The following is a 57,671-nucleotide window of genomic DNA, read 5'->3' on the forward strand; positions in this document are numbered from 1 at the left end:
CGCTTGGCGCTCCCCCGTCGCCGCCTCCAGAAGCTGTTTATACACCCCCAGCAACTCCTCAAGGTTGTCGCGCAACGCGGCCTCGTCCACCGCAGCTTCACTCAAAACGTCTTCCATGCAGGAACGGCAAGCCAGGTCCAACTCACCAATGGCTTCCCAGTTGCGCTCGGCCAATGCACCGACGAGGGCATCGCGGGTTTGTTCGATTCGCTGCAAGACAAGACTCATGGTGATCTCCTTAAAACTGCGGACCCGGCGCGGCAATGGCATCCCAACCGTCTTTGACCGTGCGAAGCAGGTCAGCGACTTCGTCGAGAATTTTTGGATCGGTCTTGAGATTCGCTTCAGCCAGGCGCTTCATCATGTAGGTGTAGAGATTATCCAGCTCAGTCACCGAATCGGCCTGATTTTCCAGATCCAGACCTTCGCGCAAACCACCGATGATGCCGATGGCCTTGCCGATCAGAACGCCTTTATTCGGAATGTCCTTACGCTCCATCGCGCCTTTGGCCTGGGCGATACGATCCAGGCCGCCTTCCATCAGCATCTGCACCAGACGATGCGGGCTGGCTTCGGAAGTTTGCGCCTGAGCGCCAATCTTCTGGTATTGGCGAAGGGCTAACATTGGATTCATGTTGTACCTCATCAGAAATCTGTGGTCCGTATAACCAGTGTATCGACGACGCGTCAAAAAACTTTAGATTCAAAAACAAAAAGCCCGGAGCGTGAAAACGCTGCCGGGCTTTTGGCACGGTGAGTGTTAGGAGTTCTTCTGCTGCGCGGTCATCGCTTCGAACATCGACGTGATGTTGCTGGCTGTCGCTTTCAGCTTGCCGACCAGGGTGTCCATGTCGTTGTACTTTTTGGTCAGTACCGCGGTCAGGGTCTCGATTCGGCGATCCAGGGCTGCCTGGTCATTGCTCAGCTTTTTCTTGGTTGAATCGAGGCTCTTGGCGCGCGCATCCAGGATCGAGTCGACTGCTTTGCCATTGACGGTTTTACCTTCGGTGTAAGGCTTGATCGCATTGTTCATACGCTCAATCAGACCGTTGGTACCGGTGAACAGTGTCTGAACCTCACCGCCCAGCTTCTTGTCGTTCATTGCAGTGTTGAACTTGGTGCTGTCGAAATCCAGTGCGCCGGTCTTCTGGTTAGTGGTGATACCCAACTGGGAAAGCACGGTCAGCTTGTCGCCGGCACCGGTCTGGGAAAGCGGGCCCCGCAAGGAATCCAGAATCGAACGTGGCAGCGGGTCACCGGTCAGCGCCGCGGAAACGGTCAGCTTGCCATCGTCATCCAGGGACGGCTTGGTCAACGAAGTCACAGCGTTGGCGACGGCGTTGTACGCATCGACGAACTTCTGGATCGACGCCTTCAGACCATCATTGTTGGACGCCACGGTGACGGTCGACTTGCCCGTGGTGAGCAAACTCAGGCTCAACCCGGAGATCGTCTTGTCGATGGTGTTGGACTTGCTGGTCATCGCCAGACCGTCGACGCTAAACACCGCGTCCTGGGCCGGAGCACCAATAGCCCCCGAAGAAGTGGCAGTCGGCGGGGTGGCCATCGGGGCGGTCCCATCGATTTCCAGACCGGCAATACCGCTGGCGGAAATGTCGGAACCCGCGCCAGTCGTCGTGGAACCCAGCACCAGGCGCGAGCCGAAGCTGTCGGTCACAATGTTGGCGCTCAAGCCACTGGATTGGTATTGGCTGTTGATCGAATCACGCACCGATTGCAGCGTGGCGCCTGCGCCCACAGTTACCGGATAGCTTTTGCCATTTTGCGTGATGGTCAGCGTGCCAGCAGGGATCGCACTGGTTGTACCACCAGCAAACGCAGCAGAGGCGACTTTCGAGGAGGTGGCCAGTGCGGTGACGTCGACCACGTAATTACCGGCGACAGCCGCGTTACTGGACGTAGCGGTCAGCACTTTTACATCGGACGATGTCGCGGCAAAACCCGTGAACTGAGGGGTTGTCGTACTACCCAGATCGGTAAGCGCTTTCTGGAACGTAGCCAACAGCGACTTCAAGGTACCAATCCCGGAAATACTCGCCGAGTTAGTGGCGGTTCCACGATCGATCTGACCTTGCTTGGCCGCTTTATCGGCGTTCACCAAGGCTTTAACGATAGCACCGGTATCAAGGCCGGAACCTAAACCTGTGCCCGGTAGAATTGGACTTGCCATGTGAAACTCCCTTCAGTGTGTCGCCGGCCTTTTGACCACTACAACGCCCAAAAGAACATAGCAACAAAATTCGTGCCAGTTGTCAGACTTTAGCGCTGAACAACAGGCTGCTTGCATCATTCAAACTATTGGCCAGTTTCAGGACTTCTTCGTTGGGGATCTGTCGGATCACCTCACCGGATTCGCTGGCAATGACTTTGACGACCACTTTGCCCGAAGGCTCGTCGATCGAGAATTCCAGGTTGCGCTTGACCGACTGAACGAATTTTTCAATTTCCTGAACAGCCATCTTCAGTTTGTCCTGCTCGGTCTGTTCGCCCTTACCTTCTTCCTTGACGACAGCTACTGGAGCAACTACCGCTCGAGGCTTCTCCGCCGGCTTGTCGGCAACAGTTGTCGCCTGCTTGGCCGCAGGATAAGACAAGTTCAGCTTGACGCTCATATCCATGTCCATCACCTCTTAAAGTAAAAAGCGAGAGAGCGCGACAAGCGCACTCCCCCGCCAAAACGCATCAGCTATTACTGAAGCAGTTTCAGTACAGCGGATGGCAGTTGGTTGGCCTGAGCCAGAACTGCGGTCGAAGCTTGTTGCAGAGTTTGTTGCTTGGTCAGCTGTGCAGTTTCAGCAGCGAAGTCGGTATCTTGTACGCGACCCAGTGCAGCACTGGCGTTTTCGTTGATGTTCTGCAGGTTGGAGATGGTGCTGGACAGACGGTTTTGTGCAGCACCGAGGTCAGCACGGCTGGAGTTGATCTTGGCCAGAGCGGCGTCGATTTTGGTCAGCGCGTTGTTCATCGAAGCTTCGGCGGTTGCCGAGTTGTTACCAGTGATCTGAACGGTAGCCGAGTCAACCGACAGGGTAGCTGCGTCGAAGCCGCTGTCCAGGGTCAGGGTGATCTGGTTGGTAGCGCCGGTGTTGGAACCAACCTGGAAGGTCATGGTGCCAGCGGTGCCGTCGATCAGGTTCTTGCCGTTCAGGTTGGTCGACTTGGCGATACGAGTCAGCTCGTCCGACATCGAAGCGAATTCTTTGTTCAGAGCAGCACGGTCAGCAGTACCGTTCGAGTCGTTTCGCGATTGAACAGCCAGTTCACGCATACGCTGCAGAATGTTGGTCGATTCTTGCATCGCGCCTTCAGCGGTCTGAGCGATCGAGATACCGTCGTTGGCGTTTTTGATAGCCATGGTCTGACCGCGGATCTGCGAAGTCATACGGGTAGCGATTTGCAGGCCGGCAGCGTCGTCTTTAGCGCTGTTGATTTTCAGGCCGGAAGACAGGCGAGTCATCGACGTCGACAGAGCGTCGGAAGCGCGGTTCAGGTTTTTCTGAACGTTCAACGATGTGACGTTGGTGTTTACTGTTAAAGCCATGACGAATTCCTCGTTGGTTGGGTACTGCGGCTTCCGGCCCTGGCAACCGCCGGGTATGGCCTAGAGAACCTTCGTAATAGTTATCGTCGGGATTGGAACTTGCTTTAGGGGATTTTGAAAAATATTTGCCATCACGTTGCCACCCTCCGCAAATCAAGGGCTTGGCTGTGTTCAAGCAGCGAAAAAATGACGTCAGGGAAATGCCGGTGACAGACTGGCGAGGACTCGCCTGCACCGGCAGAAGGGAAATTGTTTAAATGGACAGACTGTCGCGCACCAACTGGACCAGTTCGTATTCCAGATAGTCCGCCAGCGCCAGCCAATTTTGCGCCTCCTGGCATTCGAGCATCTGGCCGAGCAACAGCACCCACTGCTGCTGAACCACCTGCGGCGTCAGATCAAAGGACGGTTGCACCGCAACGATCAGCTCAATCATCGCCAGCCCGGCTTCTACATCACGTCCCAAACGGAACAATGTTGCACATTGCTCAGAGTCGACGACAAAGGATTCAAGCCCGCTCATGACACCCACTCCGGATGAAAAGCCGTACCGGCAATCATCGCGCCTGCCCGGCTGCTGTTATAGAAGCGCACCTGAGGATGCCCTGCGATAAAGCGCTCCAGCTCACACAGGTAACTGCGAAAATTGAGCTGGGTCTTGATGCGTTGACCGTTACCATCGAGCACCCAATGCTTGGCGGCGCCCAGTTGCGGTCCCAGATCGCCATCGTTCCAGCCTGCATGGGTCTTGTCATTGGGAAAGGCAAAGTCGGCACCGAACAAGGTGATCTGTGCTGCGCCCATCTTCACCGCAAGGTCTACCGCGGGATGAATCACGCTACCGCCGACATACAGCTCGCCTTTGGGCTGTTGCCGACGCATCTGCTGGTAAATCGGGCTGGCGGAGTAACTGGCATAGCGCGGTCCCTGCCAGGCTTCAAGCACCAGGGGATCGACCATGGGCATATACGCCAGGATGATATCGGTCGTGCCTTCATAGGGTAGATGCCGAGCCGAGATGCGCTGGTCGATGCTGACCACTACATCAGGTCGGATCCCGTGATCGATCAGTGGTCGGTAAGCCGTATCGACACAGATGAACAACGGCCGTTCGGCCTGATTACGAATCGCGAGCAAGGTCTCGAAGTGCTGCTCAAGGCTCGGGCCCGTGGCAATGACGAATACCTCCTGCCCTTTGCACGAACCGAACAACCCGGTCACATCCCGATCGGCCTGCACCAGCCCCAGGCTGGCCTGCAAACGCTCGACGATGTCCGGATCCTGGGGGTCGAACTCACGATTATTGAAGCTCAGGTGTATTTCGCTGATCAACCGATCACGAATCTTCGCATTGAAGTCATCGGCCAGCACCAGCTCGGACGGCAACGCGAAGAACGGCAGCTGGATTTCCGCCAGATCGCCGGCATACAACAGCTCGACTCGCGGATCGCTGAGCCACTGCTGCTGATCGAGCAATTGCAGCACCAACGCAAACACCGCGCCGTTGAGGATGTGTACGTACAACCGCTCAACCCCGACGCGCTCCAGCAACTCCAGTTGCAGGTCGCCAAGACCAGTGCCGTAGACATGCACCACCGAACTGTCGGTGGGCAGGCTGTCGGCCTGAAGCCTGGCCTCGCGATTGCGGTCATGGCGACTGGTCAACTGAATGCCGTTGATGCTCAGGGTCGAGCCCAGGCCTTCGACCAGATCGGCCTGCAACAGGCTCACGTCTTCAACCAGCAAGCGCGCAGACAGCAGCGGCCAGCGGCGCTGTATGACCTCGACGTTGCGCTCAAAGAACTCGCTCATGGAGCCTCGCTTTTCATTCGGGCAAAAAAATAGCGTTCAAGGTTACACCTTGAACGCTTTTTTTGTGCCTGGCTTTTAGAAGCTCAAGGACGATAGATGATCGCCGACCCCCAGGACAAACCAACACCGAAACCGCTGAGTGCCACGCGCTTCCACTTGGAATCGAGCACGTGTTTTTCCAGCAGCAACGGAATGCTCGACGACACGGTATTACCGGTTTCGACCATGTCCTTGATGAACTTCTCAGGCTCGCCCTCGAAACGCCGCGCCACAGCGTCGACAATCGCCGCGCTGCCCTGGTGAATGCAGAAGGCATCGATATCGTCAGCCGTCAGGCCCGAGTCAGCGAGCAGCTCATGCAAATGCGCCGGCACTTTGAGCAGCGCGAAGTTGAAGACCTGACGGCCGTTCATGAAGAACACCCCGTCGGAAACCTTCAGGTGCGGTGCGCCGGAACCGTCGGTGCCGAACTTGGCCTTGCCCAGCTGCCACGGGGCATCTTCGCCCATCCAGGTAGCGGTGGCGGCATCGCCGAAGAGCATGGTGGTGTTGCGGTCTTCCGGATCGACGATCTTCGAGTACGGATCAGCGGTCACCAGCAGGCCATTCTTCAGGCCCGCGGCTTCCATGAAGCCCTTGATGGCGTAGATGCCGTAGACGTAACCCGAGCAGCCCAGGGAAATATCGAACGCCGCCACGGTGGTTGGCAGGCCGAGTTTGTCCTGAACGATGGCGGCGGTGTGCGGCAAGCCTTCTTCATCGCCGTTCTGGGTCACGACGATCAGCACGTCGATGGCTTCACGCTTCAAATCGGGATTGTTGGCGAACAGCGCGTTGACTGCTTCAACACACAGGTCCGAAGTTTCTTGCCCCGCATCTTTGCGCGGCAGGAAGGCCGAACCGATCTTGCCCAGGATGAATTCTTCATCCTTTTCGAATTTTGCACCTTGTGCGTAATTGTCCACGCCGGCTACAGGAACGTAGCTCGCAATGCTCTTTATGCCAATCATTACGGCTTCCCAATAATAAACAGCCCAATACCACCGCTCGCAAGGAATCGAGGGGCGCCGACAAACAACGAATAAACGTCGCCCTCAAGGGGGTGACAGCGGGAAGAATAAAAGGCCATCATTGGGCTAAAAACAGTCCAGGCGCCATCTCCCCTTTTTATACAATACAGTGAAGATGCGCGTTATGACTCGCAGGTCACGCTATTTTGCCGAATCAGCCGCACAAGCGGTTATTCAACCAACGACCAATCCAGCGGTGTTCCGCGCTTGATGGGCTGGCGCGCACGGCGGCCCAGCAGGGTTTCAGCGTGTTTGGGGGCCAGCCCCAGGCCAGGCCGGATGGCTCGCAGGTTGGCAACGGTGAAAGGCTCACCGGCGGTCATGTCCTGAGTGACGTATAGCGAACGTCGGTATACCAGAGATTTGCGCTCGGCCTCGGTCACGCCGTAATGCACCTGGCCCATGGCCTGCCAGGCGCGTTCGGTCTCTACCACCAGGCTGGCGAGTTCAGCCGGTTCCAGGGAGAAGCTGGCGTCCACGCCACCGGCGGCACGGTCGAGGGTGAAGTGTTTTTCCACCACCGTCGCCCCCAGCGCTACCGCGGCGACGGACACTCCAACGCCCATCGAATGATCGGACAAACCGACTTCACAGCCAAACAGCTCCCGCAGATGAGGGATGGTGCGCACATTGCTGTTGGCGGGCGTCGCCGGGTACGTGCTGGTGCACTTGAGCAACACCAGGTCCTTGCAACCGGCCTCACGGGCGGCACGCACGGTTTCGTCGAGTTCGGCGATGCTGGCCATGCCAGTGGAGATGATCAGCGGCTTGCCGGTGGCAGCGACCCGCCGGATCAACGGCAGGTCGGTGTTCTCGAAACTGGCGATCTTGTAGGCGGGCACGTCCAGGCTTTCGAGGAAGTCCACCGCGGTGTCATCGAACGGTGTGGAGAACGCCAGCATGCCCAATTCCTTGGCCCGGGCGAAAATCGGCGCGTGCCATTCCCACGGCGTATGGGCCTTCTCGTACAGCGCGTACAGCGAAGAACCGGCCCACAGGCTGTTGGGGTCCTTGATGAAGAACTCGCCTTCAGACAGATCCAGGGTCATGGTCTCGGCGGTATAGGTTTGCAGCTTCAAGGCATGCGCACCGGCCTTGGCCGCGGCTTCGACGATTTGCAGCGCCACGTCCAGCGACTGATTATGGTTGCCGCTCATCTCGGCAATGATGAACGGCGGCGCATCGGCACCGATCAAGCGGTTGCCGATCTTGAAACTGGTCATTGTTTTGGATCCTTCAATACACGCGTGAACGCGCAAGCACTCTGAGTGAAACCTGCCTCGCGGAAAACTTTCAGCGACGCTGAATTGGCCGGCAGCACCTGAGCGGTGATGGCTTCCAATCGCGGCCAATGAGCGGTGACGAAGGCTTCGCCCCGCGCCAGCAGTGCCTTGCCCCAGCCCAGGCCAAATCGGCCTTCGAACAGATAAATCGAGACTTCGGCGCGAGCATCGTCGAGATCATAACGCAGCACACCGACCGGGCCATCATCCGCTTCGGCGATCAATAGCAACCGCCGCGGATTGCTCAGGCTCGCGGCCACCCAGGCCTGATGCCGTTGCCAGTCAATGACGTGCGTGTCCAGCGACCAGCGCCGCACCGCTTCGGCATTGCGCCCATCGAACAACAATTGCGCATCATCCTGAGTGGCCTGACGAACCTGCAACACCGCCCCCGCCAGCGCTGCCGCCACCCGCTGCGCCCCACGGCCATCGACCAACTGCCGCGAGCGTTCGGCCAGACTCTGACGAATCCCCTGATTGCCCACGACAAAACCGATGGTCTGATGCAACTGCTCGACGCTGACCCGCTCGCGATTGCCCAGGAACACATGAGCACCCGAGGTCGCCATCACCTCGCCGTTGGCCTGCTGATTATTCGAAACCGCAATGCAGATCGTCGGCAGCCCCATGGCCGCCCGCTCCCAGCTGGTACCGCCACCGGCACCAATGAACAGGTCGGCCTCGGTCATCAGCTGGTAGAAATCGCTGACAAAATGGTGCAGGCGCCAGTTCGGACGATAATCCACCAGACTCTGCATCTGCTCCCAGGCCGGGTTGTCGGCACCTGCCACGAAATCAACTTCCAGCTCATGGAAGTCCGCCAATGCCAGCATCGCGTGATGGGTCTGCATGGCCGCGTCGAAGCCGCCGAAGTTCACCAGCACGCGCCTGGCTCGAGGTTTGATCTCGATCGCCGGGCAACAGAACTCATCGCGCAGCAGGGCAAACCGTGGGCCGAGTAACGTCTGGCAATCGGGCGTCAACAGTGAGGCATAAGCCTCTGGTGTGCCCGACAGATTTTGATTGAGCAGCAGATCGACGCTGTATTGCCGAGTGGCCAAATCGTCCACCGCCGCAATTCGTGGAGCCCAGCGGCGCGCGGCGGTCTGCCAATGGTGATCGAGACCGTAGTGGTCAGCGATGATCCAGTCGAAAGCCGGATGACTTTCCAATACTTGCCCCAGCGCTGCAATGTCTGCCTGCCAGGGCAGCATCGACTCGATGGCCTGCTGTGGGTCTTCATCGCGATAGCGCTCCGGCAGCGCGAAGGTCTCGAAACCCTCGGCCCGCAGACTGTCCAGTCGATGCCCGGGCAACAGACGACAGGCGAAGGCAACGTGCGTGCCCTGCTTGCGCAATACCCTGGCCAGGGTCAGGCAACGGGCGACGTGGCCACTGCCAATGGTCGGCGACGCGTCAGCGCGGATCAGTACTCTCATTGCAGCTCACCTCCCGCCTTCAAGGCGATGTAGAGGTATTCGGCGCGTTTCCAGTCTTCGAGGGTGTCGATGTCCTGCACCAGATGCCGCGGCAGAATCACCGGCAGGCTCGCCGGCGAGAACAGCACATCACCACGCAACCAGGCTTCGCTACGCCCCCAATAGAACTGGCCAGCATCTTGAAAAGCTTCGGGCAAGTCCTGGGAACGGGTCTCGCGAAATTCCGGGTAGAGCGAGGTCAAGGCGCCCTGCTCGTCGAGGGTCAAGGCCCGTTGTACCGGGAAGCCAAAACCGGCGACTGAAAACGCGAAAGACTTGTCCGGATGCTGCACCAACAACTCATGCCCCTGACGCAGATAACGCGCCTGCAACAGGGGCGCCGTCGCGTAGACGCAGCACGCATAGTCGAACGGCGGCAATTGCTGCAAGGCATGTACGATCACCGCTGCAGTCCCGGTGAAATCATCGGCCAGCGCCGCGGGCCGCATGAACGGCACTTGAGCCCCATTGGCCCGTGCGACCTCGGCGATTTCTTCATCGTCAGTACTGACGATCACCTGGTCGAACAGGTTCGACGCCAGCGCCGTGCGAATCGAACGGACGATCATCGGCACGCCATCGAACGGCTTGAGGTTCTTGCGCGGGATTCGCTTGCTGCCACCACGGGCCGGGATGATCGCAACACAACTCAAGAGTCTCTACTCCTCAAAGATCAGTCGTCGCAATTGCTCGACCACATAGTCCTGTTGTTCATCGCTCAGCAGAGGAAACAGCGGCAGGCTGATGGCCTCGGCGTAATAACGTTCGGCCTGGGGGAAATCCCCCTCGGCAAAACCCAGGTCGCGATAGTACGGCTGCAAGTGCAGCGGAATATAGTGCAGGTTCACCCCGACCCCGGCCGCACGCAAACCTTCGAACACCTGTCGATGACTGAGGTTGATCCGTTCCGTCTGCAAGCGCACCACGTACAGATGCCACGCTGACTCGGCCTCTGGCTGCGCGCTGGGCAAGGTCAGCGGCAAGTACGCCAGCAACCGCTCATAACGCGCCGCCAGTTCACGCCGACGTTCGATGAAACCATCGAGCTTGTTCAGCTGTGACAGACCGAGGGCCGCTTGCAGGTCGGTGATGCGGTAATTAAAGCCCAGTTCCACTTGCTGGTAATACCAGGGGCCGTGGCTGGGTTCGGTCATCTGCGCAGGGTCACGGGTCATGCCGTGGCTGCGCAGGCGCTGCAAGCGCTCGGCCAGCTCCGGACGATTGGTCAGCACCATGCCGCCTTCGGCGCTGGTGATGATCTTCACCGGGTGGAAACTGAACACCGTCATCGCCGCGAAATCGCCGCACCCTACCGGACGCCCGGCATAAGACGCCCCGACCGCGTGGGAAGCATCCTCGATCACGGTGAAACCATAGCGCTCGGCCAATTCAGCGATCATGCGCATATCGCAGCTCTGCCCGGAGAACGCCACCGCCACCAACACTTTCGGCAGCATGCCGTCGCGCTCGGCGATTTCAAGCTTCGACGCCAGAGTGTAGGCGTCGAGGTTCCAGGTCAGCGGGTCGATGTCGACAAAATCAACCTCGGCGCCGCAGTAGCGACCGCAATTGGCCGAGGCCAAAAAGGTGTTCGGCGTGGTCCACAAGCGATCGCCCGGCCCGAGGCCGGCGGCGAGACAGGCAATGTGCAACGCCGCCGTGGCATTGCACACCGCCACGGCGAAGTCGGCCTGGCAACGCTCGGCCATGGCCTGTTCGAAACGCTCGATGGTCGGCCCCTGCGTCAGCCAGTCGGACTGCAATACGGCAACCACCGCGTCGATGTCTTCCTGATCGAGACTTTGCCGACCGTAGGGAATCATGCCGACAGCTCCGCGTGCAGGTCGGCGATCTGGCCGACCGACAGGAAGTGCGGGTTGGTGTCGGAGCGGTACTCGAAATCTTCGCTCACCGGCCGGCCCTGCTCGCCCAGTTTGTCGACGGCAAAATCCACGTCGACGCTGGTGAAGCGAATCGACGGCTGAATGGTGTAGTGATCATCGAACTCCAGGGTCATGCGCGCGTCGTCCAGCGGCACCATCAGTTCATGGAGCTTTTCCCCCGGACGGATGCCGACGTTTTTGTGCGGCAAATGTCCAGCCATGCCCTGCGCCAGATCGACGATGCGAATCGACGGGATCTTCGGCACAAACACTTCACCGCCGTGCATGCGGGCAAAGCTGTCGAGCACAAACTTCACACCGTGATCGAGAGTGATCCAGAAACGCGTCATGCGCTCATCGGTGATCGGCAGCTCTTTGGCGCCCTCGGCAATCAGCTTGCTGAAGAACGGCACCACCGAACCCCGCGAGCCAGCGACGTTACCGTAGCGCACCACGGCAAAACGGGTCTGCTGTTCGCCAGCAATGTTGTTGGCGGCCACGAACAGTTTGTCCGACAGCAGCTTGGTCGCGCCGTACAGGTTGATCGGGCTGGCGGCCTTGTCGGTAGACAGTGCGACGACTTTTTTCACGCCGTTGTCGATGGCCGCGGCAATGATGTTTTCCGCGCCATTGACGTTGGTACGAATGCACTCGGTGGGGTTGTATTCCGCCGCTGGCACTTGTTTCAAGGCTGCTGCATGCACCACGTAATCGATACCGCGCATGGCCTGACGCAAACGCTCGGCATCACGCACATCGCCGATAAAGTAACGCATGCACGGCGCGTTGAACGTCTGTTGCATCTCGTACTGCTTGAGCTCATCGCGGGAGAACACCACCACCCGCTTGGGCTGGTATTGCTCCAGCAACCGGCGAATGAAGTTGCGCCCGAACGAGCCGGTGCCGCCAGAGATGAAAATCGATTTACCGTTGAACATGCCTTGAGTCCTTTTACCTGTCAGCCAGGCTTATGCGAGCAACTGCGCCCAGTTCACGCTGGTCGGTTCGCTGAGAGTAAAGCCCTTGCCGGTCAAGGCCAGGTTCTGGTTGTAGGCCGAGTCGTGTTCGAAGCGGCCCTGCCACTTGTCGCGCAAAGCGGCGCGTGCTTGAGGCGCATCAGGCAGCAGGCCCGGGTGCAGTAATTGTGCTTGTGGCGTCCAGACTGTCAGGTAACCGGCATCGGCGACTTTCAGGCACAGGTCGATATCGCCAAAAGCTTCGTCGAAATGTTCCTCGTCCAGACCGCCCACCGCTTCGAACACGTCTTTGCGAACCATCAGACAGGCACCGGATATTGCCGAATAGTTCTGCTCGACCTGATGGCCGTTCATGTAGCCCTTGGCGTCCTTACGTTCATCGACAAAGACCGAGCCGATCTCGCCATTCAAACCCAGGACCAGACCGGCCTGGGTGGTGACGCCACGAATGTCCATCAGTTTGGCGCCAACGATGCCGACTTCCGGACGCTGGGCCTGGTTGAGCATGGCGTCGAGCCAATTGGCATTGACCACTTCGGATTCTGCCGACAGCAGCACCAGGTAGTTCCCCTTGGCCTCGGCACAGGCAAAGTTGTTCAGCGCCGAGGCACTCAGGCGCTGATCGCTGCGCACTACGCGAAGTCGATCGCCCTTGCCTTCAAGGCTGCTCAGCCAGGTCGCCAGTTCTTCGGATTGGCTGTGATTGTCGGCAATCAGCACTTCGTGACGTTGATAACGGGTGCGCTGCAGCACGCTGACCAGCGCTCGTTGCAGCGACTCAAGGTTGTCCTGGCTCTGGAGGATAATCGATACCAGCGGCCGCTCAGCGTGTTGATAGTCGATCTGGTAAGTCAGCGGCAGCGTCGAGCTGACCTGAGCGCGATACCCACGCGCAGTCAGAGAACGGGTCAGCACCTGACGCTCCTGAACGCTGACTTCCTCTACCGGGGCATTGCAAATCAGCAGCGGCTCGGCCAGATGCGCCAGGCCCGCCAGCCCGCCATCCTCGATCAGACGCAGCAACAGATCGAATTCCAGCGCCTGACTGTACTCGGCCGAGAAACCGCGTGCCTGAGCCAACACATCACGCTGGATCAACCAGTGGCGCGCCATCAGCGATGGCACGCTTTGCAGCAGGTCGAGATTGACCCCGGGGCGGAACACATCCGCCAGAGCACCGTTGGCCTGACGCTGAAGCTCGTCCATCGCCACTGCACGGACACCCTCGGCACCGATCAGTTCGAGGCTGGCGCGCAACAACCCGCCAGGAGTGAACTGATCGCCGGCCTCGGCCAGCAACAGCCAATCGGCGGTGGACTGAGCGACGATCTGGTTGATGCGCTCCACATAATTGGTCGCGGTGACTTTGACAAAGTGCACGGTGTCGCGCACGGATGTCGTCGCCGGTAAATCACCGGTAGTGAACACCACCACGTTGAACGCTTTGCAGTGACCACCGACCAAGCTGTCGAAGGTCGCCTGCAACTTGACCATGTCGGCATCCAGATCCAGCAACAGAATGCCGAACTGTGGACCGCCATTATGCGTGGCCAACTGTGCAGCGATAGCCTTGAGCTGCGCGGCATCCGGGTTGCGCGCTTCGAGCCAGCTCAGCAAGCGGCCGGATGGCATGTTCTCGAACAGTCGACGCTCTTGCTGACCCGGTAAAGCATTCAGTCGGTCGGCCCAGGCTTGCAGTTTGAGGCCTTCTTCCGGCTCGTCACTGTCTTTCAATGACTCCGCCAGGCGCTTGACCACCGTGCGGTTGAACACGTTCAGGCTCAAGGCCTCCCACAACCGGCTGCGCACGGTGCGGTCAGTGTCGTTGGGGTGAACGCGCATCAACTCATGCTGCTTGAGCAGGATGCCTTCCAGCTCCTGAAGTTGCAGGCGACCGGCAGGCATGGCGTGCAGCAGGAATTCGAACTCGGTCAGCAGATCGAACACCGGTTTGTTGTAGAACGGCATTTCGACGAACTGCTCGGGGCCGAATGAACGAATCGGCTCTTCCCCCGCCTCGCGCCAGGCCGAGCGAATAATCATGGTGCCTTTGAGCGAGCGGCCTTCGACCAGGCAATCGGCCATGGCAGCAAAACTGTCCAAGGCAATTTGTTTAACCCGGGCCGGATCCTTGTTGTCGCTGAGTGGCGTCGGGATCGAGGCCAGGAATTGGGCAAACTGCTCGCGTTCGGCAACGCTTTTGGCGTCTTTGAAAGTCAGCACCGTCAACACGTTGGTGTTGTGGTCCGAAGCGCCATAGTTCATTTCCCGCACGGCGAACGGAATCGGCAGGATCCGCGCCTTCGCGCAGGCCAACAAGTAGAAGGTGTGGCCGATTTCCTGCCATTCGAAACTGGTGCCCGCTGGCAGAAGGCTGTACCACTGTTGCAGCAAGTCGGTACGGGTGACCGCATAGAACGGCGGCAGGAAATTATCCATGAACCGCACCACACGGTCTTCGGCCTGCTCCGAGTTGTAATCCTCATGAACCTTGCGGTCGCGACGGAAGTAGTTCACTTCCGTGGCACGGGTCAGGTACATGATCCCGTAGCCATGGCACAAGCCGTAGTCGGGATTGGCTTCGAGAAACTCCACCGACTCGGTCAGTGCACGGTGTAACAGGAAGTCGTCATCGGCGGCGAACACCATGTAGGGCGTGGTGACCTGATTGACGCCATAGGTGAGTTTGTCCTGCAGTCCCTTGTAGGTGTATTGCGGCAAGTGGCGATAGTCGACCGACGGAAAGTCCCGGGCCATGTTCTCGTCACCCTCAGCGGACGAATCCAGAACCAGAACCGTGCAGGGATAGCTGCTGTAGTACTGCAAGGTACGCCGCAGGAACGCGTTCCGGTTGTGGGAAATCACCACTACCGTAAACCGCTCGTTCAGCGGTGCAACGTTGTTTTGAGCACTGTTTTGAACCTGCATCTTTCTATCCCCACAACCGGCCAATCGCCAAGAACCTGAAACCACTTATGATTAACGAACGCGACGCAGATAGCCGTCCGGCGCTACGGTGATCAGCAGCTTGTTTTGCAGTTGCTGGTCAATTTCGAAGTCCTTGTTCTCTTCCAGGTACTTCCATACCGCAGTCTTCGGGTTGTCGCCCGGGCCCCATGGACGATCCGGAAAGAAGTCGGCCGGCATGTCTTCAACCACGGTGTCCATCACCACGCAGTAGCTGTCCACCGAAACCAATGGCGCATACAGACGCAGCTCTTCGAGCACGTGATCGTGGGTGTGGTTGGAATCCAGCACCAGGATGACTTTCTTGCCTTCGGCGGCAGCGCGCACTTTGGCGGCGATGGCCGGATCGACGCTCGAGCCTTCGATCATCTTGATGCGCTTGCTCATCGGGTGGCTCTCGATGGCTTCGCGGTTGTGCGCACGGATGTCCAGGTCGATGCCCAGCACTTCGCCGTGGCCTTGCAGCTCCAGCAACGATGCGTAGTAGATGATCGAACCGCCGTGGGCAATGCCGCACTCGATGACCAGATCCGGTTTGACCTGCCAGATGATCTCTTGCATCGCCATCATGTCTTGCGGCAGCTGGATGATCGGACGGCCCATCCACGAGAAGTGATAGCTGTATTTGTGCTTGGCCGATTCGTTGAAGAAGTCACGGGCCAGGCCGGTGAGTTTCTGGTCATCACCTTGCTGGGCGATCTGTTCCCGGCATTCGGCTTCGAAGGCTTTGTTGATGCTGTTGTCGGTCATTTCAAAATTCTCATTGGTCACTGGAACGAAGCGCTGTCGACGGCGTGATAGACGTAGCGCCCACCAGTCATCCGCTTGATTTCTTCGAGGTAGTTGGAGTTCATCACAAACAGGTTGGCGCCTTCGGGCAAGGCATCCATGGCCTCTTGGGGCGAGGACACCCGCGCGCCGCTAAGGGGCAGATATCGGCCCTGTTTGGCCGGGTTGATATCCACCACGCGATCCACCGCCACACCCGCTCGTTGCAGGAACAGCGAATAAATCACGCCTTTGGACGACGCGCCCCAGATCGCCGAACCTCGCTCAGGCGCGGCCTGAATGATCTGCACGGCGCGGTCAAGGCTGGCGGTGAAACCTTCGGGCAGCGTCAGGCGCGGCACCGGTTGTTCCGGGGTCAGGCGCAGCGTAGCCAGGTCGGCGACGATGTACAGATATTGGCCACCGAACAGGTGACCGGCCTCGTGCACCGTACCGAACATCCGGCGCAGGTCATCGAGGCGGAAATAATTGACGTGCTCGTAGAACAGGTCGAACCAGGCGCGATGCTCGAGAATCCAGTCGAAGCACGGCACTTCGATGTAGATCTGCCCGCCCTGATTGGCCTCGGCGATGACCGCCAGAAAGCCCAACGGATCCTGAATATGCTCCAGCACATGGCGCAGCACGATGGCGTCCGCCGACAGACCCAGGCCGCGAGTGAACGGCGCCTTGATCACATCGCCGTTGTCGCCTTCGTAGGCCGGATCGATACCGGTGATCGAGTAACCCAGGCCTTTGAGCAGCTCTAAAAAATACCCCTTGCCGCAGCCGACTTCGATCAGCTCCTGACCCTTGAAGTGGCGAGCAATGATTCCTTCGACATCGTTCAGGTGCTTCTGGAACTGGCCGGAATGCGCCTGCTCGTTCTGATAGTCAGCGTCGTAGCTGAGTTTGTCGCCGTCGAAGGCCTGATTGAAGATCAGCCCGCTCGCCTCGTCCTGCACCAACAGCATGTCGGCGCTGGCCGAAGCCCTGGCCGACTCCGGGTCGGCAAAGGTACGGTTCTGCAACACCGGCAGGTCGGCGACCCGATACAACTCATGCCTCATGCTCTGCTCCCAGTAGCTGTTGCAAGCGGTCCGCCACGCCCCAGAACGCCATCGGTTCATGGGTCGGGTAAGGGTAATGGCCCAGGTTCAAAGTGATCGATGCGCCGCGTTCACGCAGACGTTGTTCGACCAGCGCTCTGACCGATATCGGCTGGCCGCTGCAGCAATTGATCACGCCATCAAATTCGCGCTGTTGCAGGATCGCGGCGAGGTAACCGGCGGCTGTGTCGATCGCCAGGTAATCGCGCAATTGCTCGCCGGCCGACATGTTGAAGCTGGCGTCGCCGGCCTCGATTGCCCGGTCCAGCGCAGCCAATAAACTGTTAGGGTTCTGCCCTTCCCCGTGCAGGTAAAACAGCCGCGCCCATTGCAGGGTGAACGGTTGAACCTGCTGCAGATTTTCGAGGAACAGCCGTAGCGTGTTTTTCGCCAACCCGTAAGGGTTACTCGGCCGCGCCTCGGTCTGCTCGCTGAGCGGTCCGCTTTGCAGGCCATATTCAAAACAGGTGCCCGTCACCAACACCTGCGACACGCCCGCCTCGACCGCCCCCTTGATGAACCGGTAATCGGCCATAAGGTTGTGTTCGAAGTGAAACAGCGCCTGATAGTTCGGCAACCCTGGCCAGGCGAGATGCGCCAAGGCATCGACACCATCGGTGAGTGCAGCGAAGTCCAGGTCGGCGGCATGAATATCCGCTGCCACGAATTCCACGGCGTTGATCCACGGCAGTTGCGCGGCGGTCTCGACGTTACGCGCCACGGCCCGCACCTCGCAGCCACGGGAGAGCAAGGCCGCGACCAGATGTCGGCCGACGAACCCGGTGGCACCGGTCACCAGCACTTTCACAGCACGGTCAACTCAGGCACAGCGATCACGAAACGGCCATCCCACTGCCGTACCTGCACCAGTTGCTGACTGACTTCGTGCAACAGATTCCATGGCAGCACCAGGATGTAATCGGGTTTCTCCAGATCGATCTGCGCCGGCGAAACGATCGGAATGCGACTGCCCGGCAAGTACTTGCCCTGTTTGTGCGGGTTGGCGTCGGCCACCCAGGCCAGCAGGTCCGGTTTGACCCCGGCGTAGTTGAGCAAGGTGTTGCCCTTGGCCGCCGCGCCATAACCGACCACGCGCTTGCCGTCGGCCTTGGCCTGCAGCAGGAAACGCAGCAGTTCGTGCTTGATGCGTTCGGCAGCGGGCGCCAGGGTGGCGTAGTACTCGGTGGTTTTCACACCCGCATCAAGCTCAGCCTGCAACTGCTCGCGCACCGTCGATTGCACGGCGCGGCGTTCGCCGTCCTTGCGCTGCAAGAACACCCGCAACGACCCGCCATGAGTCGTCAACTGGCTGACATCGAACACCTCCAGCCCATTGCGCTCGCACAGCGTCTGCACGGCGGTCAGGGACAGATAGGAATAATGCTCGTGATACAGCGTGTCGAACTGCTGCCCCGCCATCAGCGTCAGCAGCTGCGGAAACTCGAACGTCGCCACGCCTGTCGGCTTGAGCAAGGTGGCGAAACCACCGAGGAAATCATTGATGTCCGGCACATGGGCGAGCACGTTGTTGGCAGCCATCAGGTCAGCGGCCCAGCCTTCGCTGTTCAACTGCGCAGCGGTGTCGCGACCGAAAAACAGTTCGCGAATCTGCAGGCCTTTTTCCCGCGCCGCCTGCGCGGTGCTGCGGGTTGGCTCAACGCCCAGACAAGGGATGCCGCGCCCCGCCACGTACTGCAACAGGTAACCATCATTGGCGGCGATTTCCACCACGCGGCTGTCGGCGGTCAGGCCGAAGCGTTCGACCATCTCGGCGACATAGCGCTCGGCGTGGGCCAGCCAGGTGCTGGAGAACGAACTGAAATACGCATACTCGGCATCAAACAGACTGTCGGCGCTGGTGTAATCCTCAGTCTGCACCAGCCAGCACTGCTGACACACCGCGACCTTCAGCGGCACCCATTGCTCGGCTTGTTCCAGGCGATCCGCATGCACGTAGGCATTGGACGGCGGCGAGGTGCCGAGATCGATCAGCGGCAGGCTCAGCGGTGCAGCGCAACCACGGCAATTCATAGACGCACTCCAGCGAAGTGTTCATCGAGCAAGGGATGGCTGGAATCCCTGGCCGACAGATTATTGACAGGCAACGGCCAGGCGATGGCCAGCCGTGGATCGTTCACGCTCAAGCCACCCTCATGCGCAGGCGCGTAATCGTTGCTGTGCAGGTAGAGCAATTCGGCGTCGTCGGTGAGGGTCTGGAAACCATGGGCGAACCCGGCCGGGATCAGCAGGCTGCGGCCGTCGCCGGCCTGCAGGTGTTCGGCGTGCCAGTGCAGAAAAGTTTCGGAGTCAGGGCGCAAGTCCACCGCCACATCCCAGACCTCGCCGCGCAGGCAGGTAATCAACTTGGCTTCCGGCGCATTGGCATTTTGATAATGCAGACCGCGCACACTGCCCCGCTCGCGAGTGCAGGAATGATTGATCTGGCGGATATGAAACGTCTGGCCGAAGGCGCTCAGGCTGCCTTCGCAAAACAGCCGAGCGAAGTGCCCGCGATCATCTTCGAAGCGTTTGTGCTGGACACCGAACAGACCGGCCAGCGGCAAGGCTTTCAACAGGAATTCGCTCACAGCGCGCCTCGGTACAGGTTCAACTGGTTCAGGGTGACTTCACGCATGTCATCGCCGTTCTGCCATGCCAGGTGCCAATCGAGGGTCTGGGTCAGGCACTGCTGCAACGACCATTGCGGTTGCCAGCCAAGCAGTTGACGGGCGCGGCTGCTGTCCAGACGCAGCAGACCGGCTTCATGCAAATCACTCGGTTCGATGCGTAAGCCGCGTGCTTGCGGCCAGCGGCTAGCGAGCAATTCGACCACTTCACCGACGCTGCACATGTCCGCTTCGCTCGGGCCAAAATTCCACGCACCGGCAAACGCCGGGCCTTGCTCGTAGAGGCCGGCGGCCAGTTGCAGGTAACCAGCCAATGGTTCCAATGCGTGCTGCCATGGGCGCACGGCTTGCGGGTAGCGCAGGGTCACCGGCTCATCCGCCGACCAGGCTTTGAGTACATCGGGAATCAGGCGCTCAGGCGCAAAGTCGCCACCGCCCAACACATTGCCGGCACGCGCGGTGGCCAACGCCAAGCCATGTTCGGCGTACTTGTCGGCCGGGAAAAACGATGCCGCGTAAGACTGCGCCAACAATTCGCAACAAGCCTTGCTGCTGCTGTAAGGATCGTGACCACCAAGAGCTTCGTCCTCGCGGTACGGCCACAGCCATTCCTTGTTGGCGTAGACCTTGTCGGTGGTCACCAGCACGCAGGCGCGCACGCCGCCGACCTGGCGGATCGCTTCAAGCAGATTGAGCGTGCCCATGACGTTGCTGGAATAGGTGCCGAGCGGATCGCGATAGCCTTCGCGCACCAGCGGTTGAGCCGCCAGGTGCAGAACGATTTGCGGCTGGGTTTCGGCGATCAATTCCAGTAAGGCACCGAGATCACGCAGGTCACCGCGCTGATCATTGATGCCCTCGTGCACGCGGGCCAGTTCGAACAGGCTCGGCTCGGTGGACGGATCGAGCGAAAACCCGCTGACCTCGGCACCGAGGCTTTGCAGCCACAACGTCAACCAGCTGCCTTTGAAACCGGTGTGGCCGGTCAGCAGAACACGTTTGCCGCGCCAGAATTGCGAGCTCAGTCCCATTGCTTCCATGGGGCCTCCCCGCTCTGCCACAGCGCTTCGAGGTGGTTCTTGTCGCGCAGGGTGTCCATCGGATGCCAAAAACCTTCGTGCTCGAAGGCCTTCAACTGTTCATCCTGGGCCAGACGCGCCAAGGGCTCGGCTTCCCAAGTGGTTTCGTCACCGCCGATGTATGACAGCACTTTGGGCGAAAGCACAAAGAACCCGCCATTGATCCAGCCACCGTCGCCACGGGGTTTCTCGGTAAAACCAAGCACCTGATCGCCGTGACGCTCCAGGGCACCGTAACGGCCCGGCGGTTGTACGGCGGTGACGGTCGCCAGACGACCGTGGGCGCTGTGGTAGTCCACCAGTTGACGGATATTGATATCGGAGACGCCGTCGCCGTAGGTGAAGCAGAACGCCTCTTCGTCCTTGAGGTAACGGCCGGCGCGCAACAAGCGGCCGCCGGTCATGGTTTCCTCACCGGTGTCGATGAGCGTGACGCTCCACGGTTCGCTGTAGTTCTGGTGCACGTCCATGCGGTTATTGCGCATGTCGAAGGTGACGTCGGAGGTGTGCAGGAAGTAATTGGCGAAGAAGTCCTTGATCGCATAGCCCTTGTAGCCAAGGCAAATCACGAAATCATGAATCCCATGGGCAGAGTACTGTTTCATGATGTGCCAAAGAATTGGCTTGCCACCGATCTCGATCATCGGCTTGGGCTTGAGGTGCGACTCTTCGCTGATGCGCGTACCGAGACCACCCGCCAGAATTACTGCCTTCATCGCTGTCCTCTTGCTCTTCGCGCGGCGCGGCAGCCCCCGCAAGGGTCGGCGAGCCGTCATGCACATCATTTACCCGCAGCCATTGGGCCGGTCATCCCCTCGGGGGTGAAGGTTTTATGGCGATATACGGGCGACTTGCAGGAAGTGAGCCAATTGCGCAGGACAAAAAAATCGCAGCCTTCGCCAGTCAACACATTCCTGTGAAGCTGTCGAAGGCTGCGATTTTTGATCCTTGGAAGGTAATAGCAGAATCAGTCCGGCAACCAGCCCCATAACCAGTGATTGAGGTTGTCGCCACGCAACATGAAATCGCGATGCACCGCTTCACGCAATTCATCGCCCATACGATAGCTGGCATCCGGGTCAGCCAGGTGCATGCGGATCGCCTGCAGCCATTCGTCCGTGCTGTTGCTATAGACCTTGGTACACGGCAAGTGGCCGCGGTAGGCCTCGGTGTCGGTGCAGATCACCGGGTACCCGCAGGCGCCGTATTCCAGCAGGCGCAGGTTGCTTTTGCAGTCGTTGAAGATATGAAATTCCAGCGGTGCCAGCGCCAGGTCAAGGTTCAGGCTGGCCAGTTTGAATGGGTAGCTCTGCAAACCGATGGTGGAGTGAAACTCGTGAACATACGGACGCAAGGCGTCAGGGCACATGCCGAAGAACACCCACTCGACTTCGTCCGCCAGTTCGCGCACAACCTCGGCAATGATCTCCAGGTCACCGGTGTGGCTGGTGCCGCCCCCCCAGCCGACTCGCGGCTTGCCGGAGGTGCGACGGTGACTGGTCAGTGTCGCCCAAGGGTCCGGCGATAGCATGTTCGGCACCACGCGGATCTCGCTGTGCATACTCGACAAGGCATCGGCCAGTGGCTGAGTGGTGACCACTACGCGATCGCACAGGCCTATGCCTTCGCGCAACAGCTGCTCGGTATTGACCGGTTTGTTGCGGGCGTGGGTGTTTTTCTTCGGCGCACTGACGATGTAGTCGTCGAGTTCGAAAATTCGTAGCGCACTGGAATACTTTTTCATCCGCAGAATGTCACCCGCGGCGCCTTCGCTGTAACGCCCTTGCAGAATGATCGTGTCGGGTGACAGACGCTCGATCTCCACAGTCGACGGCGACTCATAGGCCACCCGCGCGATCACCCGACCGGCTGCTTCGAGTTCGGCCAGCGGCGCGGTTACCCGGTAATGGCCAACGGCGGTGCTGTTAACCGGCAGACCGAGAATCAACGGCAGGGCACGGGTACAAAACGGGTTCCAGTTATTGCGCAGTGACGGCTCCAGACTGAAGCTGGAAATCCCAAGGCTCAGCGCCGGGCTGTAGGCCGGATCCTTGGCGATCTTCGGCAGCCATTTGCGATAAAAGTCCTCCTGTTCACGCTCGCGCAGCGCCAGTGTCGAAGGCTGTGCCGGCGACACATCTTGCGGCACCCACACCACGCTGGCGTAAGGCGTCCAGACCACCAGGTAGCCATCCTTGGTCGCCCGCAAACACAAGTCGACGTCGCTGAGGCCTTGGGTGAAGGTCACCTCATCGAACTGCTCGAGTTCATCGAACACTTGCTTGCGCACCATCAGGCAGTGATTGCTCACCGCACTCCAGTTCTGGGTCACATGCAAACGCTGCATGTAGCCGCGAGAACCGGCCGCTTCGCCATAAAATGGCGAACCGACGGGTCCGGCAAGACCAAGAATCAACCCGGCACTGACGATCGAGCCCTCGGGGCTGAGGATGCGGGCACCGACCACACCCACTTCGGGGCGCTGGGCGTGATTGAGCAATTCATCCAGCCAGTCGCTGTCGCAGATTACCGTCTGCGCACTGAGCAGCAGCAAGTACTCGCCATGCGCCAGGCTCGCGGCAAAGTTACGGATCGCCGCGTCGTTGGCGTCACCGGCGTAACGCAAGACTCGCAGCATTGCGGCGCCCAGTTGCGCCATCGCTTCCAGCCAGTCGAGCATCGCCGGGTCGTCCGTGCCGCTGTCGACGATCAGGATTTCGTATTGGCTATAGGCCGTGCGCTCGATCAGGCCTTCGATGCATCGCTGCAACGCGTACAGCGAATCGCCGGTCTGGATGATGATCGACACCAGCGGTCGCACCCCATGGAGGTAGTCGATGCGGTTGATCAGCGGCAACGCTTCCTGCCGGATCGCGTGCGCCACGCCAATACGATCCAGGTGCGCGCTGACCATGCCGGCGTTGCTCTCGATCACTTCGGGCAACGACAGCCAGGCGGCGAAAGATTGAGTCGACTCTACCTGGATTTCGGCGATGTGCTCGATGGTTTGCGGCCCGGCCTCTTCCACCAGACGCCATAACAAATCATGCGGCGCCAGCTCACCGTGAGCCGGATCGAAACCGCCCAGCGCCATGAAGCGCTGCCGCTCGAAGGCCAGGGTTCGACCGACGTAGGGATAGGCGCGCATCAGATCCAGGTTGAAATCGGGTTTGAACACCGGATCGATCGACTCGCCATCGACCAGCGCGCCTTCGTCACTGTAAGCACAGAGAATGCCCGCCGAACCGGCAATGCGTTCGGCCAGGATCAGCAGAGCCGACTCGCGCAAGGTGTCGCCAGCGTGCAGCAGATAAAACCAGTGAGCGCCTTCCAGTTGCGGTACCACGGCGTTGAGCTGTTGTGCCCAATCCGCCTGGAACGGCAACTGCACCACGCGATCGTCAGTCGCACACAAGGCATCGGACAACACCAGCACTGCCTGAGGCGCGTACAGTTGCTGGCTAATACTCTGCAACGTCGTCTTGAGCCCCGCACCGTCAGCTGTGCTGTCGATCACGATAGGCACGATCTGCGGACGGTACGCCCAACTGTCGAGACGTTGCGGCATGAGCCGTTGCTCGACATCGGAGAACCTGCGGATCGCCAGCCATTCGCGATAGAAATCGGCGTAGCTTTCGCTCTCCCCGCCCACCCGGCCATTCACCACCGTGTTGCGATTGCCCAGAATGCGCACCACACACAACTCTTCCCAGGCGTGGGGCTGGTCGGTGATTTTAGTCAGCTCGATGTAGCGCACCCAACCCGATGCCGGTGCCGATTCACCGCTGCGCGCCGCGAGCATCTGCGAAAGCCAGTTCCACTCCACGGCTGCGGCCTTGACCATTTCAGGGGTTTTGCTCAGGCGCTCCGGATACAGACGTTCAGTGCTCAACACAGTGCTCAGCGACACCAGATTGCCGCGACGCATCAAGCACACGAACAAGGCGAAATCGAGCATGGCGACGAAACCGGCACCTTCCTGAATCAGCGCCGGCAACAGCTCCAGTACATCGGTGCGGCGCATCAGGGTCGAACTGAAGTTACCGAGGAAATTCTTTGGCGTGCCTTCAAAGATCGCCAGCATGTCATCGCCCTTGAGCAAGGCGTCGTTCGGCGAGAACCGGCAGTTGTCGACCCGTGGCGGCAAGATGAAATTGCCGGCGTCGCTGAGCATCCGCAAGGCAAACACCACATTCACGTCCGCGTGGTCAATCAACACCTGCGCCTGCAAGGCAATGCTCGGTGAAAACAGACGGTCGTCGTCGCACAGCACTTTAATGAACTCGCCCCGGGCTTGCTCGACGCAACGCAATACGTTCTTCTGCAAACCCAGACGCTGCGGATTGCGCAAGTAACGAATCGGGTGAGCCGGCTCGACGAAGGTCTCGACAATGTCGCGGATATCGTCGCTGGCCGAATCGTCGCAGATGACGATCTCGACGTGCTCGTAGGTTTGGGCGAGCGCACTTTCCAATGCCTGACTGAAGAAGCGCGGGTTGAAGGCTGGGATGACGATGCTGACGAGGGGGCGTTGATTCACGGCGGAAACTCTCGAGCGGCGGGCCTCTACCCTTTCAGGCAGAGGCCCCGGAACCGCTTAAAAAAAGACGGTTGGCTGCTCGGCAGGCGCAGGCTCAGACCTTGTTGAACAGGCCCAACTGAGCAATCTTGCTGAAGGCCAGTTGCGAGGCTTGCAACATGGTTTGTTGCAGGGTCAGACGGGTCATCACTTCAGCCGGATCGGAATCGCGGATCGATGATTGGGTCTGGGCATTAGCCAGTTTCAAGCTCTGGTTGGTATCGCTCTGGGTATCCAGGGCAGCACCGCGACCACCGACCGAGCTCAAGGCACTGGACAGCTGATCGGTGCCGCTGGCCAGGTTGGCAATACCGGAAGCCAATGACGCTTGCAGCTTCTGAGTAGCGATCGGATCACCGTTGGTTGGCGTATTCAGCGCGGTTTTCAACTGGCTCACGGTGTCCAGGATGTTCTGGGTTTCGTGAGTGTTGACCGCGATGCTGAACTGATCGTTGGCAGCCGGCGTACCACTCAACGTGAAACTCACACCCGATGCAGTGGCGACGCTACCGGCCATGGTTCCGCTAGACACAGGCTTGCTGCTGGCCGTCAAAGGCGCCGCATACAGGTCGAAGGCGGTGGCGCTGGTAAACTTGAGGATCGCCGAACCGGTAGGGAAACTGGCGTGGTAATCCGCCGGGTTGGTGATGCTGCTGGTGGTGACCTGCGCCGCCGAAGGGTTGCCCGGGCTGCCGGTTGCGCTGAAGGTGTCCGGCTTGGCCGCCAGGGTAAACGTGTGGCCAGGCAGCACGGTCGCCGCCGTGTCGCCGGCGCTCAGGTTGATGTTCAGGGTCAGCTCGACGCCACGGAAAGTGACGGCCTGGCCGGTCTTGCTGGCAGGATCGAACGCGCCGCCCTGACTGGCTTCGGCAGTCACGTCATTGCCGCCCGAGTCAGTGATTTTCAGCTGGGTGCCGCTGACGAAGTCCACGGTATACGGCTCGCCGCTGCGGAATTTGGCGTTGTAGGTGACGTTCGACGACACTTGGCCGTTGGACAGGGTCACGCGACCGTCATCCACGACCGGCGCGGTCCGGGTGACCTCGCTACGGCTGGTGTTGATCGCCTGCTGGAATGCATCCCAACCGGTGCTGTTGGTGGCCATCGACATGGTGTCGCCGATCGCCAGGTCAAGCGTTACCTGGTCACCGTTGTAGCTGTAGGTGCCATCGTTGTTACGTGTGAACGGCACGGTATCGCCCTTGGAACCGGCGAAGATGTATTTGCCGTTCTCGTCTTTGCTGTTCATCAGGCTGAGCAGCTGCTCTTCGATCTGCCCCAGCTCCGATGCGTTGGCCTGGCGGTCGGCATCGGTATAACCGGCGTTGCCTGCGCCTACGGCCAATTCCTTGGCGCGTTGCAGCACGTTATTGATGCTGGTCATCACTGCTTCCGTGGTGCCCAGGGTTGCCTTGATGGTGGTGGTATTGGCTTCGTACTGATCAAGCATCGAAGCCTGCTGACCCAGTTGCAGCAAACGCGAAGCGCCGACCGGATCATCCGCCGCGGTATTCACACGAACCAGGCTGCTGGCCTCTTCGCTGCTCTTGACCACGTTGGCGAAGTTCTTCTGATAGTTGGCGGCAGAGGACTCGTAAAACTGGGCGGTAGAAATGCGCATGGGCTACGACTCCTTAAAGACTGTTGATCAGTGTGCTGAAGATTTCCTGCGCAGCCTTGATGATCTGCGAAGACGCGGTGTAGTACTGCTGGTACTTGACCAGGTTGCCGGTTTCCTCATCGAGGTCGACCCCGGACAACGAGTCGCGAGCGCCCTTGGCGTTGGCCAGAATCGCTTCGGTGGCAGCGCTGTCGAGCTTGCCTTGGGCGGCTTTGGCGCCTACGCCCTCAACCAGTTTGCCGTAGGCGTCGGTCAGGGAAATGCCTTTGCTCGCCGAACCGGTATCCACGGTCTGCCTGGTCTGCAAGCCGGCCAGCGCGGTACCGTTGCGGTTGTCCAGCGTACCCGGTTGGCTGAGCGAAACGTTGATCGCAGAGCCTTGACCTGGCGAACCGGCCACGGTCATGTCAAACGACACAGTGCGCTGCACAATTGGCGGCCCAGGGTCATTGATCGCGGCGCCGCTGGCGTCGACCAGTGGAATGGTCAGGCTCAGCGTATTGTTCTGGCCCGGCACGATGGTGCCTGTGCTGAGCGAGTTGCCTTGGGCATCGAGCATTTGGTAAGTCTGAGTCGTACCACCGGCCGCACCAAATACGATTTTGACCGGCGTCGACGTCTTCAGGCCGTTCTGGATCGTGGTGGTAGTCGCCGTGTCGTAGATATCGAACTTCGTGGTCAGGGTCGGTTGACCGCTGGCCGGAATCGTCAATGTGCCGCTGCCACCCGGCGCGATGGCGGCGCCCAAGGGTGCCGCGATGGCCAGACGCTTGGAGTCGGTCATCTCGGTCTTGATGGTGGTCGCCGCGTTGCGGGTCGGGGTGATCTTGAAGGTGTCGCCGGCGGCTGCGGTGCCACCGGTGAGCTTCATCGAGAAACCATCGATCACTGGCGGCGGCGTGGTCAGCGTGCTGAATGCGCCCATGGCGGTGCCTTCAGGCAGGCGCTGCACGGTGTAGTTCGTGGCGCTGGTGAAGGTGACCTTGTAATCGTTGATGGTCAGCTTGCCGCTGTCCTCGATGCTCACCTCGAAGTTGCCTGAGCCGGCGCTGTTGCCGACCGTGGCGACGCTGCGCTGAGCCATTTGCGCGGCACTGTTGATGCTGTTGAACAGGTTCGAACCGAAGTCACCGTTCTTGTCGATGCCCTGGGCCTGGATGGTATTCATCTGATCGGCGACGACCAGTGCCACACGTCCCAGCTCGTTCATGGCCGGGTCCAGCACGGTGCTGCGATAGCGCAGCAAGCCGCCCATTTCACCACCGGTCATCACCGAAGTGATGTCGATGGTGCTCGAACCACGATTGAGCTGAATGGCCGAGCGCGAAGGATCGTCTTTGCTTGGCACCACTTCCAGTTTGCTGGCGGTGCTGCCCATGACCAGCGGCTGACCGCTGCCCAGGTAAATGTCGAGGTTACCGTCACGCTCCATCACCTGCGCACCGGTGAAAGTGGACAGTTGGCGTACGGTCTCGTTGCGCGCATCGAGCAAGTCGTTGGGCTGGCCGCCGGCTTTGGAAACTTCGGAAATCTTCTGGTTCAGCTGGGCCACGGTGGCGGCCAGTTTATTGACCTGATCGGCCATGTCCGCCAGGTTGCCGTTGACGTTGGCGTTCTGCTGCGTCAACTGGCTGGAGATCGAGTTGAACCGGTTGCTCAGGGCCTGCGCATCGCTGAGCAGCAGTTGGCGGGAAGCATCGTCGCCCGGCTTGGCGTTGACGTTCTGTACCGAGGCGAAGAACTTGGTCAAGGCGCCATTGAGGCCGGTGCCGCTGTCCGAGAGCAACTTATCGAGCGGGCTGATCTGCCCGGCGTAGGCAGCCGAGTCGCTGTTAAGCGAAGTGGTGGTCTGCAGTTGCGCATCGAGGTAGCTGTTGTACACCCGACGCACATCGGCCAGGGTCGTACCGGTGCCGATGTAGACATTGCCGAACTGATTCGAAGCCTTGGTGCCCTGCACGGTTTGCTGGCGTGAGTACCCGGCGGTGTCGGCGTTGGCAATGTTATTGCCGGTAGTCATCAGCGCGGATTGGCCAGCGGCCAGACCCGACATCCCGATATTGAGCAAACTCATGGTTCAGACCTTATGCCTTGTGCCTATAAAGGCGTAGTGGAAGCGCCCGCCGCAGCGTAGTTTTGGTAACTCGTCATCTGCTTGGCTATCTGCGAAATCTTGCTTGCGTAATCCGGATCGGTTGCATACCCGGCTTTTTGCAACTCGCGTACAAACTGTTCTGGGTTATCGGCCGACTTCAGCACATCTTGATAGCGGTTATTGCTTTGCAGCAGCGTTACAAGGTCATGGAAGCTGTCTTTGTAAGAGCCGTAGGAACGGAACTCAGCCGTCTCCTTGACCATCTCGCCATTTCTGAATTCGCTGGTGATCGCCCGCGCCGAATCGCCCTTCCAGTTACTGCTGGCCTTGATGCCGAACAGGTTGTGGCTGCTGCTGCCATCCTGGGCGCGCATGACCGATTTGCCCCAACCGGTTTCCAGGGCAGCCTGAGCCACCAGGTAACGCGGATCGACACCGATACGGTCGGCAGCTTCTTTGGCCATCGGCAGCATGGTATTGACGAATTCGTCGGCGGAACTGAAGGCTTTCTTCGCCGGCGCCAGGGGTATTTGGGCCATGGCACGCCCATAAATCTGCATACGCCCGGTGGCCGCTGTATCCGTTTGCGCAGCCAGCCAGTCGCCGTTGTACAGGGGGCCGGAACCGGTCCTGGTGCTCTGCGGCATCTGGATAGTGTTCTGCGCCGTTATGACGGTTGTTGCAGCGGTCGATGCCGACGGCACCAGCCCGGCGAGCAAACGATCAGCCAGTTTCGGCGGCAGCGCCAGACGCCGCTGATTGATCAGCGCCATGTCATTGCGATGAGCGCCCTCGCCCGCGCTTGTCGGCGTCTTCACTGAGCGCGAAGCCCACAACGGGCGCTCGCCATTGAGACGCGACAGCGGCCCGTTGGTGGCGACCGTACCGGCGGCAATCGGTGTTTCCACGGCGGCTTTCGCCGCAGCTTGCTTGGCGGCAGACGCTGCCGCGGCCTCACCCGGCGCCATCGGCTTGTTCTTCGACATCTGACGCATCAGCACGTCCGCCAGGCCAATACCGCCGCCTTCGCGGGACAGGGAAACGGCCAACTGCTGGTCGTACATTTCCTGGTATTGCTTGGCTGCCGGTGTGTTGAGCGGGTTGTCCTGGCCCAACGCTTCGGTGGCCGAACGCATCGACTTGAGCATTTCACCAAGGAACAGCGACTCGAATTCCTGCGCCACTTTGCGCATGTTCGCATCGCTGTTCTTGTCGCCGACCTTGAGCTGGTTCAGGCGGTTCAGGTCCGAGTAGGAACCCGAATCGCTGCTGCTGACCAGACCGCTTTTGCGCATATCCATGGTCGCCGTCCTCAGATCACAATCAGGTCGGCTTGCAACGCGCCGGCCTGCTTCAGCGCTTCGAGGATCGCCATCAAGTCACCCGGTGCCGCGCCGACCTGGTTCACCGCACGGACGATTTCGTCGAGGGTGGTGCCCGGGCCGAATTTGAACATTGGCTTGGCTTCTTGCTGAGCGTTGACCCGCGAGCGCGGCACAACCGCCGTCTGCCCGTTGGACAAAGGGCCGGGCTGGCTAACGATCGGGTCTTCGGTGATGGTTACGGTCAGGCTGCCGTGGGTCACGGCGGCCGGGGAAACCTTGACGTTCTGGCCGATCACGATGGTGCCGGTGCGCGAGTTGATGATGACTTTCGCCACCGCCTGACCCGGGTCGACTTCGAGGTTTTCGAGGATCGACAAATAGTCGACCCGCTGGCTCGGATCGAGTGGCGCAGTCACGCGGATCGAACCACCGTCGATGGCCTGAGCGACGCCAGGGCCAAGCATGTTGTTGATCTTGTCGACGATGCGCTTGGCGGTAGTGAAGTCCGAACGGTTGAGGTTCAGGGTCAGGCTGTTGCCCTGATTGAAACCGCTTGGTACGGCACGCTCGACCGACGCACCGCCAGGGATGCGACCGGCCGACGGAACGTTGACGGTGATCTTCGAACCGTCACGCCCTTCGGCATCGAAACCGCCAACCACCAGGTTGCCCTGAGCGACGGCGTAGACGTTGCCGTCGATACCTTTGAGCGGCGTCAGCAACAACGTACCGCCACGCAGGCTCTTGGAGTTACCGATGGACGCAACGGTGATATCTATCTGTTGACCGGGCTTGGCGAACGCCGGCAGATCAGCACTGATCGACACCGCCGCGACGTTCTTCAATTGCACGTTGCCCGAACCTGCCGGCACCTTGATGCCGAACTGCGAAAGCATGTTGTTGAAGGTCTGCAGGGTGAACGGGGTCTGGGTCGTCTGATCGCCGGTGCCGTTAAGCCCGACCACCAGGCCGTAGCCGATCAATTGGTTGGAACGCACACCGGAAATACTGGCGATGTCCTTCAGCCGCTCGGCTTGAGCGTCGAAGGCTGCGGACATCAGGAGCGCAGCCACCATCAGGTGTTTGAAGTTCAACATGCTCACCAGAGAAGCCACCTAGAAAGGGAACAGCGGACTGAGGAAGAAACGGTCGAACCAGCCTGGCTGACTCGCATCGGCAAACGCACCGGTGCCCGAATAGGTGATGCGTGCATCGGCGACGCGGGTCGACGACACGGTGTTGTCGGTGGCGATGTCATCGGCGCGAACGAGGCCGGCAATCCGCACCAGCTCATCACCGGTGTTCAGGGTCAGCCACTTCTCGCCGCGCACGGCGATGATGCCGTTGGGCAACACGTCGGCGACGGTCACGGTGATCGAACCGGTCAGGCTGTTGCTCTGGCCGGACTTGCTGTCGCCCTTGGTGGCGCGGTCACCTTCATAACCGACGTCCAGGCTCAGGCTACCGCTGCCCACAGGATCACTGGTGCTCAGGCCGCCCCCAAAAAACGAGCTCAGGCCGATGTCGGTCTTGCTGTTCTTGTCGATCTGCGAGTTGGCGTTCTTGCTCGCCTGGGTGCGCTCGTTCAGGGTGATGGTGATGATGTCACCGACCCGGAACGCCTTGCGGTCGCTGTACAGGTTCTGTTCGAAACCGGCCTGGTAGATCGAGCCATTATTGGCGGCAGCCGGCAGCGGCGTGCGCGGCAACACCGGGGCGTAGTAAGGGTCATTGGGCTTGGGCGGCGGGGCAACGCAGCCCGCGAGCACGACGACCCCACTCAGTGCCAGAACAGATACAAAGCGATTCATGACCCTACCTCACGGTATTGCAGGCGACCTCATGGCCGCCTCATAGACTTGATTACAGATTCTGCGTTACGAACGAGAGCATCTGGTCGGCGGTGGAGATCACCTTGGAGTTCATCTCGTAGGCGCGCTGAGTGGTGATCATGTTGACCATCTCTTCAACGGTGCTGACGTTGGACGTCTCCAGGGTGTTCTGCAGCGTGGTGCCGAAACCGGCGAGGCCCGGGGTGCCGACTTGCGGCGCGCCACTGGCAGCAGTTTCCAGGAACAGGTTGTTACCCACCGCTTGCAGACCGGCCGGGTTGATGAAGTCGGCGGTTTGCAGGTTGCCGATCACCTGGGAAGCCGGGTTGCCGGCGACGGTGATGGACACGGTGCCGTCACGGCCGACGGTGAAAGTCTGGGCGTCGTTCGGAATGACAATGGCCGGCTCCAGGGCGAAACCGCTGGCGTTGACGATCTGGCCGTTGGAATCCAGGTGGAACGTACCGTCACGGGTGTAGGACGTGGTGCCGTCCGGCTGCAGGATCTGGAAGAAACCGCGACCGTCGATGGCCATGTCCAACGGTTGCTCGGTGGTTTGCAGGCTGCCGGCGGTGAAGTTTTTCTGGGTGCCGACGATGCGCACACCGGTACCCACTTGCAGACCCGACGGCAATTCGCTGTCCTGGGTCGACTGGGCGCCTGGCTGGCGTTTGATCTGATACAGCAAGTCCTGGAACTCGGCGCGATCACGTTTGAAACCCGTGGTCGATACGTTCGCCAGGTTGTTGGAAATGGTGGTGAGGTTGGTGTCCTGGGCGGACAGACCTGTTTTGGCAACCCATAGAGCCGGAAGCATTCGATTCTCCTCGTGCGCCTGTTTTACGGCGCGACGTTCTGATAATTAGCTGATCTGCAAGACCCGAGCCATGGCCTGGTCATCGTCTTTGGCGGTGTTCATCATCTTGATGTGCAGCTCGAACTGCTTGGCCAGCGCCAGCACCGAGGTCATTTCCTCCACGGCGTTGACGTTGCTCGACTCAAGGAACCCGGATACCAGTTTGACGTTGGCATCGGCCTGCGCCGGCTTGCCGTCCTTGGTGTGGATCGAACCGTCCAGGCCTTTGGTCATGTTCTTGAAGTCCGGGTTGACCAGTTTGATGCGGTCGACTTCGGCCATCACGCGAGGGCCTTCGCCCATCGCACGGATGCTGATGGTGCCGTCTTCGCCGACTTCGATTTGCTGCTCGGGCGGCACGGCAATCGGCCCACCATTGCCTACCACCGGCATACCGTTGCCGGCACGCAGCACGCCCAGGGCGTCAACGTTCAAGCTGCCGGTGCGCACGTAGCTTTCACCGCCATCGGGGTTCTGCACGGCGATCCAGCCGTTGCCCTGCACCGCGACATCGAGGTCGCGACCGGTTTCTACCAGCGAGCCAGGGGAGAAGTCGGTGGCCGGACGTTCGCTCATGGCAAACGCACGCGCCGGAAAGCTGTCACCAAACACCGGCATCGAACGGGCCTGTTCCAGGTCCTTCTGAAAACCGTTGGTAGAGATGTTCGCCAGGTTGTTGGCATGAGCCTTCTGCGCCAGTGCATTCTGGCTGGCGCCGGTCATTGCCACATAAAGGTACTTGTCCACACTCTTTCCTCTGCATGCCGGACGTTTGCCGCCCACCGCTGTACTGCTGAGCCATAAGCAATTTGCAGACCAACTTTTTTCTGGCGGCGCAGGGCCCGGCAAACAAAGGACTTGAGGGATTCAGAGGGGATTGGGGGAATGTGCCGAAGACGAAAAACCGGCGGTGTTATGCCGCTTCGCGGCAAGGCTCTCATGGCCAAGTTCATCCCCCTGTGGCGAGGGAGCTTGCTCCCGTTCGGGCGCGAAGCGGCCGCAAAACCATCCCGCGTGATTTGCCTGCAATAACTCGATTGTCTTTTTTGGGGCTGCTGCGTAGCCCAGCGGGAGCAAGCTCCCTCGCCACAAAAGCTCCCTCGCCACATCAGGTGTTGTCTTTACCAACCTCATACTCACGCAACTTATTGGCAATGGTGGTATGCGAAACCCCCAACCGCTTGCCCAGTTGCCGACTGCTCGGATGCTCGGAATACAAACGCTCCAGCACCGCTTTCTCAAAGCGCCCGACAATCTCGTCCAAGCCACCCTCAAGCGAAAAATCGCCGAGGGGCTGACGCACACCGTAATCCGGCAGGCGAATATGTTCAGCCTTGACCGTCCCGCCGTCGCACAGGGAAACCGCCTGGAACAGTACGTTTTCCAACTGTCGCACATTGCCCGGCCAGTGATAGTGACTGAGCCGTTCCATGGCCGCTGGCGCCAGTTTCGGCAACGGGCAACCGATCTGCCGACTGGCCTGATCGAGGAAGTGCTCCACCAGCGGCGCCAGTCCGTCGAGGCATTCGCGCAGCGGCGGGATGTGCAGCGAGAGCACGTTCAAACGGTGGTACAAATCCTGGCGAAACTCACCGCGAGCGCACAGCTCGGACAAGTCCACTTGCGTTGCGCAGATCACCCGCACATCCAGATAGACCTCTTCATCGCTGCCGACACGACGGAAGCAACCGTCCTGCAGAAAGCGCAGCAATTTCACCTGCAAGCGCGGGCTCATTTCGCCGACGCCGTCGAGAAACAACGTACCGCCCGCCGTCAGCTCCAACAGCCCGAGCTTGCCTTCGGCCCGCGCGCCTTCGAAGGCACCGGGACCGTAGCCGAACAGTTCGGTCTCGGCCATGGACTCTGGCAGACCGGCACAGTTGAGCGCCATCAACGGTGATTGCCCACGCGGGCTCGCCAAGTGACAGGCCCGCGCCAACAACTCTTTGCCGGTGCCGGTTTCGCCTTCTATCAATAGCGGCGCGTCCAGCGGGGCCATGCGCCGCGCTTCGCGTACCACCGCCGCCATCACTTTCGAGCTTTGGAAAATGCTGTCGAAGCCACGCAATTCCTGCTTGCGCACGTTATAGATGCGCTCGCCCACCCGGTCCGCCCGGTGCAACGTCAACACCGCACCGGCCATGGCCTCGCTTTCGTCATGCTCCGATTGCAGCGGCGCGATGTCGGCGAGAAACACGTCGCCCTTGACCTTGACCCGCAAGCCGTTGATCCGTGACTTGTTGGCGCGCACCAGTTCCGGCAAATCAAAATCCTCGGCGTACCGCGACAGCGGTATCCCCGGCACCTCGTCCACCCGCACCCCGAGCAACTGCGCCGCCGCACGGTTGGCCGCGACGATGGAGCCGCCCATGTCGATCGACAGCACCGGAAACTCCAAGGCACCAAGCAAGGCATTGAGTTCCATATGCCGACGCTCGCTGGGCATCAGCCCTACGCGTTTGACGCCGAATACCCCGCCAATCGCCTCAAACTTCGGACGCAACGCCTGAAACTGAATGTTGATCAGGTTCGGGCAGTGCAGGTAGATCGCATTGCCGTGCTCACCGCCCACTTCGCCGCGAGCGACGTTGATCCCGTACTCGACCAGCAGGTTGAGAATGTCGCGCAGGATACCGATGCGGTTCTGGCAGTGAACTTTGATACGCATATAAAGGCCCGTAACAGCGGTGATCGAGGCCCGGCGCAGGAAATTTTCTGCGTAGGCACCAAGTTAGTCGTCAAGATTATGTGACACCCGTGCGCCATTTCAAACCCGCAAATATCAATACTTGCGCCATAGCGACCAATCCGTAACGAATACTTTACGAAAAGCCGGGATTTTTCCAACTCTCACCGCGGATCACCTGCTGCAACACTGCACGCCTTGGGGTATTTCTAGGTCTATAGCTGTACACACAACAAGAACGTATCCCCTAGCAGGAGAGCAGCATGAAGCAGACGCAATACGTGGCTCGTGAGCCCGATGCGCAAGGTTTTATCGACTACCCCGCCGAAGAACACGCGGTGTGGAACACGCTGATCACTCGCCAACTGAAAGTGGTCGAGGGCCGTGCGTGCCAGGAATACCTGGACGGTATCGAAAAACTCGGTCTGCCCCACGACCGCATTCCGCAACTCGGTGAAATCAACAAGGTCCTCGGTGAAACCACCGGTTGGCAGGTTGCCCGAGTCCCCGCACTGATTCCCTTCCAGACCTTTTTCGAATTGCTGGCGAACAAGCAGTTCCCGGTGGCGACGTTTATTCGTACCCGCGAAGAGCTGGATTACCTGCAAGAACCGGACATTTTCCACGAGATCTTTGGCCACTGTCCGCTGCTGACCAATCCCTGGTTCGCCGAATTCACCCACACCTACGGCAAACTTGGCCTACAGGCTTCCAAGGAAGAACGGGTGTACCTGGCGCGCCTGTACTGGATGACCATCGAGTTCGGCCTGGTCGACACGCCACAAGGCCTGCGCATCTATGGCGGCGGCATTCTGTCCTCGCCGAAAGAAACCGTTTACTGCTTGTCGAACGAGCCTGAGCATCAGGCCTTCGACCCGCTGGAATGCATGCGCACGCCGTACCGCATCGACATTCTGCAACCGCTGTACTTTGTCCTGCCGAACCTCAAGCGCCTGTTCGATCTGGCCCACGAAGACATCATGGGCATGGTCAAGCAAGGTATGCAGCTGGGGTTGCGCGCGCCGAAATTTCCGCCAAAAGCCGCGTGACCCGCGTCTTTTGGCATCAAGTGAGTCTGTTACGGATCGCCGCTTTGCTTTAGCGTGGTCCCACTGACGACCGTTTTTCAAAACACTCGATTTCAGGAACACATCATGTCCACATTAAACCAAGCCCATTGCGAAGCCTGCCGCGCCGACGCCCCTCAGGTCAGCGACGAAGAATTGCCGATCCTGATCAAGCAGATCCCTGACTGGAACATCGAAGTTCGCGACAGCGTGATGCAGCTGGAAAAAGTTTTCCTGTTCAAGAACTTCAAACACGCGCTGGCGTTCACCAACGCCGTCGGTGAAATTTCCGAGGCCGAAGGTCACCACCCAGGCCTGCTGACCGAGTGGGGCAAAGTCACCGTCACCTGGTGGAGCCATTCCATCAAGGGCCTGCACCGCAACGACTTCATCATGGCCGCGCGCACTGACGAAGTGGCGAAGAACGCCGAGGGCCGCAAATAATGCATTTCGACGCCATCGGCCGAGTGCCCGGCGACCCGATTCTCGGCCTGATGGAGGCCTATGCGCTGGACCCCAACCCGCGCAAATTCGACCTTGGCGTGGGTGTCTACAAAGACGCCCAGGGCCAAACGCCAATCCCCGAAGCGGTGAAGCTCGCCGAGCAACACCTGGTGGATCGTCAATCCACCAAAACCTACATCGGCGGCCACGGCAATGTAGCGTTCGGCAAAGTCATCAACGAGTTGGTGCTTGGCGCTGATTCGGCGTTGATCGCCGAACAACGGGCCGGCGCCACTCAGACGCCGGGCGGCACTGGCGCATTGCGTTTGAGCGCCGACTTCATCGCCCAATGCCTGCCGGGCCGTGGCGTGTGGTTGAGCAACCCGACCTGGCCGATCCACGAAACCATTTTCGCGGCGGCCGGGATCAAGGTCAGTCATTACCCGTACGTGGGCAGCGATAACCGTCTCGATGTGGAAGCGATGCTGGCGGTGCTCAATCAAGCACCCAAGGGCGATGTGGTGCTGCTGCATGCCTGCTGCCACAACCCGACCGGTTTCGATTTGTCCCATGATGATTGGCGTCGGGTGCTGGACGTGGTGCGCAGTCGTGATTTGCTGCCACTGATCGACTTCGCCTATCAGGGTTTCGGCGACGGCCTGGAGCAAGATGCCTGGTCAACGCGCCTGTTCGCCGCCGAGTTGCCGGAAGTGCTGATCACCAGTTCCTGCTCGAAGAACTTCGGCCTGTACCGCGACCGCACCGGCGCATTGATTGTCTGCGCGAAAACCGCCGACAAGCTGGTGGATATCCGCAGCCAACTGGCCAACATCGCCCGTAACCTGTGGTCGACGCCACCGGATCATGGCGCCGCCGTGGTCGCGACCATCCTCGGCGATCCAGAGCTGAAAAGCCGCTGGGCCGACGAAGTGGAAGCCATGCGTTTGCGTATCGCCCAGTTGCGCAGCGGTCTGGTCGAAGCACTTGAACCCCATGGCTTGCGCGAGCGATTTGCGCACATCGGCGTGCAACGCGGGATGTTTTCCTACACCGGTTTGTCGCCGGAGCAGGTTAAACAGCTACGCGAGCATCACAGCGTGTACATGGTGAGCTCGGGCCGGGCTAATGTGGCGGGGATTGATGCAACGCGCCTGGACTTGCTGGCCGAAGCTATCGCCGACGTCTGCAAGTAACACGATGCAATGGCGAGCTCCCTGTGGCGAGGGAGCTTGCTCCCGCTCGAGCGCGTAGCGGTCGCAAAAAGCTGCAACCGAGTTCCAACGCAAACACCCCATTGCCTGCATTGGGGCCGCTCCGCGGCCCAGCGGGAGCAAGCTCCCTCGCCACAGTAAGTCTTCGCCCCCCTGTAGACCTGTCTAGACAATCCCATCCGTCGCAACAAATGGATATAAAAGTCTATTTGTCATTTCTCCTGCTGTATCCTGCGCAGGCTTTTTTAAAAGCGCGGATCTACCAGATCTATCAACAGACTTAGCGAGGAGCGCGACATGCACGAGATCCCTAATCTCCCCTTCCCAAGCCTGCACGAAACTGAGCAGACAACCACGCAACAAGCCGGTGCCCAACAGCCCGAGATGAAAGAAGCACCTGAACGCCGCCAGGCCGACAGCGAAGACTGATACACCTGCAATGCCAGACCGTGTGGAAAGCGCTAACATGCGCTTTCCACACCGCCTGAACCGCGAGCCCGCACCATGAGCGATGATTTCACTGAAGCCCAGGCCAGCGTCCTGATCGGCACCGCCGAGAAGATGATCGAGATCTGGAACCGCCTTTCCCCCGAGAAACAAGCCGCGTTGCTGGCCCGCTTCGGCAGCGAAGAAAACGCCCTGGCCGCTCTGGTCACGACGCAACTGGTTGCCCCCGCCAAAACCTGACTCACCCCGCCTGGCAAATAGTTTTACTTTTTCACGCCCCGCGACCGTCCACGCCGCTATCATAAGCAGCCTATCTATCCTGCTGCCCCGCGGACCTTTACCCATGTCAGAAACCCAGCGCCCCATGGCGGTCACGCTGCAAGTCGTTTCCATCGTCCTGTTCACGTTCATCGGTTACCTGAATATCGGCATTCCCCTGGCTGTATTGCCGGGCTACGTCCATAGCGACCTCGGTTTCGGCGCCGTGATCGCCGGGCTGGTGATCAGCGTGCAATACCTGGCCACCCTGCTCAGCCGCCCTTACGCCGGACGCATCATCGATAACAAGGGCAGCAAACTGGCGGTGATGTACGGCCTCGCTGGCTGTGGTTTGAGCGGTGTGTTCATGTTGATTTCGGCCTGGACGCAAAGCCTGCCGACGTTAAGCCTGATCAGCCTGTTGATCGGCCGACTGGTGCTCGGCAGCGCAGAAAGCCTGGTGGGTTCCGGGTCGATCGGCTGGGGCATCGGCCGGGTCGGCGCAGCGAACACCGCCAAGGTCATCTCCTGGAACGGCATCGCCAGTTACGGCGCGCTGGCGGTCGGCGCGCCGCTGGGTGTGCTGCTGGTGAGTCAACTGGGTTTGTGGAGCATGGGCGTGAGCATCGTGCTGTTGGCCGTTCTGGGTCTGGCGCTGGCCTGGCCAAAAACCGCCGCACCGATCGTTGTCGGCGAACGTCTGCCGTTCATGCATGTGCTGGGGCGGGTGTTTCCTCACGGTTGCGGTCTGGCCTTGGGCTCCATTGGCTTTGGCACCATCGCCACATTCATCACCCTGTATTACGCCACTCAGCACTGGTCCAACGCGGTGCTGTGCCTGAGCCTGTTTGGCGCCAGTTTTATCGGTGCGCGATTGTTGTTCGGTAACCTGATCAATCGCCTCGGCGGCTTTCGCGTGGCGATTGCCTGCTTGTCGGTGGAAACCCTCGGACTGTTGCTGCTGTGGCTGGCACCCGATGCCCATTGGGCACTGGCCGGGGCGGCGCTGAGTGGTTTCGGTTTTTCACTGGTGTTCCCGGCCTTGGGCGTGGAAGCGGTCAACCTGGTGCCCGCCTCCAGCCGTGGCGCGGCAGTCGGGGCGTATTCGTTGTTCATCGATTTGTCGCTGGGGATTACCGGACCGTTGGCGGGTGCGATTGCGGCTGGATTCGGGTTTGCCTCAATCTTCCTGTTTGCCGCGTTGGCCGCTTTGAGCGGATTGATACTAAGCGTTTACTTGTACCGGCAGGCGCCAAAGTATCGTGAAGAAAGAGAAGCGCGTTAAAAGTCGACCTTTCCGCGCCCAGCCTTGATGCTGCCGCGCTTGTTCTTGGATTCGAGCCGACGCTTCTTCGAACCGAGGGTCGGCTTGGTCGGACGGCGCTTCTTCTCGACCTTGGTGGCACTGAGGATCAACTCGGTCAGGCGCTCCAGCGCATCGGCACGGTTCTGTTCCTGCGTGCGATATTGCTGAGCCTTGATGATCAACACGCCGTCGCTGGTGATGCGACTGTCACGCAACGCCAGCAGCCGTTCCTTGTAGAACTCGGGCAAGGACGAGGCCGGGATGTCGAAGCGCAGGTGCACGGCGCTCGATACCTTGTTGACGTTCTGCCCACCAGCGCCTTGCGCACGAATGGCCGTCAATTCGATCTCGGCATCCGGCAGATGCACGTTGTTGGAAATCACCAGCATGGAAAAAGGTCCGTATTCAGAACAAGCAGGATACCGCGAATAGACAGAAGGAATGCGGCCCCTGTGGGAGCGTGGCTTGCCCGCGATGAACGATAACGCGGTATGCCTGATGAACCGCGGCGCCTGAATCGCGGGCAAGCCACGCTCCCACAGGATTTTGTACGGAACCCATAAATGACAAACCCGGCACATGGCCGGGTTTGTTGTTTCTGCGCTTTGCACTTACTTGGCAGCGGAACCTGCGGCCTGCAACGCCTGCTGGGCGCTGCGCTTGTTCTTGATGCCGTAGCAGATCCACATGAACGCGACCCACACTGGAATCGCATACACCGAGATCTGGATGCCCGGGATCAGCAGCATCACGCCAAGGATGAACACCACGAACGCCAGGCAAACATAGTTGCCGTACGGGTACCACAGGGCCTTGAACAACGGCGTCTGTTTGGTCTTGTCCATGTGCTGACGGAACTTGAAGTGCGAGAAGCTGATCATCGCCCAATTGATTACCAGGGTGGCCACCACCAACGACATCAACAGTTCCAGCGCATGTTGCGGAACCAGGTAGTTCAGCAGCACCGCGACCAGGGTCACGGCAGCCGACGCCAGAATCGAACGCACCGGCACGCCACGCTTATCGATCTTCGACAAGGCCTTCGGCGCATCGCCCTGCTCGGCCATGCCCAGCAGCATACGGCTGTTGCAGTAGGTGCCGCTGTTGTACACCGACAGCGCCGCGGTCAGGACCACAAAGTTGAGGATGTGCGCGGCGGTGTCGCTGCCCAGCATCGAGAACACTTGAACGAACGGGCTACCGCTGTAGGCATCGCCGGACGCGTTCAGCGTCGTCAGCAGGCTGTCCCAAGGCGTCAGCGACAGCAGGACCACCAGCGCACCGATGTAGAAAATCAAAATCCGGTAGATCACCTGGTTGATCGCTTTCGGGATCACGGTTTTCGGTTTGTCAGCTTCAGCTGCGGTGAAACCGAGCATTTCCAGGCCGCCGAAGGAGAACATGATGATCGCCATGGCCATCACCAGACCGCTAACGCCGTTCGGGAAGAATCCGCCGTGTTCCCACAGGTTGGTTACGGAGGCTTGTGGGCCGCCGTCGCCGCTGACCAGCAGGTAACTGCCGAGCGCAATCATGCCGACGATGGCCACGACCTTGATGATCGCAAACCAGAACTCGGCCTCACCAAAGACTTTGACGTTCGCCAGGTTGATCAGGTTGATCAACACGAAGAAACCGGCTGCCGAGACCCAGGTCGGGATATCCGGCGCCCAGTAGTGGATGTATTTGCCGACCGCGGTCAGCTCGGACATACCCACCAGAATGTACAGAATCCAGCAGTTCCAGCCCGACAGGAAGCCGGCAAAACCGCCCCAGTATTTGTGGGCGAAGTGGCTGAAGGAACCGGCGACTGGCTCTTCGACAATCATTTCGCCGAGTTGGCGCATGATCATGAAAGCGATGAAGCCGCAGATGGCGTAGCCGAGAATCATCGACGGGCCAGCGGATTTGAGCACGCCGGCCGAGCCAAGGAACAACCCGGTACCGATCGCGCCACCGAGGGCGATCAGTTGAATATGGCGATTTTTCAGGCCGCGTTTCAGCTCGCCTGAATGCGAGTTTTGTCCACTCATGAAAAGGGTCTCACGCAAGGTTTGATGATGTTCAGTAGACGTTGCTGCTCGGTTGCGATTTCAAGCAGCGCCGATCAAACCCCAGCGCAGGCACCAGGAGTTCAGCGTTTTTACGACAGTCATGCGTCACCTGTTTGTTTTTATCTGTGACGAAATCGAACCCGACACGCTCGTGACGCGGCGGAGTGAACAAGGCGGATAGCCTTGAGGTTTGCGCTGTTGCGCAGAGGGTCACAGTTAAAACGCGGCGCATTGTACACCTGTAACCCCCTGCTGCCAGACACCGCTGGATCAGCGCGTCGGTTGCCGGGATTGCCTGTGTCCGCCTCGAGGGTCTCGGGCGACTGCAAAAATTGAGTCAGACCTTTGCAGGTCATCGATAAGGGCAGCGGAAAAAGCGCCCTTGGGGGAGAGATGGAGATGAGTCACGGCGTACATTGCGCCTCCTTCTTGTTATGCACCTGCACGACAGGCATGGAGCGCATCTCACCCTTCATGCGCTGCTGAAACAAGCGCGCCAGAGCCCTTGAAGACCACGAACTCGCCGACTGACGGAAGGTTTTCCTTACAGACCTTTCCCTCGCGGCATTCCACGGGGTTTGAGAGCGCTTTTCGTAAGGTTTTATTGACAAGGCGTAACGTAAATTTTCCAAATCAGATCCATAAGCCCATTGACTGTAAATTGACGATAGGAAGCTTCCTAAGTAAATACCCGACTTAGTTTTCTGTTTTTTATTAAGAAAATTGGCTTTCGAAAAACGGAATAAATAGTTCAAATGAAAATTGTTTAATTATTTTTTTGCATTCCAAAACCCTGTGAACTAGGTTTTCAGCGACTTGCCGAACTGCATCGTCCGGCACGTTGACGCGCTCTTCAACGAGTGAAAAGCACGCCGCTGTTCTTACCTAAAAGTCATCTAGGAGATTCACCATGCAAGCACTGGACAAAGACTTGGACACTGAACTGCAACTGGACGATTGGTTTGAAGCACCGACACACGAAGCCGCCGTCGAAATGATGCAAGCCGACGCGGTTGTTCCGTTCGGCACGGCGATGTGGCCTCTGTAAGACATCCCGGCAGGCACGATCCGGCCGGTCGTGCCTGCCACTTTCTCGGTTTGTCAGGGAGGACTACATGGATAAGCAACGCGCCATCTCGCATTTCCTTTACTACCTCGAACATCACCCTGCCATTGCCGGTATCAATCCGGCGAAGGTCTTGCTCGGCCATACCGCTGATTACGAGGCGCACACCTGCGCCATCGCCGAACAGGCCGGTAACAGCCCACGGTTCAGCTTCAGCGCGATGCGTCTGGACCTCGAACCCACCGAGTTGCTGGCCCAGGCAATTACCGATAGCGATCTGTACATTTTTTTCTACGACTCTTCCACCCTGCCCAACCCGCGTCCCGACGGCCCGGAGTTTGTCCGCGCGCTGCAGGGCGTAATGGCGCAGAACTGGAAGAAGTCATTGCTGTTCAAGGATTACGGCGATTACTTCTACGACACCTTCAGTGTCACCCCGCAGCGAATTGCCGGGTTGAACAGCCACTTGATCCAGCGCATGTCCCACGCCACTACCCTGAGTTTCAAAGATGATCATGGGTCGTGGTTCGAAACCCCCTTGAGCAGTATCAAGAAGTGGACCGACATCAACGGTATCGGCAACTTCGACCTGGCGCCCGGGGAGATCGCTACTCATAGCGAGGCCATTAATGGCCGGGTGAAGTTTATGGGAACTTTCCTCAGTACGATTCCGTTTGCCCGCAAGTACGGCGTATTGGCGTCACCGCTGGAGTTGTGGATCGAGAACTCGACCATCAGCAAAATCGCCACCGATGTGCCGGGGCTGGAACATGACTTCAACAAGTACCTGGACGCCAATCCGTCCAATCGGCGAATCGAAGAGTTGGGGATCGGCACCAACGAAGGCGTGAAAGATTTGTATGCGCGCAATGCCGGGTTCGAGGAGCGCCATTGCGGCTTGCACCTTGGGCTGGGCGGTGGCGCCAAGGGTAGCCATCATTTGGACCTGATCTTCTCCAGTGGCGTGTTGGCCCTGGATGATGACCCGCTGTTTGATCGGCGGTTTGTGTTCTGAACAACACCTGACCCTGTGGCGAGGGAGCTTGCTCCCGCTCGGCTGCGCAGCAGCCGCAAAACCTGCCGATGCGGTTTACCAGACATAACGAGGTGAATGGTTCTGGGGCCGCTTCGCGACCCAGCGAGAGCAAGCTCCCTCGCCACAGGTTCACCTGCTTTCTGAAAACCGGTTTACCAGACCAAAAAAAACGCCATCCCGAGGGATGGCGTTTTTCATGCAGCGCTCACCGATTACTCAGGCTTGCGACGACCGAAGCCCGGGCGCTGGCCGGAACCGGCTGGTGCGCCGCGGCGTTTGCCCGATGGCGCGTCACGGTCGACCAGCACGATGCCAGGGCGTTTCTTCGGTGCCGGCTTGGCCGGGCGCTTGGTATCGGCCGGGCGGTCTGCCACAGGCGTACCACGACCGGCAGGCGCGCCGCGATCACTGCGACCACCGGACGGAGCGCCACGGCCTTCGCCACGCTCAGTGCGACCGTTGGCCGGACGTGGCGTGCGTGGGCCGCGCTCACCGTCCTGACGTGGTGCTGGCTTGCGGGCCGGGCGTTCGCCTTCGATCTGTGGCTCGCGGGATTCGCGCGGGCTGGCAGCGGTCGAACCCGCGGCTGGACGCAGGGTCCGTACGCGTTCGGTCTTGCCCACCGGACGGGACGATTTGCGCTGCATACGCTCAAGCTTGTCTTTGCTCTTGGCGTTCATTTGCGGCATCGCCACCGGGGTCAGGCCGACTTCAGCACTGAGAATGTCGACTTCGTACTGGCTCATTTCGCGCCAGCGGCCCATCGGCAGGTCGGAGTTGAGGAACACAGGACCGAAACGCACGCGCTTCAGGCGGCTGACCACCAGGCCCTGGGATTCCCACAGACGACGGACTTCGCGGTTACGACCTTCCATCACCACGCAGTGGTACCAGTGATTGAAACCTTCGCCACCCGGAGCCTGTTTGATGTCGGTGAACTTGGCCGGGCCGTCTTCGAGCACCACGCCTGCCTTCAGGCGTTCAATCATCTCGTCGTCGACTTCGCCACGTACACGTACCGCGTATTCACGGTCCATTTCGTAGGAGGGGTGCATCAGGCGGTTGGCCAATTCACCGTCGGTGGTGAACATCAGCAAACCGGTGGTGTTGATGTCCAGACGACCGATGTTGATCCAGCGACCTTCTTTGGGGCGCGGCATCTTGTCGAACACGGTCGGACGACCTTCAGGGTCGTTACGGGTGCAGATTTCACCGTCGGGTTTGTTGTACATGATCACGCGACGTACCGACTCGGCGGCTTCTTCGCGCTTGATCACCCGGCCATCGATGGTGATGGCGTCATGCAGGTCGACGCGCTGGCCGAGGGTGGCATCTTTGCCATTGACCTTGATGCGGCCGTGGCTGATCCAGGCTTCTACGTCACGGCGCGAGCCGACGCCGATACGGGCGAGGACTTTCTGCAGCTTTTCGCCTGCTGGGCCGATTTCCTGGTCGTCTTTCTGGTCGTTGATACTCATCTGGGCACCTCCCGGTGTGGTCTGTTCAGGCTTGTGCCTGAAGATGTGAAAGCTGGTCGTTTGACGAAGAGATCGCCAAAGGGTCGCGAATCATACGCTCATGGAGACGTTCGCGCATCAGAGACTAGCTGATCGACCGTCGGTTATTTGCTTTTGCGCCGAACGGTGGTGCCGGGGTCTTTGGTTGAGTTCATAGAAACTCCAGCCGACACAAAACACTGTGGGAGCGGGCTTGCCCGCGATTGCGGTGGGTCAGACAGCAATGATGTGACTGACACTCCCTCTTCGCGGGCAAGCCCGCTCCCACAGGGATTTCCATTGTCCACAGGATTTGGGTCAATCTTCGAACTGGCGACGTTCGGCCTCAATTGCTTCTGCCAAAGCCTTGGCTTCGGCTTCTTCGTCGGTCAATTCGGGCTCGGGTTTCGGCTGTTCAAGCGCGGCGACGGCGGCCAGGAGCTTTTCGCGAGCTTCGGCGACACCAAGAATGTCGTCTTCCTGCTCTGGTTCGACTTCGGCGTCAGCCTCGACCTGAGGTTCAACTTCGGTTTCAGGCTCGGGTTGAACCGACTCCCCTTCCGTCTCGGTCACCGTCCCATCGCGCAGCAAATCGTCGAAGTCGGTCTTGAGCCCCTCTTCCATGGTGTCCAGTTCCAGCAACAGAGTGTGGAAACTGGTTTCTTCCTTGGGTTCTTCCGGCTCGGCGCTGGCATCAGCCAATTCCTGCAGGCTGGCAGGCACGGGCGCGTCGTCAAAATCGAGCACAGGATCGGGTTCAAGTTCGCGCAGTTCGGCGAGTGGCGGCAGGTCGTCGAGATTCTTCAGGTTGAAGTGATCGAGAAACGCCTTGGTGGTGGCGAACATCGCCGGTTTGCCGGGTACGTCGCGGTAACCGACGATGCGGATCCATTCACGCTCCAGCAGGGTTTTCACGATGTGGCTGTTGACGGCCACGCCGCGCACGTCTTCGATCTCGCCCCGGGTGATCGGCTGGCGATACGCGATCAGGGCCATGGTTTCGAGCATGGCGCGGGAATAGCGTTGCGGCCGCTCTTCCCACAAACGTCCGACCCACGGCGCGAACTTTTCGCGGATCTGCAGGCGATACCCGGAGGCGACTTCCTTCAACTCGAAAGCACGACCATCGCAGGATTTGGCCAGAATCGTCAGCGCTTTCTTGAACACAGGGGGCTCGGGCCGCTCGCCTTCTTCGAAGAGTTCGAACAGGCGTTCAAGCGATTGCGGTTTTCCCGAGGCCAACAGAAAGGCTTCAAGCAGTGGCGCCAGCTCGCGGGGTTCAGTCAGGTTCATGATTCAACTCGTTATTCGGCTCGGGCCCGGACATGGATCGCCGCGAACGGCTCATTCTGCACCAGCTCGACCAAGGATTCCTTGACCAGTTCGAGGATCGCCATAAAGGTCACCACCACCCCCAGGCGCCCTTCTTCAGCGGTGAACAGCTCGACAAAGGGCACAAAACCGCCGCCCTTGAGCCGTTCCAGCACATCGCTCATGCGCTCGCGGGTGGACAGCGCTTCACGGCTGACCTGGTGGCTTTCGAACATGTCGCCACGGCGCAAGACCTCGGCCATGGACATCAGCAACTCTCCCAGACTCACATCCGGCAACAGCTTGCGCGCCCGGGCTTCAGGGGCGTCGAGCTTGGGCACCACCACGTCGCGGCCGACGCGGCTCAAGCCATCAATGCCTTCGGCTGCAGCCTTGAAGCGTTCGTATTCCTGCAAGCGGCGAATCAGCTCGGCGCGAGGATCATCCTCTTCGTCTTCGATCGTCTCGGCACGGGGTAACAGCATCCGCGACTTGATCTCGGCGAGCATCGCGGCCATCACCAGGTACTCGGCGGCCAGCTCCAGGCGCACCGACTGCATCAACTCGACATAGCCCATGTACTGCCGGGTGATTTCCGCCACCGGGATGTCGAGGATGTTGATGTTCTGTTTGCGGATCAGGTACAGCAGCAAATCGAGCGGGCCTTCGAAGGCCTCAAGAAAGACCTCGAGCGCATCCGGCGGGATGTACAGGTCCAGCGGCATTTCCATGACCGCCTGGCCATAGACCATGGCGAAAGGCAGTTCTTGCTGGGCGCCGGCCTGGCTGTCGACGGGTTCTACTGCAGACATCTAGGCCTCGGCCATGAAAGGCGCAGGGTCGCCGCAACCGACGCGGATGATTTCCGGTTCGCCGTCGGCGAGGCTGATCACGGTGGACGCCTTGATCCCGCCGAAACCGCCGTCGATGATCAGGTCCACCTGATGCTCAAGCAACTGGCGCATTTCGTAAGGATCGCTCAACGGGTCGGTGTCGCCGGGCATGATAAGGGTCACGCTCATCAGCGGCTCGCCGAGTTCTTCCAGCAATGCCAGGGCAATCGGATGGCTTGGCACACGCAGGCCGATGGTGCGTTTTTTCGGGTGCAACAACAGCCGCGGGACTTCGCGGGTGGCGTTGAGAATGAAGGTGTAAGGGCCAGGCAAGTGAGCCTTGAGCACACGGAAGGTGCCGGTGTCGATCTTGGCAAACAGCCCCAACTGCGACAGGTCGCTGCAAATCAGCGCGAAGTTGTGCTTCTCATCCAGCTGACGTAGCCGACGCACACGCTCCACGGCGTTTTTGTCGCCGATCTGGCAACCAATGGCGTAGGAAGAGTCTGTGGGATAAATCACCACCCCGCCGTTGCGGATGATCTCGACAGCCTGTTTGATCAGGCGCGCTTGCGGGTTTTCCGGATGAATCTGGAAAAATTGACTCACATTCTCTACCTGTTCAGACGACGGCAATAATTGGGTCATGTTTGAATCGACACCACAGTGGCGGCAGATCCTCCGGGACCGGGCGGTATTCACCGATCTCGGACCAGCCTCCAGGGCCATGAAAATCACTGCCGGCGCTGACCAGCAGACCAAACTCGCGGGCTAGAATCGCCAAACTGCCCACCTGCTCGGCGGGTTGATGGCCATTGACCACTTCTATCGCGTGGCCCCCTGCTTGAATATAGTCGGCAATCAGGCGACGACGCTTGCTGCGAGTGAAATCGTAGTGCCAGGGATGCGCCAGACTGACCCAGGCACCCGCGGCGCGCAGGGTTGCGACGGTGTCATCCAGGGTCGGCCAGTGTTGTTTGACGTCGCCCAGTTTGCCGGCGCCCAGCCATTTGCGGAACGCTTCGGCGCGATCCTTGACGAAACCTTCACGCACCATCCAGTCGGCGAAGTGCGGACGGGCCGGCGCGTTACCGCTGTCGCCCAGTTCCTGTTGAATGGCCCGAGCGCCGTCGAGCGCCCCCGGCATGCCTTTCAACGCCAACTTGCGGCTTATTTCTTCGGACCGTAGCCAGCGGCCATCGTGCAATGTTGCGATGGCCTCGACCAACGGCGGCGCATTGACGTCGAAACCGTAGCCCAAAACGTGAATGGTCGCCCCGCCCCAGGTGCAGGACAATTCGACGCCATTGACCAGTTGCATCCCCAGCGCCGTCGCAGCGCTACGGGCCTCGTCGAGGCCTTCAAGGGTGTCGTGATCGGTCAAGGCCAGGACTCGCACGCCTTTCTCGAACGCACGCGCAACCAGTATCGCAGGCGCGAGGGCGCCGTCGGAAGCCGTGCTATGGCAGTGCAAATCAACATTCACAGGACTGTGTAACCTCAAATCAGCTGACGCTATCGCGCGTCAATATGTTTGTTATTATGCCGCCACATCCTGCTTCTGGCTGCCACTGTGAAACAATTCATCGACTTCATCCCGCTTCTGCTGTTTTTCATCGTCTTCAAAATCGATCCACGGGTCGTCGATATCGGCGGTTATCAACTGTCTGTCGGTGGTATTTACAGCGCCACCGCCGTGCTGATCATCAGCTCCCTGGTGGTTTACGGCACGCTGTTCATCAAGCAGCGCAAGCTGGAGAAGAGCCAGTGGCTGACCCTCATCGCCTGCCTGGTCTTCGGCAGCCTGACCCTGGCGTTCCACAGCGAGACCTTCCTGAAATGGAAAGCCCCGGTGGTCAACTGGCTGTTCGCCCTCGGGTTCATCGGCAGCCACTTCGTCGGTGACCAACTGCTGATCAAACGCATCATGGGCCACGCACTGACCCTGCCAGAGCCGGTCTGGACCCGTCTGAACATCGCCTGGATCGGTTTTTTCCTGTTTTGCGGCGCCGCTAACCTGTTCGTTGCGTTCACCTTCCAGAGCTACTGGGTCGACTTCAAAGTCTTCGGCAGCCTGGGCATGACGTTGCTGTTCCTGGTCGCCCAGGGCATTTACCTGTCCCGCCACCTGCACGACGCCGATACCACCACGCCAAAAACCGAGGACTGACATGCTTTACGCAATCATTGCCACAGACGTCGCCAACTCCCTGCAAGCCCGCCTGGCCGCACGGCCTGCGCACCTTGAGCGCCTGCAAGTGCTTAAAGGCGAAGGTCGTATCGTACTGGCCGGCCCGCACCCGGCCGTCGACAGCAATGATCCGGGCGCGGCGGGTTTCACCGGCAGCCTGATCGTTGCCGAATTCGATTCCTTGAGCGCCGCCCAAGCCTGGGCCGACGCCGATCCGTACATCGCCGCAGGCGTCTACGCCAACGTTTTGGTCAAGCCGTTCAAGCAAGTCCTGCCTTAGTGCCCTGTCGCGCGATGAACCTTGTCGGTTCATCGCGCGTTCAATCGCTCATTATTCTCGTTTACCGGCCGACAACCTGCCCAATACTCGTATTGGAATCAGGAGTTGCGATGCGCAAAGGTCCGTTGTGTCTGATGTTGGTGACGTTGTCGATCATGGCGCCCGCCCACGGTGAAGAAAGCGCCGATGTTGGCAATTCCACGCCGCTGTCCTTGAGCGCCGGCAGCCAGATCACCGAGTTGCAGCAGCGCTTGAAGGCAAGCGAGCAGCAACGGGAAGCACTGAGCAAACAATTGCAAAATACCGATGGCGAACGCGAAAGCGCTCAGTTGAGCCGGTTGCGCCAAGAGAATCAGCGCCTGAAGCTGCAACTCAAGGAAATCCAGGCCAGCCCGCTGCCACGTCTGCTGACAGATCAGCAACAGTGGTTCGTGATCGGGGCCGGGGTAGCGCTATTGGCGCTGCTCTGCGGTATCTTCGCCAGTGGTGCACGTAGAAAACGTCGGCAATGGCTAAATTGAGTGAGTCATGAGCGAGCTGTTATTAATTGATGATGACCAGGAGCTGTGTGAGCTCCTGAGTAGTTGGCTGAGCCAGGAAGGCTTTCAGGTCCGCGCCTGCCACGATGGCCAGAGCGCGCGCCGGGCGTTGGCCGAAACTTCCCCGGCGGCCGTGGTGCTGGACGTGATGCTGCCAGACGGCAGTGGCCTGGAACTGCTCAAGCAACTGCGCAGCGACCATCCGGATTTGCCAGTGCTGATGCTGTCGGCCCGTGGTGAACCGCTGGACCGCATTCTCGGCCTGGAACTCGGTGCCGATGATTATCTGGCCAAACCGTGCGACCCACGAGAGCTGACAGCCCGTCTGCGCGCAGTGTTGCGCCGCAGTCATCCGACGGCAGTTTCCAGCCAGCTCGAATTGGGTGACTTGTGCTTCAGCCCGGTGCGTGGCGTGGTCAGCATCGATGAACAGGAATTCACCCTCACCGTCTCCGAAAGCCGTCTGCTCGAAGCCCTGCTCAAGCAGCCCGGCGAACCACTGGATAAACAGGAACTGGCACAAATCGCCCTCGGTCGCAAACTGACCCTGTACGACCGCAGCCTGGACATGCACGTGAGCAACCTGCGCAAAAAAATCGGCCCACACCCCGACGGTCGCCCACGCATCGTGGCCCTGCGCAGTCGCGGTTACTACTACAGCCTGTAAGAACGAACGGCCACAACAGCTCCCTCGCCACAGACGGGTGCCTGCACATGGAGTTTTGTCAGGTCGGCACAAGACCCTCTTTACCCAAGCTTTACGCTCCGCTGACCGCCGCTGACCTTGATCTGCGTAATCTGCACACATCCGGAACGTACCGGGAACGAGACAAGGAGATACACCATGCGCAAGACTCTTATCGCTCTGATGTTTGCTGCCGCCCTGCCGACCGTTGCCATGGCCATGCCTGAAGGCGCAGGTCCCATGGGTGACCATATGGACGGCTCACGCCACGGCGGTCAGATGCACGGCATGCACGGTAAAGGCCCTTACAGCCAACTGGACCTGAGCCGTGAACAGCGCGAGCAAATCCGCAAGATCATGGGCGAGCAGATGCATGAGCGTCAGCAACTGGTCGACAAGTACCTGGAAAAACTCTCGCCAGCCGATCAGAAAGCCCTGAAAGACGAGATGGCGGCCAAGCACAAGAAAGCCGAAGCCGACGTTCGCGCACTGCTGAAACCGGATCAACAGAAGCAATTCGACGAGATCCAGAAGAAAAAGGCTGAGCGTCGCGCCGAATGGGCCGAGTTCAAGGCCTGGAAAGCGCAGCAAGCGCAAAAAGCGCAATAATGCGCTAACCCCGGACCTGACGGCTAACACCGTTGGGTCTTTTGCCACTCAGTCCAATGTGGGAGCGAGCCTGCTCGCGATGGCGTCCTTTCAGTCACGTTGATGTTGAATGTGCCGACGCTATCGCGAGCAGGCTCGCTCCCACAGGGTTTTGTGCTTGTTTGAGGATTTTCTGTGCGCTCATTGTTCTGGCGTATCCTGGCCAGCTTCTGGCTGGCCATCGCTCTGGTTGCAGGGCTTTCCATTCTGCTCGGGCACATGCTCAACCAGGACGCGTGGATTCTCAGTCGCCACCCTGGCCTCAACACCTTGGCCGAACAGTGGACGCAAACCTACGAAAGCCAGGGAGAAGAAGCCGCCCAGGACATTCTGGAACAGCGCAAGCGTCAGTATCACATCAACGTTCAAGTGCTCAACGAGGCAGGTGACCCGGTGGTACGCGGTACCTTTCCACGGCGGGCGGCGGCCTTCGAAGCACGACAGAACAACGATGATCGACGCCTGCCATGGCGGCGTCTGACCGATGAATACACCAGCGCCAAGACAGGCGACACCTATCTGCTGATCTATCGCGTCCCGCATCCGGAACTGGACGCCTGGCACCGCGAAAGCCTGCTCTGGCCGTTGAGTGCACTGGGCATCGCACTGGTGGTGTTGACTCTGTTCAGCTTGCTGGTGACCTTTTCCATCACGCGACCACTGAGCCGTTTACGAAGCGCCGTGCATGACCTGGGGCAGACAACGTATCAACAAAACAGCCTGGCGAAACTGGCCAACCGCCGCGATGAATTCGGTGTGCTGGCCAACGACTTCAATCGCATGGGCGCACGCCTGCAAAGCCTGATCGGCAGCCAGCGGCAATTACTGCGGGACGTGTCTCACGAGTTGCGTTCACCTCTGGCCCGACTGCGCATTGCCTTGGCGCTGGCCGAGCGGGCCAACCCTGAGGAGCGGGAAAAACTCTGGCCACGCCTGACCCGCGAATGCGATCGACTGGAAGCGTTGATCAGCGAAATCCTGGTACTGGCGCGCGTCGATGCCGACAACGCCAGTGCTGAAGAGGTCGATCTCAATGCGCTGCTCACTACCCTGCAAAAAGATGCGCAGTTGGGTTCGCCCGAACAGAACGTGCACCTTGAGGTCGAGCCACAACTGAACCTCAAAGGCTGGCCGACCATGATCGAGCGTGCCGTGGACAACCTGCTACGCAATGCCCAGCGCTTTAACCCGGTCGGGCAACCGATTGAAATGCAGGCGTCTCGCCAGGGCGACAGGATTGTCGTCAGCGTGCGCGATCACGGTCCCGGCGTAGAAACCGAGCATTTGAATCAGTTGGCTGAACCCTTCTATCGGGCGCCGGGGCAGACAGCGGCCGGGCATGGCCTCGGGCTGGCCATTGCACGTCGTGCGGCGGAGCGCCATGGCGGCAGTCTGGTGCTGGCCAATCATCCGGAGGGCGGGTTTGTTGCCAGTCTGGAATTGCCGTTGGTGCCGGGGGCGGTAGTGCAACCCTGAATCCTGTGGGAGCGGGCTTGCCCGCGATGGCGGCGGCACATTCAACATCTCAGTGCCTGACACTCCGCTATCGCGGGCAAGCCCGCTCCCACAGGGGAATCGTTTCCTCAGTTACTACCGGACCAGGCGCTGACAAACTCGGCCAGATCGACCTTCTCCGCCACCCGCGGTTCTTTCTGCGGCGTGCCCAGGTAAAGAAACGCAATCACCTCTTCCCCTTCCGCCAATCCCAAACCTTTGGCCACATGCGCCGAATAAGCCAGCTCACCGGTGCGCCACACCGCGCCAATGCCTTGCGCATAAGCGGCCAGCAAAATCCCGTGAGCTGCACAACCGGCCGCCAACAGTTGCTCGGACTTGGGATACTTGGCGTGCTCCTGCAAACGCGCAATCACCACAATCACCAGCGGCGCACGCAGCGGGCCGTTGCGCGCCTTGTCCAGCAAGGCTTCGGACACATCACGGTCTTGCAGCTTCGCCGCCTCGGCCAACAACTCACCCATTTGCTCGCGCGCTGCGCCTTCGACTGTCAGAAAACGCCAAGGCTGCAAGTGGCCATGGTCTGGTGCGCGCATCGCGGCGGCAAACAGCACTTCGCGCTGCTCGGCAGTGGGTGCCGGATCAAGCAGTCGTGGGACGGAAACACGGTTGAGCAAAGCGTCGAGAGCCTGCATCGGCCACCTCCTGTAGAAAATGTTTGGCTATTCTAGCGTCAACTGTCGCGACGGCGTCGGTTTACATGCCCTGCCCCGCAGGTAGAATGGCGCCCTTCCCTACTATCAGCCCGAGCGGACTTCATGGCGTTGCCGACCTTACGGATCATTGGTTTCATCATCGGCATCTTCCTGATCACGCTGGCCATCGCCATGGTCGTGCCCATGGCCACGTTGGTGATCTTCGAACGCACCAGCGATCTGCCGTCGTTCCTCTGGGCGAGCATGATCACCTTTATCGCTGGCCTGGCCCTGGTGATACCCGGGCGCCCCGAGCACATCCATCTGCGTCCGCGAGACATGTACCTGTTGACCGTCAGTAGCTGGCTGGTGGTATGCATCTTCGCCGCCCTGCCGTTCCTGCTGACCCAGCACATCAGCTACACCGACTCATTCTTCGAAAGCATGTCCGGCATTACCGCCACTGGAGCGACGGTGCTCAACGGCCTGGACAACATGTCCCCCGGCATCCTGATGTGGCGTTCATTGCTGCACTGGATTGGTGGCATCGGTTTTATCGGCATGGCGGTAGCGATTCTGCCCTTGTTGCGCATCGGTGGCATGCGGCTGTTTCAGACCGAGTCGTCGGACCGTTCCGAAAAAGTCATGCCCCGTTCGCACATGGTGGCGCGTTTGATCGTTGCGGCCTACGTCGGCATCACCATTTTCGGCAGCCTGGCGTTCTGGTGGGCCGGGATGAGTCCGTTCGATGCGATCAACCACGCGATGTCGGCGATTTCCACCGGTGGTTTCTCGACCTCCGACCAGTCTTTGGCCAAGTGGCCGGAGCCTGCTGTACATTGGGTCGCGATCGTCATCATGATTCTCGGTGCCCTGCCGTTCACCCTGTATGTCGCCACGTTACGCGGTAACCGTCGGGCACTGATCAAGGATGAACAGGTTCAAGGGCTGCTCGGTATGTTGCTGGTGACCTGGCTGGTGCTCGGCACCTGGTACTGGTGGACCACCCAGCTGCATTGGCTGGAAGCCTTGCGGCATGTGGCGCTGAACGTGACGTCGGTAGTGACCACCACCGGTTTCGCATTGGGGGACTACAGCCTCTGGGGCAATTTCTCACTGATGCTGTTCTTTTATCTGGGATTTGTTGGCGGCTGTTCGGGTTCGACCGCTGGCGGGATCAAGATTTTTCGCTTCCAGGTTGCCTACATTCTGCTCAAGGCCAACCTTAACCAGTTGATTCACCCGCGCGCGGTGATCAAGCAGAAATACAACGGCCACCGTCTCGACGAAGAGATCGTGCGCTCGATCCTGACCTTTTCGTTCTTCTTCGCCATCACCATTTGCGTCATCGCACTGCTGCTGTCGCTACTGGGCGTGGACTGGATGACCGCGCTGACCGGCGCGGCCGCCACGGTGTCTGGCGTAGGCCCGGGGCTTGGCGAAACGATTGGCCCGGCGGGTAACTTCGCCAGCCTGCCGGATGCCGCGAAGTGGATTCTCTCGTTTGGCATGCTGCTGGGCCGGCTGGAGATCATTACGGTGTTTGTCCTGTGTATCCCGGCGTTCTGGCGTCACTGATCCGCATGGGCGCTTCCATCAGCCGCGTCCGGTATTCGCCGGGGGTGGAATCGAACCAGCGTCGGAAGGCGCGGAAGAAGTTGCTAGGGTCGGCAAACCCCAGCAGGTAGGCAATTTCCAGCAGAGTCATGTTCGGTTGCGCCAGGTATTGCTCGGCCAGTTCGCGTCGGGTGTCATCCAGCAAGGTCTGAAAACTCGTGCCCTCTTCCTGCAAGCGCCGCTGCAAGGTGCGTTGCGACAAGTGCAGCGTCTGGGCCACCGTATCACGCTTGGGTTCACCCTGAGGCAGCAGACGGCATAACACCTGCCGTGCCTTGTGGGTCACGCGGCTCTCGGAAAACCGCGCCAGATACTCGCCGGCAAACCGGTCGTGCAGCCGCGCCATGGCCTCGTTGGCGGTGGGTAGCGGTGCCTCCATGTCGGCGCGCTCGAAGATCAAGGCGTCATAAGGCGCGTTGAACATCAACGGGGCGTGGAAAGCTTGTTTATAGGGCTCAAGATCAACGGGGTTAGCGCCTTGCAGCAAGACCTTGCGCGGCTGGAGCGTACGGCCGGTCAGCCAGCAGCAAAGTGCCAGAGCGCAGGCCATTGATGCTTCGGCACTCTGTCGGGTCGGCGGCAGGTGGTCGCCATGCACCGTCAGAATCAGCGCATAACCCTCATCCAGCAATCGGAAACTCAAGTCGGCACTTTCGGCGATGATTCGCTGATAACGCACCAGACGTTGAAAGCCTTCAGCCAGGGTCTGGCTGGACATTAAGGCATAACCAGCAACATGGAAGGACGCCGGTCGCACCACCTTGCCCATGTTCAGACCGATCGCCGGGTTGCCGGACAGCTCGACCGCGCGCTGCCAGAGCCGCGTCATGGAATCTTGCGGGAAGCGCGCATCCGGGTCATCCAGTGCCGCATAGTCGAGCCCTAGCTGCTTGAACAGAACCCGGCAATCCAGGCCGTCCATTTCCAGTGCTTTGACAATCCCCATCGCCCAGCTTGCAGAAGTCGTTCGTTCGCTCATGGCGTTTACTACGTAATGGCCGCATGCCACGACCCAATACCCAAGGATACTAAAGTGGCGCCTATTGTCACTGGCTGATACCAATGATCACTCTAGACTTAAATAAGCTACCCGCAGAGCAACTTGTCGCGTGCACAGCAACCACAGAGATCGCAGTCGTGGAAAACATCAAGCGTTTCAATAGCTTCGCTGAGTTTTACCCGTATTACCTCAGCGAACATCGCAACAGCACTTGTCGACGATTGCACTTTGTCGGCACCTCCCTGGTTATTTTCATTCTGGCGCTGACCATCGGCAACGGCGCATGGTGGCTGTTGCTGGCCCTGCCGCTGGCCGGTTACAGCTTCGCCTGGGTCGGGCATTTCTTCTTCGAGAAGAATCGCCCTGCCACCTTCCAGCATCCTCTTTACAGCCTGCTCGGCGATTTCGTCATGTACCGCGACA

General features: G+C 59.7%; 55 protein-coding genes (2 of these 55 running past the window's edge). 16 read left to right on the forward strand and 39 right to left on the reverse strand.

From position 1 onward, the window contains the following. The 30 genes from AB7M26_RS27125 to AB7M26_RS27270 form a co-directional block, all read right to left on the reverse strand. Positions 1-228: the 5' portion of a flagellar protein FliT gene (locus AB7M26_RS27125; protein WP_123496028.1), read on the reverse strand. 69 nt of this gene lie to the left of the window's left edge; the window shows 228 of its 297 coding nt (coding positions 1-228); its start codon is at positions 226-228; its stop codon lies off the left edge, out of view. Positions 229-238: 10 nt separating this feature from the next. Further along, complete coding sequence (gene fliS, locus AB7M26_RS27130) at positions 239-634, reverse strand: flagellar export chaperone FliS (RefSeq protein WP_123496026.1); 396 nt, start codon at positions 632-634, stop codon at positions 239-241. Between the two features lie 126 nt (positions 635-760). After that, complete coding sequence (gene fliD / locus AB7M26_RS27135; RefSeq protein WP_123496024.1) at positions 761-2,191, reverse strand: flagellar filament capping protein FliD; 1,431 nt, start codon at positions 2,189-2,191, stop codon at positions 761-763. 82 nt (positions 2,192-2,273) lie between these two features. Further along, entirely contained in the window at positions 2,274-2,639 is a 366-nt protein-coding gene (locus AB7M26_RS27140) for a flagellar protein FlaG (RefSeq protein WP_218394178.1), read from the reverse strand. A 71-nt stretch (positions 2,640-2,710) separates the two neighbouring features. Next, positions 2,711-3,562: a flagellin domain-containing protein gene (locus AB7M26_RS27145; protein WP_008072599.1), complete on the reverse strand. Its 852-nt coding sequence runs from the start codon at positions 3,560-3,562 to the stop codon at positions 2,711-2,713. Between the two features lie 253 nt (positions 3,563-3,815). Then, positions 3,816-4,085 (reverse strand): hypothetical protein, encoded by a 270-nt coding sequence (locus tag AB7M26_RS27150; RefSeq protein ID WP_429386996.1) that lies wholly within the window; start codon positions 4,083-4,085, stop codon positions 3,816-3,818. After that, positions 4,082-5,374, reverse strand: a complete 1,293-nt coding sequence (locus AB7M26_RS27155) for a motility associated factor glycosyltransferase family protein (protein WP_123496018.1) — start codon at positions 5,372-5,374, stop codon at positions 4,082-4,084. The genes AB7M26_RS27150 and AB7M26_RS27155 overlap by 4 nt, the downstream gene beginning before the upstream one ends. A gap of 83 nt (positions 5,375-5,457) precedes the next feature. After that, positions 5,458-6,384, reverse strand: coding sequence for a ketoacyl-ACP synthase III (locus tag AB7M26_RS27160; RefSeq protein WP_008072591.1), 927 nt, complete (start codon positions 6,382-6,384; stop codon positions 5,458-5,460). Positions 6,385-6,614: 230 nt separating this feature from the next. Further along, a complete protein-coding gene (gene pseI, locus AB7M26_RS27165) occupies positions 6,615-7,667 on the reverse strand; it encodes a pseudaminic acid synthase (RefSeq protein WP_429386998.1) in 1,053 nt (350 codons plus the stop codon). Beyond that, positions 7,664-9,166, reverse strand: coding sequence for a UDP-2,4-diacetamido-2,4,6-trideoxy-beta-L-altropyranose hydrolase (pseG, locus tag AB7M26_RS27170; RefSeq protein WP_429377514.1), 1,503 nt, complete (start codon positions 9,164-9,166; stop codon positions 7,664-7,666). Before pseG ends, pseI begins: the two co-directional genes overlap by 4 nt. Then, positions 9,163-9,858, reverse strand: coding sequence for a pseudaminic acid cytidylyltransferase (pseF, locus tag AB7M26_RS27175; RefSeq protein ID WP_429377516.1), 696 nt, complete (start codon positions 9,856-9,858; stop codon positions 9,163-9,165). The genes pseG and pseF overlap by 4 nt, the downstream gene beginning before the upstream one ends. A gap of 6 nt (positions 9,859-9,864) precedes the next feature. Continuing rightward, positions 9,865-11,028, reverse strand: coding sequence for a UDP-4-amino-4,6-dideoxy-N-acetyl-beta-L-altrosamine transaminase (gene pseC / locus AB7M26_RS27180; RefSeq protein ID WP_429387002.1), 1,164 nt, complete (start codon positions 11,026-11,028; stop codon positions 9,865-9,867). Next, a complete protein-coding gene (gene pseB, locus AB7M26_RS27185; RefSeq protein WP_008006616.1) occupies positions 11,025-12,026 on the reverse strand; it encodes a UDP-N-acetylglucosamine 4,6-dehydratase (inverting) in 1,002 nt (333 codons plus the stop codon). Before pseB ends, pseC begins: the two co-directional genes overlap by 4 nt. Positions 12,027-12,056: 30 nt before the next feature. Continuing rightward, positions 12,057-14,993, reverse strand: a complete 2,937-nt coding sequence (locus tag AB7M26_RS27190; protein WP_429387005.1) for a TIGR00180 family glycosyltransferase — start codon at positions 14,991-14,993, stop codon at positions 12,057-12,059. A gap of 51 nt (positions 14,994-15,044) precedes the next feature. Further along, positions 15,045-15,782, reverse strand: coding sequence for a cephalosporin hydroxylase family protein (locus tag AB7M26_RS27195; RefSeq protein WP_429377522.1), 738 nt, complete (start codon positions 15,780-15,782; stop codon positions 15,045-15,047). 17 nt (positions 15,783-15,799) lie between these two features. After that, on the reverse strand, positions 15,800-16,870 hold the full coding sequence (locus tag AB7M26_RS27200; RefSeq protein WP_123496002.1) for a class I SAM-dependent methyltransferase: 1,071 nt from the start codon (positions 16,868-16,870) through the stop codon (positions 15,800-15,802). Continuing rightward, a complete protein-coding gene (locus AB7M26_RS27205) occupies positions 16,860-17,717 on the reverse strand; it encodes an NAD-dependent epimerase/dehydratase family protein (protein WP_123496000.1) in 858 nt (285 codons plus the stop codon). Before AB7M26_RS27205 ends, AB7M26_RS27200 begins: the two co-directional genes overlap by 11 nt. Then, positions 17,714-18,940 (reverse strand): methyltransferase domain-containing protein, encoded by a 1,227-nt coding sequence (locus AB7M26_RS27210; RefSeq protein WP_429387009.1) that lies wholly within the window; start codon positions 18,938-18,940, stop codon positions 17,714-17,716. The genes AB7M26_RS27205 and AB7M26_RS27210 overlap by 4 nt, the downstream gene beginning before the upstream one ends. Further along, the gene (locus AB7M26_RS27215; RefSeq protein WP_123495996.1) at positions 18,937-19,497 is read right to left on the reverse strand and encodes a dTDP-4-dehydrorhamnose 3,5-epimerase family protein; all 561 of its coding nucleotides are present in this window, start codon (positions 19,495-19,497) and stop codon (positions 18,937-18,939) included. The genes AB7M26_RS27210 and AB7M26_RS27215 overlap by 4 nt, the downstream gene beginning before the upstream one ends. Beyond that, a complete protein-coding gene (gene rfbG / locus AB7M26_RS27220) occupies positions 19,494-20,576 on the reverse strand; it encodes a CDP-glucose 4,6-dehydratase (RefSeq protein ID WP_429387012.1) in 1,083 nt (360 codons plus the stop codon). Before rfbG ends, AB7M26_RS27215 begins: the two co-directional genes overlap by 4 nt. Next, entirely contained in the window at positions 20,558-21,331 is a 774-nt protein-coding gene (gene rfbF / locus AB7M26_RS27225; RefSeq protein ID WP_008072576.1) for a glucose-1-phosphate cytidylyltransferase, read from the reverse strand. The genes rfbG and rfbF overlap by 19 nt, the downstream gene beginning before the upstream one ends. Positions 21,332-21,582: 251 nt before the next feature. Beyond that, a complete protein-coding gene (locus AB7M26_RS27230; protein ID WP_123495992.1) occupies positions 21,583-25,155 on the reverse strand; it encodes a glycosyltransferase in 3,573 nt (1,190 codons plus the stop codon). A 94-nt stretch (positions 25,156-25,249) separates the two neighbouring features. Beyond that, the gene (locus AB7M26_RS27235) at positions 25,250-26,815 is read right to left on the reverse strand and encodes a flagellar hook-associated protein 3 (RefSeq protein WP_123495990.1); all 1,566 of its coding nucleotides are present in this window, start codon (positions 26,813-26,815) and stop codon (positions 25,250-25,252) included. A gap of 13 nt (positions 26,816-26,828) precedes the next feature. Then, complete coding sequence (gene flgK / locus AB7M26_RS27240) at positions 26,829-28,889, reverse strand: flagellar hook-associated protein FlgK (RefSeq protein WP_429387014.1); 2,061 nt, start codon at positions 28,887-28,889, stop codon at positions 26,829-26,831. Positions 28,890-28,912: 23 nt separating this feature from the next. Beyond that, positions 28,913-30,211 carry a flagellar assembly peptidoglycan hydrolase FlgJ gene (gene flgJ, locus AB7M26_RS27245; RefSeq protein ID WP_429387016.1) on the reverse strand — a complete coding sequence of 433 codons (1,299 nt, stop codon included), beginning with the start codon at positions 30,209-30,211 and terminating at the stop codon, positions 28,913-28,915. An 11-nt stretch (positions 30,212-30,222) separates the two neighbouring features. After that, positions 30,223-31,332: a flagellar basal body P-ring protein FlgI gene (locus AB7M26_RS27250; RefSeq protein WP_008072568.1), complete on the reverse strand. Its 1,110-nt coding sequence runs from the start codon at positions 31,330-31,332 to the stop codon at positions 30,223-30,225. Positions 31,333-31,350: 18 nt separating this feature from the next. After that, a complete protein-coding gene (flgH, locus tag AB7M26_RS27255; protein WP_052966739.1) occupies positions 31,351-32,046 on the reverse strand; it encodes a flagellar basal body L-ring protein FlgH in 696 nt (231 codons plus the stop codon). A gap of 52 nt (positions 32,047-32,098) precedes the next feature. Beyond that, complete coding sequence (flgG, locus tag AB7M26_RS27260) at positions 32,099-32,884, reverse strand: flagellar basal-body rod protein FlgG (protein ID WP_008011001.1); 786 nt, start codon at positions 32,882-32,884, stop codon at positions 32,099-32,101. Between the two features lie 45 nt (positions 32,885-32,929). Next, on the reverse strand, positions 32,930-33,670 hold the full coding sequence (locus AB7M26_RS27265) for a flagellar basal body rod protein FlgF (RefSeq protein WP_008074885.1): 741 nt from the start codon (positions 33,668-33,670) through the stop codon (positions 32,930-32,932). A gap of 361 nt (positions 33,671-34,031) precedes the next feature. Continuing rightward, positions 34,032-35,591: a sigma-54-dependent phenylalanine hydroxylase transcriptional regulator PhhR gene (locus AB7M26_RS27270; protein ID WP_007902506.1), complete on the reverse strand. Its 1,560-nt coding sequence runs from the start codon at positions 35,589-35,591 to the stop codon at positions 34,032-34,034. Positions 35,592-35,872: 281 nt separating this feature from the next. On the opposite strand from AB7M26_RS27270, the gene phhA reads away from it, so the two are divergent. The 6 genes from phhA (at position 35,873) to AB7M26_RS27300 (ending at position 40,321) form a co-directional block, all read left to right on the forward strand. After that, positions 35,873-36,658 carry a phenylalanine 4-monooxygenase gene (phhA, locus tag AB7M26_RS27275; RefSeq protein ID WP_008074887.1) on the forward strand — a complete coding sequence of 262 codons (786 nt, stop codon included), beginning with the start codon at positions 35,873-35,875 and terminating at the stop codon, positions 36,656-36,658. 105 nt (positions 36,659-36,763) lie between these two features. After that, a complete protein-coding gene (locus AB7M26_RS27280) occupies positions 36,764-37,120 on the forward strand; it encodes a 4a-hydroxytetrahydrobiopterin dehydratase (protein ID WP_010457024.1) in 357 nt (118 codons plus the stop codon). Further along, the gene (locus AB7M26_RS27285) at positions 37,120-38,313 is read left to right on the forward strand and encodes an amino acid aminotransferase (RefSeq protein ID WP_123495982.1); all 1,194 of its coding nucleotides are present in this window, start codon (positions 37,120-37,122) and stop codon (positions 38,311-38,313) included. The genes AB7M26_RS27280 and AB7M26_RS27285 overlap by 1 nt, the downstream gene beginning before the upstream one ends. A gap of 315 nt (positions 38,314-38,628) precedes the next feature. Next, a complete protein-coding gene (locus AB7M26_RS27290) occupies positions 38,629-38,760 on the forward strand; it encodes a hypothetical protein (RefSeq protein WP_256348506.1) in 132 nt (43 codons plus the stop codon). Positions 38,761-38,835: 75 nt separating this feature from the next. Beyond that, the gene (locus AB7M26_RS27295) at positions 38,836-39,018 is read left to right on the forward strand and encodes a hypothetical protein (protein WP_008074891.1); all 183 of its coding nucleotides are present in this window, start codon (positions 38,836-38,838) and stop codon (positions 39,016-39,018) included. 103 nt (positions 39,019-39,121) lie between these two features. Continuing rightward, positions 39,122-40,321: an MFS transporter gene (locus AB7M26_RS27300; protein ID WP_123495980.1), complete on the forward strand. Its 1,200-nt coding sequence runs from the start codon at positions 39,122-39,124 to the stop codon at positions 40,319-40,321. Here the strand turns inward: AB7M26_RS27300 and arfB are convergent. Together arfB and AB7M26_RS27310 are read right to left on the reverse strand one after the other, a co-directional pair. After that, positions 40,318-40,731: an alternative ribosome rescue aminoacyl-tRNA hydrolase ArfB gene (arfB, locus tag AB7M26_RS27305; protein ID WP_429387022.1), complete on the reverse strand. Its 414-nt coding sequence runs from the start codon at positions 40,729-40,731 to the stop codon at positions 40,318-40,320. The two genes, AB7M26_RS27300 and arfB, sit on opposite strands and share 4 nt — an antisense overlap. A gap of 222 nt (positions 40,732-40,953) precedes the next feature. After that, complete coding sequence (locus tag AB7M26_RS27310; protein WP_429387025.1) at positions 40,954-42,375, reverse strand: amino acid permease; 1,422 nt, start codon at positions 42,373-42,375, stop codon at positions 40,954-40,956. A gap of 931 nt (positions 42,376-43,306) precedes the next feature. On the opposite strand from AB7M26_RS27310, the gene AB7M26_RS27315 reads away from it, so the two are divergent. Further along, on the forward strand, positions 43,307-43,444 hold the full coding sequence (locus tag AB7M26_RS27315; RefSeq protein WP_007938535.1) for a hypothetical protein: 138 nt from the start codon (positions 43,307-43,309) through the stop codon (positions 43,442-43,444). 67 nt (positions 43,445-43,511) lie between these two features. Further along, entirely contained in the window at positions 43,512-44,477 is a 966-nt protein-coding gene (locus tag AB7M26_RS27320) for a M29 family metallopeptidase (RefSeq protein ID WP_123495976.1), read from the forward strand. Positions 44,478-44,710: 233 nt separating this feature from the next. Here AB7M26_RS27320 and rluB read toward each other — a convergent pair whose 3' ends face one another. From rluB to AB7M26_RS27345, 5 genes are all read right to left on the reverse strand, one after another. After that, positions 44,711-45,976: a 23S rRNA pseudouridine(2605) synthase RluB gene (gene rluB / locus AB7M26_RS27325; RefSeq protein ID WP_008074896.1), complete on the reverse strand. Its 1,266-nt coding sequence runs from the start codon at positions 45,974-45,976 to the stop codon at positions 44,711-44,713. A 336-nt stretch (positions 45,977-46,312) separates the two neighbouring features. Next, complete coding sequence (gene scpB / locus AB7M26_RS27330; protein WP_123495974.1) at positions 46,313-47,287, reverse strand: SMC-Scp complex subunit ScpB; 975 nt, start codon at positions 47,285-47,287, stop codon at positions 46,313-46,315. Positions 47,288-47,298: 11 nt separating this feature from the next. Beyond that, positions 47,299-48,057 carry a segregation and condensation protein A gene (locus AB7M26_RS27335; protein ID WP_177319506.1) on the reverse strand — a complete coding sequence of 253 codons (759 nt, stop codon included), beginning with the start codon at positions 48,055-48,057 and terminating at the stop codon, positions 47,299-47,301. 60 nt (positions 48,058-48,117) lie between these two features. Continuing rightward, the gene (locus tag AB7M26_RS27340) at positions 48,118-48,747 is read right to left on the reverse strand and encodes an L-threonylcarbamoyladenylate synthase (protein ID WP_123495970.1); all 630 of its coding nucleotides are present in this window, start codon (positions 48,745-48,747) and stop codon (positions 48,118-48,120) included. 13 nt (positions 48,748-48,760) lie between these two features. Further along, entirely contained in the window at positions 48,761-49,624 is an 864-nt protein-coding gene (locus AB7M26_RS27345) for a PHP domain-containing protein (RefSeq protein ID WP_123495968.1), read from the reverse strand. Positions 49,625-49,711: 87 nt separating this feature from the next. On the opposite strand from AB7M26_RS27345, the gene AB7M26_RS27350 reads away from it, so the two are divergent. From AB7M26_RS27350 to AB7M26_RS27375, 6 genes are all read left to right on the forward strand, one after another. Further along, on the forward strand, positions 49,712-50,308 hold the full coding sequence (locus AB7M26_RS27350) for a septation protein A (RefSeq protein ID WP_429377544.1): 597 nt from the start codon (positions 49,712-49,714) through the stop codon (positions 50,306-50,308). A 1-nt stretch (position 50,309) separates the two neighbouring features. Then, a complete protein-coding gene (locus tag AB7M26_RS27355) occupies positions 50,310-50,609 on the forward strand; it encodes a YciI family protein (protein ID WP_008074905.1) in 300 nt (99 codons plus the stop codon). Between the two features lie 110 nt (positions 50,610-50,719). Beyond that, on the forward strand, positions 50,720-51,130 hold the full coding sequence (locus AB7M26_RS27360) for a translation initiation factor 2 (protein WP_429377547.1): 411 nt from the start codon (positions 50,720-50,722) through the stop codon (positions 51,128-51,130). Between the two features lie 7 nt (positions 51,131-51,137). Beyond that, on the forward strand, positions 51,138-51,815 hold the full coding sequence (locus AB7M26_RS27365) for a response regulator transcription factor (RefSeq protein WP_008010984.1): 678 nt from the start codon (positions 51,138-51,140) through the stop codon (positions 51,813-51,815). 177 nt (positions 51,816-51,992) lie between these two features. Next, the gene (locus tag AB7M26_RS27370) at positions 51,993-52,442 is read left to right on the forward strand and encodes a Spy/CpxP family protein refolding chaperone (protein WP_008010983.1); all 450 of its coding nucleotides are present in this window, start codon (positions 51,993-51,995) and stop codon (positions 52,440-52,442) included. A gap of 174 nt (positions 52,443-52,616) precedes the next feature. Next, positions 52,617-53,957 (forward strand): sensor histidine kinase, encoded by a 1,341-nt coding sequence (locus AB7M26_RS27375; protein WP_123495960.1) that lies wholly within the window; start codon positions 52,617-52,619, stop codon positions 53,955-53,957. A 107-nt stretch (positions 53,958-54,064) separates the two neighbouring features. Here the strand turns inward: AB7M26_RS27375 and AB7M26_RS27380 are convergent, their stop codons facing one another. Next, positions 54,065-54,631, reverse strand: a complete 567-nt coding sequence (locus tag AB7M26_RS27380) for an NAD(P)H nitroreductase (protein ID WP_123495958.1) — start codon at positions 54,629-54,631, stop codon at positions 54,065-54,067. 123 nt (positions 54,632-54,754) lie between these two features. Here AB7M26_RS27380 and AB7M26_RS27385 point away from each other — a divergent pair, with 123 nt between their 5' ends. Next, positions 54,755-56,209, forward strand: coding sequence for a TrkH family potassium uptake protein (locus AB7M26_RS27385; protein ID WP_429387031.1), 1,455 nt, complete (start codon positions 54,755-54,757; stop codon positions 56,207-56,209). Here the strand turns inward: AB7M26_RS27385 and AB7M26_RS27390 are convergent. Further along, the gene (locus AB7M26_RS27390; RefSeq protein WP_221178759.1) at positions 56,166-57,227 is read right to left on the reverse strand and encodes an AraC family transcriptional regulator; all 1,062 of its coding nucleotides are present in this window, start codon (positions 57,225-57,227) and stop codon (positions 56,166-56,168) included. The genes AB7M26_RS27385 and AB7M26_RS27390 overlap by 44 nt on opposite strands. Positions 57,228-57,385: 158 nt before the next feature. Here AB7M26_RS27390 and AB7M26_RS27395 point away from each other — a divergent pair, with 158 nt between their 5' ends. Next, positions 57,386-57,671 carry the 5' portion of a DUF962 domain-containing protein gene (locus AB7M26_RS27395; protein ID WP_123495952.1) on the forward strand. 26 nt of this gene lie beyond the right edge of the window, so the window shows 286 of its 312 coding nt (coding positions 1-286); its start codon is at positions 57,386-57,388; its stop codon lies off the right edge, out of view.

It is taken from the genome of Pseudomonas sp. F-14 TE3482 (assembly GCF_053629455.1).

Excerpts from the sequence above, each read along its gene's own strand:
- AB7M26_RS27195 (WP_429377522.1), bottom strand. The coding sequence starts at position 15,782 with ATGACCGACAACAGCATCAACAAAGCCTTCGAAGCCGAATGCCGGGAA.
- fliS (WP_123496026.1), bottom strand. The coding sequence starts at position 634 with ATGAATCCAATGTTAGCCCTTCGCCAATACCAGAAGATTGGCGCTCAG.
- AB7M26_RS27290 (WP_256348506.1), top strand. The coding sequence starts at position 38,629 with ATGCACGAGATCCCTAATCTCCCCTTCCCAAGCCTGCACGAAACTGAG.
- flgG (WP_008011001.1), bottom strand. The coding sequence starts at position 32,884 with ATGCTTCCGGCTCTATGGGTTGCCAAAACAGGTCTGTCCGCCCAGGAC.
- AB7M26_RS27250 (WP_008072568.1), bottom strand. The coding sequence starts at position 31,332 with ATGTTGAACTTCAAACACCTGATGGTGGCTGCGCTCCTGATGTCCGCA.
- AB7M26_RS27140 (WP_218394178.1), bottom strand. The coding sequence starts at position 2,639 with ATGGATATGAGCGTCAAGCTGAACTTGTCTTATCCTGCGGCCAAGCAG.
- AB7M26_RS27210 (WP_429387009.1), bottom strand. The coding sequence starts at position 18,940 with ATGAATTGCCGTGGTTGCGCTGCACCGCTGAGCCTGCCGCTGATCGAT.
- rfbF (WP_008072576.1), bottom strand. The coding sequence starts at position 21,331 with ATGAAGGCAGTAATTCTGGCGGGTGGTCTCGGTACGCGCATCAGCGAA.
- AB7M26_RS27150 (WP_429386996.1), bottom strand. The coding sequence starts at position 4,085 with ATGAGCGGGCTTGAATCCTTTGTCGTCGACTCTGAGCAATGTGCAACA.
- AB7M26_RS27360 (WP_429377547.1), top strand. The coding sequence starts at position 50,720 with ATGCGCAAAGGTCCGTTGTGTCTGATGTTGGTGACGTTGTCGATCATG.
- AB7M26_RS27270 (WP_007902506.1), bottom strand. The coding sequence starts at position 35,591 with ATGCGTATCAAAGTTCACTGCCAGAACCGCATCGGTATCCTGCGCGAC.
- scpB (WP_123495974.1), bottom strand. The coding sequence starts at position 47,287 with ATGAACCTGACTGAACCCCGCGAGCTGGCGCCACTGCTTGAAGCCTTT.
- AB7M26_RS27145 (WP_008072599.1), bottom strand. The coding sequence starts at position 3,562 with ATGGCTTTAACAGTAAACACCAACGTCACATCGTTGAACGTTCAGAAA.
- pseC (WP_429387002.1), bottom strand. The coding sequence starts at position 11,028 with ATGATTCCCTACGGTCGGCAAAGTCTCGATCAGGAAGACATCGACGCG.
- AB7M26_RS27320 (WP_123495976.1), top strand. The coding sequence starts at position 43,512 with ATGGATAAGCAACGCGCCATCTCGCATTTCCTTTACTACCTCGAACAT.
- AB7M26_RS27285 (WP_123495982.1), top strand. The coding sequence starts at position 37,120 with ATGCATTTCGACGCCATCGGCCGAGTGCCCGGCGACCCGATTCTCGGC.
- flgJ (WP_429387016.1), bottom strand. The coding sequence starts at position 30,211 with ATGGATATGCGCAAAAGCGGTCTGGTCAGCAGCAGCGATTCGGGTTCC.
- flgK (WP_429387014.1), bottom strand. The coding sequence starts at position 28,889 with ATGAGTTTGCTCAATATCGGGATGTCGGGTCTGGCCGCTGGCCAATCC.
- rluB (WP_008074896.1), bottom strand. The coding sequence starts at position 45,976 with ATGAGTATCAACGACCAGAAAGACGACCAGGAAATCGGCCCAGCAGGC.
- AB7M26_RS27335 (WP_177319506.1), bottom strand. The coding sequence starts at position 48,057 with ATGGTCTATGGCCAGGCGGTCATGGAAATGCCGCTGGACCTGTACATC.
- AB7M26_RS27190 (WP_429387005.1), bottom strand. The coding sequence starts at position 14,993 with ATGCAGGTTCAAAACAGTGCTCAAAACAACGTTGCACCGCTGAACGAG.
- pseB (WP_008006616.1), bottom strand. The coding sequence starts at position 12,026 with ATGTTCAACGGTAAATCGATTTTCATCTCTGGCGGCACCGGCTCGTTC.
- pseI (WP_429386998.1), bottom strand. The coding sequence starts at position 7,667 with ATGACCAGTTTCAAGATCGGCAACCGCTTGATCGGTGCCGATGCGCCG.
- arfB (WP_429387022.1), bottom strand. The coding sequence starts at position 40,731 with ATGCTGGTGATTTCCAACAACGTGCATCTGCCGGATGCCGAGATCGAA.
- AB7M26_RS27390 (WP_221178759.1), bottom strand. The coding sequence starts at position 57,227 with ATGAGCGAACGAACGACTTCTGCAAGCTGGGCGATGGGGATTGTCAAA.
- flgH (WP_052966739.1), bottom strand. The coding sequence starts at position 32,046 with ATGAATCGCTTTGTATCTGTTCTGGCACTGAGTGGGGTCGTCGTGCTC.
- AB7M26_RS27155 (WP_123496018.1), bottom strand. The coding sequence starts at position 5,374 with ATGAGCGAGTTCTTTGAGCGCAACGTCGAGGTCATACAGCGCCGCTGG.
- AB7M26_RS27385 (WP_429387031.1), top strand. The coding sequence starts at position 54,755 with ATGGCGTTGCCGACCTTACGGATCATTGGTTTCATCATCGGCATCTTC.
- AB7M26_RS27300 (WP_123495980.1), top strand. The coding sequence starts at position 39,122 with ATGTCAGAAACCCAGCGCCCCATGGCGGTCACGCTGCAAGTCGTTTCC.
- AB7M26_RS27235 (WP_123495990.1), bottom strand. The coding sequence starts at position 26,815 with ATGCGCATTTCTACCGCCCAGTTTTACGAGTCCTCTGCCGCCAACTAT.
- AB7M26_RS27295 (WP_008074891.1), top strand. The coding sequence starts at position 38,836 with ATGAGCGATGATTTCACTGAAGCCCAGGCCAGCGTCCTGATCGGCACC.
- AB7M26_RS27370 (WP_008010983.1), top strand. The coding sequence starts at position 51,993 with ATGCGCAAGACTCTTATCGCTCTGATGTTTGCTGCCGCCCTGCCGACC.
- phhA (WP_008074887.1), top strand. The coding sequence starts at position 35,873 with ATGAAGCAGACGCAATACGTGGCTCGTGAGCCCGATGCGCAAGGTTTT.
- AB7M26_RS27355 (WP_008074905.1), top strand. The coding sequence starts at position 50,310 with ATGCTTTACGCAATCATTGCCACAGACGTCGCCAACTCCCTGCAAGCC.
- AB7M26_RS27315 (WP_007938535.1), top strand. The coding sequence starts at position 43,307 with ATGCAAGCACTGGACAAAGACTTGGACACTGAACTGCAACTGGACGAT.
- AB7M26_RS27280 (WP_010457024.1), top strand. The coding sequence starts at position 36,764 with ATGTCCACATTAAACCAAGCCCATTGCGAAGCCTGCCGCGCCGACGCC.
- fliD (WP_123496024.1), bottom strand. The coding sequence starts at position 2,191 with ATGGCAAGTCCAATTCTACCGGGCACAGGTTTAGGTTCCGGCCTTGAT.
- pseG (WP_429377514.1), bottom strand. The coding sequence starts at position 9,166 with ATGAGAGTACTGATCCGCGCTGACGCGTCGCCGACCATTGGCAGTGGC.
- AB7M26_RS27160 (WP_008072591.1), bottom strand. The coding sequence starts at position 6,384 with ATGATTGGCATAAAGAGCATTGCGAGCTACGTTCCTGTAGCCGGCGTG.
- AB7M26_RS27310 (WP_429387025.1), bottom strand. The coding sequence starts at position 42,375 with ATGAGTGGACAAAACTCGCATTCAGGCGAGCTGAAACGCGGCCTGAAA.
- AB7M26_RS27200 (WP_123496002.1), bottom strand. The coding sequence starts at position 16,870 with ATGAGGCATGAGTTGTATCGGGTCGCCGACCTGCCGGTGTTGCAGAAC.
- AB7M26_RS27380 (WP_123495958.1), bottom strand. The coding sequence starts at position 54,631 with ATGCAGGCTCTCGACGCTTTGCTCAACCGTGTTTCCGTCCCACGACTG.
- AB7M26_RS27365 (WP_008010984.1), top strand. The coding sequence starts at position 51,138 with ATGAGCGAGCTGTTATTAATTGATGATGACCAGGAGCTGTGTGAGCTC.
- rfbG (WP_429387012.1), bottom strand. The coding sequence starts at position 20,576 with ATGGAAGCAATGGGACTGAGCTCGCAATTCTGGCGCGGCAAACGTGTT.